Raw genomic sequence first — 56596 nt, 5'->3', positions numbered from 1 at the left:
CCCGATCCACACAAACGGGCACGATCACTGACAGTCCGGGACCGGCCGCCAGGTCTCCCGCAGGGACCGCTTAACATCACCCTTGATGAGGAGCTGTGCGCAGTCGGCGCAGGACAAAGGACACGACCCGCGGTGGACTGTTCGCACCGCGGTCCTCTGCCCTGCCCTTGCCGTCCTGCTCGCCGCCCTGGTGGTGTGCCTGGGGTACGCGGGACACAGTGGCGCCGAGGACGACGCCGCTCCCCCGACCGCCCTGTCCGCGGGCAAGACGGTGGCGGCGGGGACCCCGGCCGAGCACCCCGTCATGTCCCTCGTCCGGCAGGGCGACTGTTCCCCCGGCGATCCCTGCTGTTCCCCCGTCGCCCACGACGTACCGGTCGTACTCGGCGCGCCCACGCAGACTCCACCCCTGGTCCTGACCCGCATACCGGGCTTCCCGTGTCCGGAGCAGCACCCAGCGGTCCTCGCACAGCCCCCGCCGGCGCACAGCGCTCCCGACCTCCACGTCCTCCAGGTGCAACGGACCTGACGGTGCCCCGCCGCGCCCTGCGCTCACGTTCGCGCAGGTGCCGAGCGGTATCCGTCCATCACCCCTGCACCCACCGCCGAACGGCGGGAGAAGGACTCACTCAGTCATGAGCAAGACCAGCAAGAAGGAAGCCGCGGCTGCCCGCAAGGCCCGCGTCGAAGAGATGCGTCGCGTCGAGAGAGCGCGGGAGCGTCGTCGCCGCATCATCACCATCACGCTCAGCACGGTCATCGTCGCGGGGCTGGTCGGGTGGGGCGGGTACGCCCTCAACAGCGCCAACGAGAAGAGCGAGCAGCAGGCGGCCGAGGCGAAGAAGCCCGTACAGGGTGAGAAGACCTGGGAGGCGAAGAAGCTCACCCGGAACCACGTCCAGGGCGCCGTGAAGTACGCGATGAGCCCACCGGTCGGCGGCGACCACAGCCAGGCGTGGATGACCTGCGAGGGCACCGTCTACACCGAGGCGATACCGAACGAGAACGCCGTCCACTCCCTCGAGCACGGCGCAGTCTGGGTCACCTACAACGACGAGGCCGCCGACGCCGACATCAAGGCTCTCGGGGACAAGGTCTCCAAGACCCCGTACAGCCTGATGAGCCCGGTCACGGACCAGTCCGGGGCGATCATGCTGTCGGCCTGGGGGCGCCAGCTCACCGTGGACAAGGCATCGGATCCGCGGATCGACCAGTTCTTCACCAAGTACGTCCAGGGGCCCCAGACCCCTGAGCCGGGTGCCGCCTGCTCGGGCGGCATGATGGCGTCATGACCGGCACGCTCATGGCGGAACGAGCCACGGATCCGGGAGAGGCACCCGGCCCACGGCCCGGCCTCGCCCGCTGGCTGACCGTCGGCGCGGCGGCCCTCGTCGCCGTGGTCGTGGCCCTGTCGGTCCTGGTCGTGGTGAGCGGGGAGAACGAGCGGACGGTCGGCGTTCCGGCTGCGGACTCCGCCGATGCGGGGTTCGCTCGCGACATGGCCGTCCACCACCAGCAGGCGGTGGAGATGTCGTACATCGTCCGTGACCGTACGGCCGACGAGGACATCCGGCGTCTCGCGTACGACATCGCGCAGACTCAGGCCAACCAGCGCGGCATGATGCTCGGCTGGCTCGATCTGTGGGAGCTGCCGAAGATCTCGCCCGACGGATACATGGCGTGGATGCGCGGTGGTCACGAGAACCACGAGTCGAAGGACGGGTCTCTGATGCCGGGCATGGCCACGGCCGCGGAACTCGACCGGCTCGGTGAGCTCGAGGACGATCAGGCGGAGATCCTCTACCTGCAGCTCATGATCGACCACCACATCAGCGGCGTCGACATGGCCCGCGCCTGTGTCTCGCAGTGCGAGGTGGACACCGAGCAGAAGCTGGCGCAGAGCATGGTCGAGGGCCAGCAGTCGGAGGTGGAGTTGATGACCGCCTTGCTGAAGGAGCGCGGGGCCGCGCCCCGGAAGTGATTCCTCTCCGGTCGGGTGCCGCCCAGCGGCGGTGCCCGACCGCATGCGCGGCGACGGCTCCCGCACCGGAGTCCGGTGGACCGACGATCCGGGACGGGGACAGGGCACGCCGGGGTGAAATTTCCGTTTCGCAGCGACTGGTCGGCCGGTTTCCCCGATGATGGGGACCGCCCGGGACGACGGGTCAGGCAACGCTGGGAGCAGGCATATGACGGTGGAAGCCGGTACGCAGCAGGAGCGCGTCACGGGGAGGGTGTGGGCGGTGCGCCTGGATCCCCACGGCCGCCCCTCCGCCGGCACGGTCAGGCTCTCCTGCTCCCGCCCGGCCTGTGCCGACCAGCACTTCTCCAGCACTCCCGCAGGACGCAAGGCCGCGGTCGAACACGTCAACATGCATCTGGCCCGCATCCGGGCGGACGGCGGGCCGCGCGGCGAGGCATGGTGCGGCTGCCGCGCCGCCGACTGCGCGTGGCACACCTCCGACGTCCTCACCGGCAGGCGGGACGGGGCGCGGCCGACGGAGGGGACGGTGCGATGCGGGGGCCCGGTGGTCCTGATGGTGCACGCGAACCGTGCCGGGCGGCTGTGGCGCATCGCGGAAACGTGCGTGCGCTGCGCGGCCGCCATTCCCGACTGCCGCGTCCTGGACACCGCCCCGCCGTCCCGCCCCGTTCCGGCCCCGATCGGGGCGGGACGGGAAGCGGCGGAAAAGCCGGAGACGGGCCGGGAGCCGACGGGCGGGAATGTGGCGGCGGTGTTCTCCGACCACGCCCCCTCCCCTCTGTCCCCTGCTGTTCCTGCTCCTGCTCCTGTTTCTGCTTCTGCTTCTGCTTCTGCTTCTGCTTCTGCCGACGCTTCTTCCCCGACCGCCGGATCCGCCGTGACGCCCGGCGCCCGTACCGCCTCACCGGGGGAAGTGCCCCAGCGGGCGAAGCGGTGGGGGAAGATCGCGCAGCGGACCGTGCCGCACGACCTTCAGCCCGACGCACTGCGTGTGGAACTCATCGAGCTCGGGGATGCGTTCCGCGCCTATCAGCAGCGCGCCGAGCCCGACCTCGCCGTCCTTGCCGAACTCCACGAACGCAAGGCTCGTGCGTTCGCCCTGTGGGCCGATGTCACCGGCGACGGAACCCTGCGCCATGAGGCGCACCGGGCCCGCAAGGCGGCGCAGACCACCCTCGAGATGCACGAGAACCGGGTCGGCGGACCCATCGGCACGGCGAGCGGGAACGGCCCGGCGGTGGAACGGCTGCTGACCCGGCAACAGGCAGTGCACGCCCGTACCGTGCTGGGCTACGTCCAGGACCACGCCCCGCACCCCGAGGCCGAGGTGCACCTCGCGGTGCTCCTGCTCACCCTGCGGGCCGCGCGCGCCGGCATCGGGAACATCACCGGGCAAGACCTCACCGCCTGGTTGCAGGGCGATGCCGAGCGAGTGCTGGAACAACTGGTCGCCGCCGACTGGCTGCGCCTGCCCGGTACCGTCACCGAGGCGCTGGCCTCCCGGCCCGAGGACCCCACCGCGGTCACCGTCCCCACGCTGCTGCCCGAACAGCCCCGCCCGTTCGCCTTCGGTAAGACCACCCGCTCGAAGATCTCCGGTTGGGCCCAGAAAGCCGTGGGCGACCGGAAGATCCGCAAGAAGAAACTGGGCGCCGCCACCCGGCTCCTCGCCCTGTACAGCGCCGCTCATACCCGCCCCGACGGCCGCCTCGGGCACGCCGAGGACGGCGGACTGGCTCTGGACAAGGCCGCCGCGTTCTGCGCCCTGCGGCCCGAGGAAATCACCGGGCACGTCGAACTGCTGATCGCCGCCGACTGGCTCGCCGAAGCCGACAGCACCGGAGGAAGGCTGTGCGGACAACTCACCGAGCGGGTCCTGCCGATGGGAGGACTGCTTTGACGTGTTCCCCGCCCTGACGGGCGAGGATTCCGGCCTGGGTCGTGCGACCCTTCCGGAGGCTTCCTGTGCGGCTTCCGCGGGCCCGGGCGGAAGGGACGGCCCGCGGGGTCCGTGAGGAACAGGAAGCAGTCGGGTCCGGCTGGGGTTCCGGGCGGGGGCGCCCTGGGACAGCGGTCGGGCCTCGGCTTCGGCTTCGACTTCGACTTCGGCGAAGTCATCGATGTCGAAGCCGAGGCGCTGAAGGCTTGAGGCAGGGACGGCCCGGAGTGGCCGCCTGCTCGTGGAGAAGAACCGGGCGCCGAGCATGCCGGGCGCCGTTGCGCTCGTCACTCGGACCGCTGAGCGGAGACGCCCGGTGCGACCTGGGACATACCCTTGGCGCCCGGTTGTTCGTAGCTTGGCCGACTGCTTTCGCACACAGCGCCGTGGCATCGGGTGTACGCTACATCGATTGCTCAGGAGACCCATGCACCCCCGAATACCCTCCGTCCTTCGAAAAGCCTCGTTCCCGCCCGTCGCCCTGGCGGGCGGTGCGCTGACCGTCGGCATCGGCGGCCTGTATCTCGCCGGGCTGCTGCTCACCGGCGGTGAGATCGAGGCGGGTACGACGGTGCGCGGCCTGGACATCGGGGGCCTGACCCGTGAGGAAGCCGCCCGGAAGCTGGAGCAGCACCTGGCGGCGGCCGGCCCGCGGAAGCTGGCAGTGCAGGTCGGCGACCGCAGGAGCACGATCGATCCGCGGCAGGCGGGTCTCACCTTCGACATCCGGGAAACCCTTGACCGGGCGTCGTCCACCGGCGCCGATCCGGTCAGCGTGATCGGCGGGCTGTTCCGCTCGGGCGGTGACATCGAACCGGTCGTGCGGATCGACGAGGACAAGGCCCGTGCCACCCTCGGGAAGCTGGCGAAGACGCTCGACCAGAAGGTTCGCGACGGCGCCGTCTCCTTCGCCGACGGACGTGTCGAGCAGGTCGCCCCGCGCACCGGGTACGCGCTGGACGTGGACGCCGCGACCGGTGCCCTGCGCATCCCTTTCCTGCGCGGCGCGGCGGACTCGGTCACGGTGCTGCCCGCACACGAGACCAGGCCGAAGATCACGGCGGAAGAGGTACGACGGGCGGTGCGCGAGTTCGCGCAGCCGGCGATGTCGGCACCGGTCACGCTCACCGCGGGCGGCAAGCGGTTCACGATCACCCCGGCCGTGCTGGGCGAGTACCTGACGATGCGGCCGGACGACACCGGCAGGCTCACACCGAAGCTCGACAGCAAGGGCCTGCGCGCCGCCCCCGCGGTGGCCGGTGCTCTGAACGGCCTCCCCACCACGCCCCAGAACGCCCGGCTGGGGCTCGAGGGCGAGAAGGTCGTGGTGGCCGCAGACGCCAGACCCGGCGTGAAGGTCACCGACAAGGCCCTGAGCAAGGCCGTCCTGCCCCTGCTCACCGAGTCGGGCGCCGCCCGCACCGGTGAGGTGGCCGCACAGCTGATCCAGCCGGAGGTCACCCGCGAGAACGCGGCACGTCTGGGGCTGGCGGAGAAGATGTCCTCCTTCACCGTCGCCTTCGAGCCGGCCGCCTACCGCACGACGAACATCGGCCGGGCCGTGGAACTCATCAACGGCTCCGTCGTCATGCCGGACGAGACCTGGAGCTTCAACCGGACCGTCGGCGAGCGCACCCGGGCCAACGGGTTCGTCGACGGCATCATGATCTTCGACGACCAGTACATCAAGGCGTCCGGCGGCGGTGTCTCCGCCGTGGCCACGACCGTCTTCAACGCGATGTTCTTCGCCGGGGTCAAGCCCCTCGAGTACGGCGCCCACTCCTTCTACATCGAGCGCTACCCCGAGGGCCGTGAGGCGACGGTCGCCTGGGGCAGCCTCGACCTGAGGTTCACCAACGACTCCGGCAAGGCCGTCTACATCCAGGCCGAGTCCACAGACACCTCGGTGACCATCACCTTCCTCGGCACGAAGAAGTACGACGAGATCACGTCGGTCAAGGGGCCGCGCACCAAGGTGCAGCCGCCGGCGAAGAAGGTGAGCACCGCTGAGAAGTGCGTGCCGCAGACCCCGCTCGAGGGCTTCGACGTCACCGTGGAGCGGGTCTTCCACGACGACGGCCGGGAAGTGAAGCGGGAACCGTTCCGCACGCACTACACCCCACGTGACGAGGTCACCTGCGCAGAGATGCCGAACGAGCGCCAGCCCTGAGGACATCCCCGTCGGGGTGACAGTGACAAGCCGCCGTACCACGACCTCGGACGACAGGTCTCCCGTTCACCACGACCGTGCGGCTCGCCCGGCTCACGACCGCCGGACAGACTGCGGCGAACCCGCAGGAGGAACACCGTCGAAACCGAACGGCGGGACGGACCCCGCCCTCCCCGCCACGTCCGCTCCTCACTCCCCGTCACGGGGAACCCGGAAGGCCGGTCCGAACGCTGCTACGCGGAAGCCAGCACCTCTCCGGCCGTGACCTGGGGAGGGTTGGGGAGCAGGGACACGAGGTTGTCCCGCACGAAGTCCGCCGCCCTCGAGATCGATTCCTCGGCACCGGCCCGGTCCTGGAAGACACTGGTCGAGACCATCACTCCGTCCCCGGCATCTACCCAGTAGTAGGCCACGAAGCCGGAGACCTGGCGCATGAGCGGCACGAAGCCCTCGTTCACGAGGCGTCCCGCCTCTGCCGGATCGGTCACCCCTTCGTACCGCCGGACCGCTGCATACATCGCCAAACTCCTCGCGGGGTTCTGGGTTCGTCCTCTGCTGAGACCTCGTACCCCTGCGACAACAGCCTGGCTCATGAGGCGTCCGGCCATCACCTGAAGGGGCCCCCTCAGGTGGTCCGAACGGCGGCTTCCGGCCCGGACACACGGCCCTGCACACTGCGCTTGATCCGCTTTGACGGACATCCGAGATCAGGGGCTCCGGCCCCGGAAGGATGATGTCCGCCATGGAGAGCATGGGGAAGAAGAAGCCGCGTCCTCGCCGCTCGTTCACACCGGAGTCCAAAGCCGAGACCGTCGAGCTGTGTGCTGTCCGGCAGGCCGACCTGGTCCGGGCGAGCCTGGCGGGTGTCCCCGGCCTGCTCGACGACCTGGACAGCGACACCCGCAACGTCCTGCTGGCCTTCGCCCGCATCTGGACCACGCTCGCCACCGGCCGGATCAAGTCGAAAGACGCCGCCGCCGACTGGGCCCTCGCCCAGCTCCCGCCCGCCCCGGCTGCCGATGATTCCCCGACGCGTCGAGAAGGGCGCCTGCCGGGCTTCGACCGAGCTCAGGCGCCCTTCTGCCGCGGCTAGAAGAAGCCGAGCTTCTTCGGCGAATACGACACGAGGAGGTTCTTCGTCTGCTGGTACTGGTCCAGCATCATCTTGTGCGTCTCCCGGCCGATCCCGGACTGCTTGTAGCCGCCGAACGCCGCATGCGCGGGGTAGGCGTGATAGCAGTTCGTCCAGACACGACCCGCCTGGATGGCGCGGCCGGCGCGGTAGGCCGTGTTGACGTCGCGGGTCCACACGCCCGCGCCGAGACCGTACGACGTGTCGTTGGCGATCTTGATCGCGTCGTCGAAGTCGCCGAAAGAGGCCACCGAGACGACGGGGCCGAAGATCTCCTCCTGGAAGACACGCATCCGGTTGTCGCCCTCGAAGATGGTCGGCTGCACGTAGTAACCACCCTTCAGGTCACCGTCGTAATCGGCGCGTTCGCCGCCCGTGAGGATCTTGGCACCCTCCTGTCGGCCGATGTCGATGTAGGACAGGATCTTGGCCAGCTGCTCGCTGGACGCCTGCGCGCCGATCATCGTGTCGGTGTCGAGCGGGTGCCCGGGCCTGATCAGCTCGGTGCGGGCGACGGCCGCGGCCAGGAAGTCGGGGTAGTTGCCGCGCTGGATCAGCCCGCGGGAGGGACAGGTGCACACCTCGCCCTGGTTCAGCGCGAACATCGTGAACCCTTCGAGGGCCTTGTCGCGCAGCTCGTCGTCCTTCTCCCACACGTCGTCGAAGAAGATGTTCGGCGACTTGCCGCCCAGCTCCAGCGTGACCGGCTTCAGGTTCTCGGCCGCGTACTGCATGATCAGCCGTCCTGTGGAGGTCTCGCCGGTGAAGGCGACCTTCGCCACCCGCGGACTCGAGGCGAGCGGCTTTCCGGCTTCCGGGCCGAAGCCGTTGACGATGTTCAGCACGCCCGGCGGCAGCAGGTCGGAGACGAGGCTCAGCCAGTAGTGGATGGAGACCGGTGTCTGTTCGGCGGGCTTGAGGACGACCGCGTTGCCCGCGGCGAGGGCGGGCGCGAGCTTCCACGTCGCCATCAGGATGGGGAAGTTCCACGGGATGATCTGGGCGACGACACCCAGCGGCTCGTGGAAGTGGTACGCGACCGTGTCGTCGTCGATCTCGCTGAGCGAGCCCTCCTGGGTGCGCACGACGCCGGCGAAGTAGCGGAAGTGGTCGATGGCCAGCGGGATGTCGGCCGCCAGTGTCTCCCGTACGGGCTTGCCGTTCTCCCAGCTCTCGGCGACCGCGAGTGACTCCAGGTCGGCCTCCATGCGGTCGGCGATCTTCAGCAGGATGTCGGACCGCTCGGCCGCCGGCCTGCGCCCCCAGTCGGGCGCGGCCGCGTGGGCCGCGTCGAGTGCCGCCTCTACGTCCTCCGCCGTACCGCGCGCCACCTCGGTGAACGGCTGCCCGTTCACCGGACTCGGGTTCTCGAAGTACTGCCCCTTGACCGGAGGTACGTACTCCCCGCCGATGAAGTGGTCGTAGCGGGACTGGTAGGAGACGATCGCGCCCTCGCTTCCGGGCGCCGCGTAACGGGTCATGCGGAACTGGCCTCCTTCAGCAGGGCCGCCCGCCGTTGGGCAGCTCTGCACCGGAGCGTAAGGACGCGGACGTTGCATCCACGTTGCGGATGGGCAGCGGCGCTACCGGCCCTCGAAGCGGGCCCAGCCGTCCGGAGCCGCCAACTCCGATTCGAGTGAGGCCAGATGGGCCCGGTTCGATGCCGTCGGCCGGGCCGTGACCAGTGCCCGCCATACGTCCAGGTCCTCTTCGCCCCACGGCGCGTGGGCCCAGTCGGCCAGCAGGTCGGCGTCCGAGCGGGCGATCAGTGCCGCGCGCAGGCCGTCGGCGAGGCGGCGCCTGAGCCGTACGACCGCCGGTGCCCGGGAGGCGGGCAGCAGTGGGCCCTCGTAGGCGGCCAGGGCGGTGGTGACCGCGCCGGCCGCCAGCCGACGTTCGACGGCGGCGATGTCCGACTCCAGGGGTGCCGTGAGCCGGTAGGGGCGCGACTCGAGCAGTCCCGGGCCGAGCACCTGGCGCAGCCGGGCGAGCTCCGCGCGCAGCGTCACCGGTGTCACCGACTCGTCCTCGTACAGGGCGCACAGCAGTTCGTCGCCGGTCAGGCCGTCGGGGCGCCGGGCCAGAAGGACGAGGATCTCGCTGTGCCGGCGGCTGAGCCGGATACTGCGGCCACCTGCCGTCAGCACGGCCTGATCACGGCCCAGCGTCGCCAGTTCGGGCCCACCGCTGTCCGGGCGCCTCGGGGCGAGCAGCGCCAGCTGGGATTCCGCTGCACGTGCCACGGCCTGTACGAAGCCCAGGCTGTGCGGATGCGCGAGACCGTCCCCACCGGTGATGTCCACGGCACCGAGCAGCCGCCCCGTGTGCGGATCGTGCACGGGGGCCGCCGCGCACGTCCACGGCTGCACGCGCCGCACGAAGTGCTCGGCCGCGAACACCTGGACCGGACGGCCCACGGCGACCGCCGTGCCCGGCGCGTTCGTGCCGACCGCGCTCTCCGCCCACCGCGCGCCGGGCACGAAGTTCATCCGTCCCGCCTGTCGCAGCGTCGACGCGTGCCCCTCGACCCACAGCAGTCTGCCGTGCGCGTCGCACACCGCCAGCAGATGACGGCCGTCGGAGGCGAACGTGCCCATCAGTTCCCGGAACAGCGGCATCACATGCGCCAGCGGATGCTCGGCGCGGAAGGCCCCGAGGTCGCTGTCCGTCAGTTCGACGTCGGCGGTACCGTCCGGGTGGACTCCGGCGCGTGCCGAGCGCCGCCACGAGTCGGCGACCACGCCGCGCACCGGACGCGGTACCGTGCCGGCCTCGGTGAAGGTCTCGTGAGCCCGGTGCAGCACGCGTACGCGCTCGGCGGGGTCGGCCCCCGACTCCAGGGCTACCCAGGGATCGGTCAACACGGCCTCCCGCAGGGCGATGCGCTGGGAACATCGTCGCCCGAGGTGTGCACGGCGACAACCGTTTCGACGAGGGCGGTGACCTCCTGCTGCCGTCGGCCGGGAGGTACCCCCAGCCGCCCTGGTCGCGAAAGTTCCCGAGGATCAACGAGGTGTCGCCCCTGCTCTGCCTGCACGGGCTCTCGTCCGGCGCCTTCCCGCCCTCCCTGGAGCAGTTCCCCGGCTCGACAGTCGGCCTCTCCCCGGCCACCGTCACCCGGCTCACCACGCAGTGGCAGGCCGACCACACCGCCTTCCAGGGCATCTACAAAGCCGAGGACAAGGAACACGCCGCCAAGACCGTAAGACGTTCGCAGGGCAGTACGGTGCGAAGTCCTCCAAGACCGTCAAGAAGATCACCGACGAGGACGAACTGCTGGCGTTCCACGACTTCCCTGCCGAGCACTGGATCCATCTGATGCCTTGTCACGGGCGTTCCGGGAGAACGGTTGTTCCCCGAGGTGTTCGAGTGCCTGATCGTGACGTCTCGTGGCTGCCCGGCGGGCAACGCCCCGCTTCAGACAGTGCGCGCGGTCCTGCTGCTCGTGGTGTGGCGGTGTCGCGGGCGCCGGGTGCATGCCTTGGATCCCCCCGGCCGGCAGGCCCCTTCGCAGAGCGGCGGGATCAGGGGGCGGACTCGCCCGGGCCCGGGGTCGGTCTGTGGGCGATGGTCCGCTCGAGCCTCCGGTCGGGGACCAGCCACATCAGCGCGACGCCGGCATAGATCGCCACCGCGAGCCAGTCGTTCAGGAAGGACAGGCCGATGCCGCTCGCATACAGCAGCGGCGAGACCTTGCCCTTCAGGTCCCTACCCACAGCGGTGGCGAGCAGGGACTCTGCACCCTGGTCCCGGGTGATCGTCTTCTGCAGTGCGTAGTAGGCCAGGGCGGCGGCGAGCAGGTCGATGCCGTACGCGGCCGTGGGGACGGCGGCGAAGTGGTTCTGGCCCATCCAGGCCGTGGTGAAGGGGATCAGGGAGAGCCAGAACAACAGGTGCAGGTTCGCCCACAGGATCAGCCCGTTCACCCGATCGGTCGCCTGCAGCATGTGATGGTGGTTGTTCCAGTAGATGCCGAGGTAGACGAAGCTGAGCACGTAGGTCAGCAGCACCGGGAGCGCGTCGTGCAGGGCCGCCCAAGTGGTCCCGTGCGGGGTGGGCAACTCGAGCACCATGACCGTGATCAGGATGGCGATGACCCCATCGCTGAACGCTTCCATCCGCTCGGTCGGCATGAGCCGATGCTAATGGCGCACGACTCCAGGCCGGTCACAGCGATCGACCCTCGGGGCGTCATCATCCGGACCGCGTACGTGTCCAGGTGCCGAATATCCCGTCCGCGCCGGTCCGGCTGTGTGTCGGTACTCGTGGATCGCTCCGCCGAGGCGGTCGTGGCGGCGGATGTCGAGGCGGGTGATCCGCATGGGGTCGGTGATCGGTTCGGAGAGGGAACGCAGCGGTGCGGCGGCGTGGGGTGAGCGGTGGGCGCGGTGCTCGTTGTGGTGCCGCTCGTATGCGTGGAGGGCTCGGCGCAGGTGCCGCTCGTTCCGGAGGAGGGTGCGGTCGAGGAGTCGGGCGAGGAGTGTGTGCATCCACCGTTCCATGATCGAGTTATGCGCGGCATGCGGACGCCGGTGAGCATGGCCTCGATCCCGGCGGTGCAAAGGATCTCGTCAATGAGGGCGGGGTACTTGGCGTCCCGGTGGCGCGGGAGTGCCGGGTGGCAGGCGGCGCGCGGGGCGGCGGTGGCCGGTCAGGGCACGCCCCCGGGCATCGAGGCCGTCGCAGACGGGGGCCGGTGCCTTCTTCGCCCGCTCACACGATCACACGCGCGTGCTGCTCGCAAATGCCGTTCACCTTCCCCGGTCACCAGGTCGGTGACGACCGGCGCAGCGTACTCGGCGCCCTGCCTGGGAGTGTCGGTGGTGCTCTTTCCAGCCGGCGGTGGGAGTGGTCGCCGAGGGGGCGCCAGTCGGCGGAGCCGTGCGACTCCTCCACCCGGTACGCCCACGACCTCTCGGTGCCCATCGCACCGAGCCTGCCGCCGTGAGGAGCCTCATGCGCCGGAGATCACGCTGTATCGATGTCCGACCGGGGCCGGACCTCCACGATGAAGTCCGCCTCCTCCATGTCTCCTGCCTCGTCGTGCCAGAGGAAGACCCGCACGTGCATCGCGTGATGGAGGCCGATCCTCTCCCACTCGGTCATCAGATCGCCGAGGATGCGGCCGATGGCGTACTTGGCGCCCTCGGTCGAGTCTGGGGCGGTGATCGCGCCTTGCCACCGTTCGGGGTCACTGCCGTAGGGGCGCCAGCCCTCGGAGCCGTGCGGCTCGAACACCCGGTACACCCAGTCCGTCTTGGTGTTCATAACACCGATCCTGTCACCGGGGAGTCCCATGCGCCGCATCGGATCCACCCACGCCGAGCGGCGGAAGAGTGAGCTGTCCCGAGTTTCGTAGGGTCCGCGATCGTGTGATCAAGCGGTCTGCGGGGCTTCCTCCAGGCTCGCCCAGTACGCCTGCTCGTACTCGCCGGGTGGGATGCAGCCCGTGGCGGAGTGGAGTCGTTCACCGTCGTACCACGCGACCCACTGGAAAACGGCCCGCTCGACCTGGATGAATGAGGCCGGCGTCCTTCTTGGTCCTCTGCCGCCACAGGGCCGTCTCCAGCGCGTCCAGCGGCAGGTCGGTGCGCATGTGGACGGCGGATTGCCGGCCCACAATCCGACGCGAGTACGTATCCAGGACGAGGGCGACGCAGGCCCAGCCCCACCAGGTCTGCGAGCGCGGCCAGGACGGTCCGGGTCATGCGATCCGATCGTGTACCCACCCCGGCCGGCCGCCACGGCCGGCCCCGGTCACACCGTGCCGACCGCCGAGAACGGGGAACGCGGTCCCAGGGTTTCGAAGCGACCAGGAGGAGGACACCATGAGCCACGACGAGGGGGACGGCGGCAACAGCGCCTACGGCCGGAAGGCGTTCAAGCGGTCGAGGGCCCACTTCACGGACCGGATCACCGCGGACGGCAGGGACGGATGGCCGGTGGAGGCCGGGCGCTACCGGCTCGTCGTCAGCCGGGCCTGCCCGTGGGCGAGCCGGGCGCTGGTGTCCCGGCGGCTGCTCGGTCTGGAGGACGCGCTGTCCCTGGCCGTCGCCGACCCGGTCCAGGACGACCGCAGCTGGCGCTTCACCCTGGACCCGGGCGGCCGTGACCCGGTGCTCGGCATCCGGTATCTGAGCGAGGCGTACGACCGGCGGGAGACGGACTACCCGGGCGGAGTGAGTGTCCCCGCGATCGTGGAGGTGGCCGGGGGGAAGCTGGTCACCAACGACTACCAGCAGATCACTCTCGACTTCGCCACCGAGTGGACGGCCCTGCACCGCGCAGGCGCGCCCGACCTGTATCCCGAGAAGCGACGCGGCGAGATCGACGCGGTGATGGCGGAGGTGTTCGACGATGTGAACAACGGGGTGTACCGGGCGGGCTTCGCCACCGGGCAGCAGGAGTACGAGGTGGCGTGCGCGGGCGTGTTCCGGCGGCTGGAACTGCTGGCGCGGCGGCTGGCGGGGCAGCGGTACCTCGTCGGCGACACGATCACGGAGGCGGACATCCGGCTGTTCACCACGCTGGTGCGGTTCGATGCCGTCTATCACGGCCACTTCAAGTGCAACCGCTGGAAGCTGACGGAGAACCGGGTGCTGTGGGCGTACGCCCGCGATCTCTATCAGACGCCCGGCTTCGGCGACACCGTCGACTTCGACCACATCAAACGGCACTACTACCAGGTGCACACCGGCATCAACCCGACCGGCATCGTGCCCCTCGGCCCCGATCTGTCCGGCTGGTCGGCCCCTCATCACCGCGAGGACCTGGGCGGTCGGCCGTTCGGCGACGGGACGTCGCCGGGGCCGGCCCGCGCGGACGGGGAGACGGCCTCGCGGGGCCGCCCCTGACGCTCGGACCCGCCCAGGCACCGAACCGGTGCGCGGCGATTCGGCTGGTCCGTACCGAACCGCCGCGACCGAGCCAAGAGATCCACGTGACGAAGAAGAAGACAGCGCTTCGCCCCACCCGGCCATGGCCTCACCTGTCGGTGATCGGGGAGAGCCATGCCGTGTCCTCCGGGCCCGGCGCCTCGGGGCCCGGCCCGGGCAGCCGGCGGACCTCGCCCGTTCGCAGGGCGATCGTGGCCCGTGGCCGCATCGGTCCGTCGCCGCTGCGGGAGAGCAGGACGAGTTCCCAGACCGTCGCCGTCATCGCGTCGAGCCGGGTGGCACAGTCGGCGGTGACTCGCCGCGGGTCCCGGGTCCGGCCCAGGGACAGATGGGGGGTGAAATTCTCGGCGGGCCCACGACAGCCCGGGAACCGCTGCCGCAGTAGGCGGTGCAGGTCCGCCCACGGCGTCTCGCCTGCTGCCGCCGGGTCGAGCCACATGGTGAAGTACGCCCTGTGCCGGAAGGTACGCACCCCGTCCAGCCGGGCGGTGAAGACCGGCGTGTCGGCCGTCGCCGCGGCGAGCAGCGGGGCGGCCCGCTCGAAGTGGGACTCCGGCACGAAGCCGAAGAGCACATTGACGTGCGGCGGCCACCGGTGGATCTGCGGATCGTGGTCCCGGCGGATGTCCTGGATCGGCGGCCACAGCTCCGCGGGCGGGATCCAGGCCACCGCCGTGCGGGCCGTCGGGGGCACATCGAGGACGTCGGTGGGCTCGCTCCTGCCGGGGCTCGTGCCGAAGCTCAGGTCCGCTTGCGGGTGCCGCACCCGGCCGGCACCCGACGTGTCGATGCGGTCCACGCCCGTGGCCCGGTCCCAGACCAGCTCGCCGTCCGCCTCGATGAACACCACCCGGTGCCACGGGATGTCGCCCCCGGGCACGAAGGAGGACAGCGGGACGCGTTCGAGGCCGCCCCCGCGCCGGCGGATCCCCAGCACGAACCGGGCCGGGTCGAACCGCGGGTCCCAGCGGACCCGGTGATAGATCTCGTCGCTGGTTCGCATCGCGCCTCCTCTCCCGCCTTCACACCTTCTCTTCCTCCAGGGTGCCGCCCGTCCTGTCCTCGACGGTGGTTCCGCTCGCGCCGTCACGCATCAGGCGCGAGGTGTGACGGTGCCGACGTGTGCCGAGGCGATTCGTCTCGGCAGGATCGGCGATCGGTGTGGGCAACGGTTGCAGCGGGCGACCGTTCGCGATTCTCGGGAGAGCAATCCGACAAGAAGAGTCAGGCGAGAAACACGAACGATGCGGTGCTCACCGTTCCGCCCGCTGCCCGTGCCACGGCACCGTCACGTCGGCTGACGGTGTCGTGGCACGGCATCGCGACTCGGTACGACAAGACTGCCGAGTCCTACCGAGCAGCCGTCGCCCTCGCGTCACTGCCGATGTGGGCGTGACACCTGACGACAGTCCCGCCCGCGCGACGTCCGCTGCTCATTCCAGGATCAGTGGCTTCTGCGGGGCGAGGTGATCGGCGATCGACACCGGGAGCGCGGTGCTGAAGGTTCTTGGCGGTGTCGCTGCCCGGTTCCCAGAAGGTCTCCCCTGCCCGGAACACGCGTTCCGGCTCGCCCTCGAGCTCGAAGCGCGTCTCTCCTTCGAGAAGGTGTCCAAAGGCCGGTCCGGGGTGGCGATGGGGAGGGGTGCCGGGGTCACCGGGAGGAAACTCCACGTGAAGGGTCATGATCGCGGCGCTCTCGGGGATGTGCGGTGGCTTCGCCGTCTGGAGCACTGTGACGGCCGTTTTCCATGCAGCGGAGCGTGGCTGCCGTCCGGCGCCGCCGGACGACTCGTCGTGCGACACGGCGTCCGCTCTTCGATTTTGCGGTGATCAGAGTGGGAGCGACTCGCGCATCGCCCTGGACCGGTGCAGCAAGTCGAGTGCTGGAGGGGACCGTTCAGGAGAGCCAGTCGGTGTAGTGGGTGGGGGCGATGCGGGCGTCGTCCGAGGCCGTGAGGACGTCGCCGTGGGCGGCGGCGAACATGCCGGCACTGTCGTCGGTGACGACAGCGCGTCCGTCGCTCTTGGCGGTCAGGGTGAGTCGGCCGAGTTCGTCGAGGGGGTAGACGTCGGGGCCTGCGATGTTGAGGACGCCGTTCAGAGGGCTGCCTGCGGCGACCTCGGCGACAATGCCGGAGACGTCCGCAGCGGCGATCGGCTGGATCGGCGTGCGTGGCAGACGGACGGTGGCGCCGTCGGCGGTCATGGCCAGGGCCGCGTCCATGAACTCCATGAACTGCGTGGCACGGACGATGGAATACGGGATCGGCCCGGCCTTGAGGATGTTTTCCTGAAGCACCTTCGCCCGGTAGTAGTCCAGATCGGGCACTTGGTCCGCGCCGACGATCGAGAGGATGACGAAGTGCCCGACCCCGCCCTTCTCGCTCGCGGCAAGAAGATTGCTCATCGAAGTCTGGAAGAAGGCGAGCGAGGCGTCGTCGAAGGTCGGGGAATTCGTCAGGTTGATGACGACGTCGGCGCCCGCCACGGCCGCCTCCAGCCCCTGGCCGGTGATGATGTCCACGCCGGTGGACAGGGAGTGCGGTACGGCTTGGTGCCCGGCCGCGTTCAGGTTCTCCACGACCCGTGACCCGATCAGCCCGGTTCCGCCGATGACTGCGAACTTCATGATCCAGCCTTCCTTCGACGATATTGCCAGGAATGCGGCTTATGCGACCTTAACCCCGCTCCAGGTACACCCGAACTCGGACACTCTCGCCCCGGCGAGCACGGTCACACCGTCGCCGTCCGTCTCGCCCCCTTGGCCGATCTGCTGCGCGCCTCGTCCACCCGCCACACCGTCACCGTCGGCAAATCTTTGTGTATCAGCGGCACCCACTGGAGGACGCCCCCGCCGCGGCCCTCGAGCAGGGCGATGTCCGGTGGGCTGCCGGAACCCGTCTGGTGCCCCGGTCCTGTCCGACCGGGCCCCAGCCCGCGATGGGGTACAGGGCGGCCCGCACGGCACTGCCCCCGTCGAGAGGCCACCTCATGCCTGACCACCCCGTCCGCGTCTACCGGTGACCGACCCGGGCCCGCTGTTCGGCGCCCGCCGCGTCACCTTCCCCAACTCCGCCCCGCCGGTCCTCTCGTCCGTGTCGATGTCGGCGGCCACCTCATCCGCGTGCTGCTCACCGGCACCCCGCCGAGCCGCAGATCACCTACCTGCAGCCGAGCCCGTGGGGCGCCCGGACGGGGCGCCCCACGGGTGCCGTCACCGGATCCGGTGGACGCAGGCCTTGGCGAGCGCCACGGCCTGCGGCGAAAGCGAGAGCGGCCGCCGCGCCGGACCGGTTCTCGCCGGCCAGGTCCGCCGCCTGCACCAGGGCGAGGCCGGGTGCGACCGGCCAACCGTACGATCCGCCGGGCCGCGGACGACTCCCTGCCCGAGTGCCGGCTGCCGGCCGAGTGGCCGCCGACGCCGCCGAGCGAGCGGAGGTGAGCCGTCCTCGGTCCGGCCTCCCCCACCGGGTGATCACGGAAGCGGGCGGCCGGGACGACGGACCTCCGCACACTAGGGCAAATCGGGACACTCGAACGTACGATGGGCGGGAGCCGGCGCGGTGCCGCAAAGGTGCACCGGGCCGCCTGTCCGACCACACGGGGTGGCAGACACATGGCACAGGCCGTGGAGCCGACGCGGACCGTCATCATGACCGTGGACGACGACCCCGGGGTCTCCCGCGCCGTCGCCCGGGACCTACGACGGCACTACGGCGCCTCGTACCGGATCGTGCGCGCGGAGTCCGGCGAGTCCGCGCTGGACGCGCTGCGCGAGCTGAAACTGCGCGGCGACCTCGTCGCCGTCATCCTGGCCGACTACCGCATGCCGCGGATGAACGGTATCGAGTTCCTCGAACAGGCCCTGGACGTGTACCCGGGCGCGCGGCGGGTCCTGCTGACCGCGTACGCGGACACCAACGCGGCGATCGACGCGATCAACGTCGTCGACCTGGACCACTACCTCCTCAAGCCCTGGGACCCGCCCGAGGAGAAGCTCTATCCGGTCCTGGACGACCTGCTGCAGGCCTGGCGATGCAGTGACTACCGGCCGGTGCCCAGCACCAAGGTGGTCGGGCACCGCTGGTCGGCGCGGTCGTCCCAGGTGCGGGAGTTCCTGGCCCGCAACCAGGTGCCCTACCGCTGGTACTCCTCCGACGAGCCCGAGGGCAGGCGGCTGCTGGCCGCCGCCGGGCAGGACGGGCAGCGGCTGCCGCTGGTGGTCACCCCGGACGGCACACCCCTGCTGGAGCCGGAGGCACCGGAGCTCGCGGCCCACGTGGGGCTGGCGACGACACCGGCGGCCGACTTCTACGACCTCGTCGTGGTGGGCGGCGGCCCGGCCGGGCTCGGCGCTGCCGTGTACGGGGCCTCGGAGGGGCTGCGGACGGTGCTCGTGGAGCGCTCGGCGACCGGCGGGCAGGCCGGGCAGAGCTCCCGGATCGAGAACTACCTGGGTTTCCCGGACGGCGTCTCAGGCGCCCAGCTGACCGACCGGGCCCGCCGGCAGGCGGCGAGGTTCGGCTCCGAGATCCTCACCGCGCGCGAGGTGACGGGCCTGGAGGTGGGTGGCGCGGCCCGGACCGTACGGTTCTCGGACGGCTCGGCGGTCGCCGCACACAGCGTGATCCTGGCGACCGGGGTGTCCTACCGGCAGTTGCCCGCGGCCGGCGCACGGGACCTGACCGGCTGCGGGGTGTTCTACGGTTCGGCTCTGACCGAGGCGCCGTCCTGCCGGGGCCAGGACGTCTACGTCGTGGGCGGCGCCAACTCGGCGGGGCAGGCGGCGATGTACCTGGCACGGGGCGCCAAGTCGGTGACCCTGCTGGTGCGGGGCCCCTCCCTGTCGGCGTCGATGTCGTACTACCTGGTCCAGCAGATCGAGGAGGCCCCCAACATCTCGGTGCGCACGGGCACCGTGGTGGAGGCCGCGCACGGCTCCGGCCACCTGGAGAAGCTGACCCTGCGCGACACGGCGAGCGGGCGGAGCGAGCTGGTCGACGCCCAGTGGATGTTCGTGTTCATCGGCGCGGCCCCGCTCACCGACTGGCTGGACGGCACGGTGCTGAGGGACGGGCGCGGGTTCATCCTGGCCGGGCCCGACCTCACGCCCGACGGACGTCCGCCTCCCGGCTGGGAGCTGGACCGGCCGCCGTACCACCTGGAGACCAATGTGCCCGGCGTGTTCGTCGCGGGTGACGCGCGCGCGGAGTCCGCCAAGCGGGTCGCGTCCGCCGTAGGAGAGGGAGCCATGGCCGTGCTGCTCGTCCACCGGTATCTGGAGCAGTCATGAGCGGCCGACCGATGCCGTGCAGCCCGAAGGAGATCGGCTCGCTGTTCCTGTTCGAGAAGCTGTCGGGCGAACAGCTGGGCCGGCTGTGCCGCGAGGGGCGGACGGAGCGGTTCGACCCCGGCCCGGTCTACACCGAGGGCGAGCCGGCCGCCTGCTTCTACGTGATGCTGGAGGGCACTGTGGTGCTCTCCCGCCGGGTCGGTGGCGACGACGTGGAGGTCATCCGGTCCTCGCAGCGCGGGGTTTATTCGGGCGCCATGCAGGCGTACCTCGGGGACCGGCTGCGGCAGGTCTACAACAACTCGATGCGCGTCACGGAGCCGACGCGGTTCTTCGTGCTGCCCGCCGAGACGTTCGCGGACATCATGCGCGAGTGGTTCCCGATGGCGGTGCATCTGCTGGAGGGGCTGTTCTTCGGGTCGAAGAGCACCCAGGCGGCCGTAGGGCAGCGGGAGCGGCTGCTGGCGCTCGGGTCGTTGTCCGCCGGGCTCACCCACGAGCTCAACAACCCGGCGGCGGCGGCCGTCCGGGCCACCGCGACGCTGCGGGAGCGGGTGGCCAGGATGCGGCACAAGCTCGCCCTCATCGCCGAAAGCTCTTTCTCCAGGGACCAGTTGGCGAATCTCATCGACATCCAGCAACGTACCGCCGAGCGGGTCGCCAAGGCACCGGTGCTCACCCCGCTGGAGGCTTCCGACCGCGAGGACGCCCTCACCGACTGGCTGGAGGACCACGGCGTCGAGCAGGGCTGGCAGATCGCGCCGACCTTCGTACAGGCCGGGCTCGACGTGGACTGGCTGGAGCAGGTCGCGGCGTCCGTCGGGCAGGAGATCCTTCCGGGCGCCGTGGGCTGGCTCAACTACACGGTGGAGACCGAGCTGCTCATGGACGAGATCGCGGACTCCACCACCCGGGTCTCCCGTCTGGTGGACGCCGCCAAGCAGTACTCCCAGCTGGACCGCGCCCCCTACCAGGTCGCCGACGTGCACGAACTCCTCGACAGCACGCTGCTGATGCTGTCCGGCAAGATCGGGCCGCGGATCAGGATCGCCAAGGAGTACGACCGTACGCTGCCGCGGATCCCCGCCTACCCGGCGGAACTGAACCAGGTGTGGACCAACTTGATCGACAACGCGCTCTGCGCGATGGACGGCGCGGGCGGCGACGGCACACTGACCGTGCGCACCGCGCTCCACGACGACCGGCTTCTCGTCGAGTTCCGGGACACCGGGCCCGGCGTGCCGCCGGAGATCCGCGACCGCATCTTCGACCCGTTCTTCACCACCAAGCCGGTCGGCCGGGGCACCGGTCTGGGGCTGGACATCTCCCGGCGGATCGTCGTCAACAAGCACCACGGCAGCATCGGCGTGGAGTCGGCACCCGGCGACACCCGTTTCCGGGTACTGCTGCCCCTGGCCGCCGTCGAACCCGACGGAACGGCACTCTCCTCCGCCTCGTCCGACGGGCCGCCGCTCACGTCCGAGGACCGTACGACATCCCAGGAGCCGGCATGACCAGTGACACCGGAATCGACCCCCGCGTCCCGCCCAGCGGCACCGCCTGCGTCGAGTGCGACGCCGCGGGCGGCTGGTGGTTCCATCTGCGGCGCTGCGCGCAGTGCGGCCACATCGGCTGCTGCGACGACTCCCCCGGCAAGCACGCCACCGCCCACCACCGGGCCACCGGACACCCGGTGATCCACAGCTACGAGCCGGGCGAGGGCTGGTTCTGGAACTACGACACGAACGAGCTGTACGAGACCGGCCCCGAACTCGCGCCGCCGGTGAGCCACCCGGCGGACCAGCCGGCGCCCGGCCCGGCGGGCCGCGTCCCCGCGAACTGGGCGGACGTGCTGCGCTGAGCCGTCCCGAGCTGCCCCGCGCCTGCCGAAAAGCTCGTCCGCCCAGTTCGGGCGCCATGTCGGTACTCGTGGAGGATGCCGCCGAGTCGCTGGCGTCGTCATATGAGGTTTTCGGCAAGGGCAAGGGCCGAGTTCGGGCATCGGTACCCGGCTCGACCGCCCGCCGGGCCACCGTTCGACCCGCCCTCGACGGGTCGAACGGTGGCCGCGAGGTGTGCGGACTCCGGCTCAGCAGCCGCCGCAGTTGTAGTACGTGACGTCCCAGTGGTTGCCCTCTTCGGCGTAGATGTTGCCGGAACCGGAACGCCACTGCTGGGCGCCGTCTCCGCGTACCCCGATGTAGGCGAAGTTGTTCTTGATGTAGTTCCCGAGGCACGCGTACTTGCTGTAGTCGAGCTTGTAGCCGTTCCAGTGCGAGTACGTCCCGGAGGCGTGGCCCGTCTCGGTGCCGCCGGTGACGTTCAGCGCGCAGCCGCTGGCCCGCTTGAGGGTCTGGGCGCCCTGGGCGGTGGCGAGGTTGAGCTGTTCGAACGACGTGCAGGTCGAGACGTTGCGGTTCGAGCAGTTGCCGGAGGACGACCAGGTGATGCCCACCTCGCGGAACATCGAGGTCGCGGTGGCGTGGCTGATCTTCGTGGCGGCGGACGCCTCGCCCGCCGTGCCGATGACGGCGGCGCCGGGGGCGATGACCAGAGCGAGAGCGATCAGGACCGAGCGGATCCTCGGGAACCTCAGAGCCTTCACGGCCTTCATGTGCGGACCTTCCTGCTGGGGGCCAGGTTTCCTTGGGGGGTGGCTGTGCAGGTGGTGCACGCAGATCATGGCGGACCTCTACGCGCGTCCGCCAGAGGGCGGACGGTATCCGTCCGCAGACATGCGGGGAGACGCAGTGTCATGTCGTGTGCCGAACCGCTCGTGCTGCGGCACGAGAACGCGGTGCTGCGACGCCAAATCCATGCACCCGTGCGGTACGAACCGGCGGACCGGCCGCGGACCGCGACCCTGTCCTCGCTGCTCCCCGGCCGCCGCCGGACGCAGGCCTTCCCCCCGTCCCGCCGGGCACACTGCCGGCATGGCACCGCACGTCGGTCGCCCGTCGGTGAGACCATCCCCAGCGGCGTCACAGCCCCGGACGGCCGCTTCCGACCGCCGCCATCAAAAAGCTCGTGCCGCGCCTCGCGCAGGAGAGCAGCCGATGGGGTCATGGCCGGATCCAGGGTGAACCGGCCCGGCTCGGAGATCCGATCACCGCTTCGACGGTCCGGGAGATCCTCCAGGCCGCGGGCATCGATCCGGCCCCGCGCCGGGCCGGCCCGACCTGGCGCGGGTTCCTGTCCGTGCAGGCCACCGCCGTGATCGCCTGCGACTGCTCGAGCATCGACACCCTCGGCCTGCAACGCCTGTGCGCCCTGGTCTTCCTCGAACACGACACCCGCACGCCGCACGTCACTGATGTCACCTGCCACCGCACACCCGACAGCTGTCCGGGCCGCTCCCTGGCCATGCTCGGCCTCGGCCGGATCGATCGGTTTTCAACGGCCTTCTGGCCAACGCGCGTAGATACGCGCATCATGGCAGTGCTGTGTGCGCAACAACCTTCGAGCGATTTGTCATGAACGCGACAGTTATCAGCAGAGGGAGGCGGCACGATGGCTTGCGGATCGACCAGCTTGTGGGCCGGTGAAACGACCTGGTTCTGTTGCGGATCCTCATGGGGTCCGTGCGGCAGCGCAGGCGGCGGCGCCTGCGGCAACTGCCGGTCCAGTGCGAATCACGGCGCCTGGCCCAACGCGTCACAAGCGTGCTGGGACATCACCCGGCCCGACCTGTGCGGCGAGAACATCCCCAGACGCGGCTGCGGCTCCGTCATGAACGTCAGGCACCAGTGCTCCGGCGCCACGGTCTGCATCACGATCACCGACTGCGGACCGCGCACCAAGAGCTGGTGCGGCGAGGCCGCCTGCTGCAACGGCGCCTGCCGCACCAACCGGGTCCTGGACCTGACCCCGGCCGCCTTCTCGGCCATCGGCAGCCTCAGCTCCGGCAAGCTGCCGGTCTACATCTACGAGTGAGGAGGCGTTCAACGTGACGTACCGCCAGAACGACAACGGCGGCCTGGGCCGTCGGCGCTTCCTCACCACGGCCGCCCTCAGCGGCGCAACCATCGTCGGCGCGACCGCTCTCGGCGGAATCGACGCCGACGCGGCCTTCGCCGCCGAGCCGTCGCTCGACCCGGCGATTTCCGCATCGTCCTTCGTGGAAGGCCGGATCACCGGCATCACCGGCAGTGTGCTTCAGGTCGCGGGATCCTACGGCGACCATTCCCGGGTCCAGATGACCAACGCCACCAGCGTGTGGAAGGTCCAGCCCACCACCGCCGCCGAGATCGAGGTCGGCGACGGGCTCTACGCGCGCGGCGTCCCGATGCCGGACGGTACCGTCGCCGCCGACGCTGTGTGGGTGAACATCGTGAACATCGACACCCAGATCCGCGGCATCGCGAAGAGCCGGCTGCACCTCTCCCACGGGCAGCACGAATTCATCGGCCACGTCCTCCCGGACACGACGAATGCCTCCTACGCGGGTCGCGCGCTCACCTCGGACCTCTCCCGGCTGCGTATCGGACAGAGCGCCCAGGTGCTCGGGGCCTGGCGGCCGTCCGACGACTCCGTGGACATCGTCCGTATCTCCGTCGGGCACTGACGTCCGGATCACAGGAGGGAGAAGGGTGGGACAAAGATGTTCTCACTGACGACGAGCCTCGTGCCCCTGGTCCTTGCGGGCCTACTGGGGTGGACCGGCTCGGTCAAGCTCTTCAACCGCGACACCGTGCGCCAGGCACCCAAGACGGCACTGGCCCGCATGCTGCGCAGCAGCGAGCGGGCGGCGCTGGTGCTGCGTGCCGTCGGTGCCGGGGAACTCCTGCTCGCCACAGGACTGCTGGCCCTACCGGCGAGCCCGGTGCCGGGCACGGCCACCGCCGCCCTCGGGGCCGGATTCCTCGGTTATCTCGGTTACGGCCGGGTGCTGGCACCGGAGTCCTCTTGCGGCTGTTCGGCGAATGAGGACACCCCGATCACCTGGCGCGCGTTCGCACGCGCCGCGGTGGTGCTCGCGAGCGGCGCGACCGCGGCGGCAACGGCGAACGGCGCCTGGTGGTCCACGCTCGTCGAACAGCCCGGCGGCTCGCTCGTGTTTCTGGCCGTCGCCGTGGTCGTCCTGGTGGCACTTTCGGTCGATCCCGACCGGTGGTGGCTGCTTCCCCTGCGCCGTCTGCGGCTCCGTGTGTGGGGGCATCCGCTCTTCGGCAGCGAGCGGGGGGACCGCGTGCCGGTCGCCGCCAGCGTGGAACTGCTGGAGCACTCCCTCGCCTGGCAGACCGCCTCCCCGGTGGTCCGGTCGGGTCTGCTGGACCACTGGGAGGAAGACGGCTGGCGCATCCTCCTGTACTCGGGTGTGTACGGGACGCGGGAGAACGCACGACCGGTGTCCGTGGTCTTCGCCCTGGACGCCACCGCCAGCCGCGACACCCCCGGTGATCCCGCTGTCCGCGTCAGCTTCGTCGACGCGGACAGTGGGGAGCCGGTGGCGCAGAAGATGCTGAACGCGGTTCCTTCACGCAAGGCTCTGCCGACGATCGGCTGAACCGCTGGACCACCGGCTCCGGCTCCAGCGGTTCGCCGGACCGGCACCCTGTGGCTCACCGCCCCCTGCCCACGTCCTCGCAGGCGGCGGTGAGCCGTTCGCCGCCACGGGACCGGACCCCTCCGGCGGTGCGGCATCAGGGCGTGTGCCGCAAGCGGATCCCGAGGGTGAGACGATCTTGATTCATGGCGCGTGGAAATCTGACGGACGAGTGATGGATCGAGCTCACCGTGTTCGAGGTCGGAGCTTCAACCCCGGGTCCTGCACGCCGGGAGACGAAGCTTTCAAACGTCCGAGGCGGCGCTCCGCCCCTCCCAAGAACCCTGCGGAAGCACTTCGCGGCCCGTCCGAGCAACAGGCACCAGCCAAGGACGCGTACATGTACGACGGCCAGAAACACGAGCGAGCCGCCGGGCTGTTCGACGAGCGTGGACCACCACAACGGCCGCACCGAAGGCGTCAACACCCGCACCAAGAGGATCATGAGGCAGATACACGGACGCGCCGGCTTCGACCTCCTCCGCCACCGCATCCTCCTCCCATGGACGTTTGCGTAACATCACCACCGACTACGGGCCGGACCCGCTCGTTTGGCAGACCCGCCACCGCCCGCGTTTCGCCAACCATCGCGAGTTCGCATCCGATGCAATTGACGGCGGGTGGGACATTGAGGCAGTTGTTGGCGCTGAGAATGATCACGTGCGAGGGCTTGGCGCGGTTTTCGTTCCGAGGTTCCTCGACCGGCACGGAGAGGCATCCATGCTCCCAGGTGGTGCGCGTGTACTGGCAGCCGTCGCTCTCGCCGACGAGACTGGCGGAGAGCCGGTGTTCAGGCCCCGCGGTGTTCCACCGTGTCCTTGGCTTCGGGAATCGCGGTCCGGGCCGTGCCGGTGGTGGCGAAGCGTTGGCGGTAGGCGGTGGGGGTGATGCCGAGGTGGCGGACGAAGACGCGGCGGAGGGTCTCGTCGCTGCCGAAGCCGCTGTGCCGGGCCGCCGAGGTGACGCTGTGCCCGTCGAGGAGGAGTTGTCGGGCGCGGTCGAGACGGACCCGCTCGACCCAGCGGGCGGGGGTGGTGCCCAGTTCGGTGTGGAACAACCGGGTCAGGTGCCGGGGGCTGACGGCCGCGGCGCGGGCCATGGACGGCAGGCCGTGATCAGCGGCCGGGTCGGCCAGCACGGAATTGATCAGGGGGCGCAGGAGGTCATTGCGCGCGGGCGGAGTGGTGGCCGTGGTGAATTGTGACTGTCCGCCCGGACGCTGCAGGAAGACGACCAGTTCGCGTGCGATGCGGCGGGCCGCATCGGCTCCGTGGTCGTCCTCGACGAGGGCCAGTGTCAGGTCGATGCCCGCGCTGATACCGGCGGAGGTGATGAACCGCCCGTCCCGGACATGGATCGCATCCGGCTCGACGCGTACCCAGGGGTGACGGCGGGCGAGTGTGTCGGCATGCCGCCAGTGAGTGGTCGCCCGGCGCCCGTCGAGCAGACCGAGTTCGGCCAGGACGAAAGCGCCGGTGCACACCGAGGCGACCCGCGTTGCCCGCGCGGCCACGGTGCGGGTCGTCGCCAGCAGCTCCGCGTCCACCGGCTGCTCGGTCAGGCGGTCGCCTCCGGCCACGAGCGCCGTGTCGATCCGGCCGGCCTCGGCCGCCGTCACGGTGCCGCCCAGCGGCATCCCGGTCGAAGTCCTGACCTCTCCACCACACGCGGAAATCAGGACCAGGTCGTAGTGGTGGTCAAGCCGGCTCGCCTGGTGCAGGACCTCCGCGGGACCACTGACGTCCAGCATGGTCACACCGTCGAACACCACGAAGCCCACACGATGCGTCATGTCTGAATCTGTGGTTTCTCTGTCAGAAAGGACATGGCGCCATGGTACGTGCCCGGCGACCCTGGAAGGGAGGCCGGACCGTCGGGACAAGGGAGTGGAGAGAACATGATCGAGACGATCGCGGGCGTGCGGATCCCGGACAGCACTCTGGCGCAGGAGGCGACCGAACTGGTCCGTGAGGCAGCCTCACCACTGCTGTTCGACCACTCCCGGCGCGTGTTCCTCTGGGGAGCGCTGCGCGGGCGCGAACAAGGGCTCCGGTTCGATCCGGAGCTGCTGTACGTCGGAGCGATGTTCCACGACCTGGGGCTGACCAAGCGGTTCCGCCGCACCGACCAGCGCTTCGAGATCGACGGTGCCGACGAGGCACGGCGGTTCCTGCACTCCCACGGCGTCACCGGCGAGGAGGCCGACCGGGTCTGGACGGCGATCGCCCTGCACACCACGCCGGAGATCCCGCTGCACATGGCCCCCGAGGTCGCCCTGGTCACCCGGGGAGTGGAACTGGACGTACTGGGCATCGGCTACCACGCGGTCTCCGACGAACAGCGTGCAGCCGTGGTGGAGGCCCACCCCCGCCCGGACTTCAAGAACCACATCCTGGCCGCGTTCACCGAGGGCATCAAGGACCGCCCCGAGACGACGTTCGGCAACGTCAAGGCCGACGTGCTCGCCCACTACGTGCCCGGATTCGTCCGCGGCGACTTCGTCGAGGTCATCAAGAACTCCGCCTGGCCCGAATAGCCCCGGCCCCTCGACCGACGAGGACCGGCCAGCGCCGCAAGCGCGGCGACAGCGTCGTCGTCCAACCCGGCTTCAGCCAGTTCGCCCTCCTGTACAAACGGTTGTACGCACTTGCCTCCCGATCACGTCGAGGTCACTCATGCCTGCCCAGCAGCCGAGTTCTGCCGTTGCCAACGCGCCGCTCCTGATCCCGCCTCGCCACGACAGCGGTGAAACGACAAGCGCTCCCCGCGATGACGTATCGGCTCCAGGGGGGATCGACCCATCGGTCTGGCGTGTTGTCGGTGATCCGCTGGTCGCGGCGCCCAAGGGGGGCGTGTTGTCCGGCTCCCGGGTCGCGGTCAAGGACCTCTTCGCTGTCGCCGGCCATGCGATCGGGGCGGGAAATCCGGCATGGCTGCGCGAGGCGCCGATCGAGTCCGCCCATGCCGCGGCCGTCCAAGCCCTGCTGCAGGCAGGGGCGGACGTCACCGGTATCGCACGGACCGACGAGTTGGCCTACGGCCTGTCCGGGCTCAACACGCACTACGGGATGCCACCGAATCCCGCGGCGCCCGGGCGGGTCCCCGGAGGGTCCTCGAGCGGCTCGGCCAGCGCCGTCGCCCTGGGGCTGGCCGACATCGGTCTGGGCACTGACACGGCGGGTTCGGTGCGGGTGCCGACCTCCTACTGCGGGCTGTACAGCCTGCGGCCGTCACACGGTCTGGTCCCGCACACCGGCCAGATCGGCCTCGCACCCTCGTTCGACACCGTGAGCTGGATCACCCGAACACCGCAACTGCTCAGCCGGGTGTCCGACGTACTCCTTCCGCGGCGACCCGCTCAGCCGATCAAACGGCTGCTCCTGGCCACGGACCTGTTCGACCTGGTGGACCCGGCACTGCGTCTGCCGCTGCACGACGCAGCCCACTCGTTGGCGGACCGGCTGGCCATGCCGCTGCAGCCGAGGAGCAGTACCTGCGCCGCACATCTCGAGGAGTGGTCGGAGGCGCTGGGTGTCCTCCAGGCCGTGGAGATGTGGCAGCTGCACGGCAGCTGGCTGCAGGCGCACCGTGAGGCCGTCTCGCCTCTCGTCGCAGACGCCATCGCTGCGGGCGAGGGCATGCCGCCCGAATACCTCGCGTGGGCCCGGGACACCGTGAGCCAGGCGCGGAACGCGCTCGCCGGACTGATCCCGCCCGGGACCGCGCTCGTACAGCCGGCGGCCCCGACTGCGGCTCCCCCGCCAGGCCCGGCCGTCACCGGCATGGCACTGCGTACCGCGACCGTGCAGCTGATCTGCGCTGCAAGCGTGGCGGGCCTGCCGGTCCTGACCCTGCCCGGAGTGCAGAGCCCGGCCGGCCCCGTCGGGCTCAGTCTCGTCGCGACCGCCGGAAGCGATCGCGCCCTGACCGCCGCACTCTCCGATCACACCGCCGACTCCACGGCCCTGACACCGTCCTGATCCCCCTGCCCGCCTGCCTGCCGGACGCGTGAAGTGCTGCCCCGATGACCGCATCGGCCGGCACACCGGCGCCGAATGTGCGCGCCAGTGTCGTCCCGATCACCCTGCGCCGCTGATGCCACGTTGCACGTTTTGTCCTTCCGCAGTTCACCGGTCTCCAACGGAGGCGGTGCGGCGAGGCGTGCGTGTGGGCAGGGCCTCGAACGCACCCCGCAGGTCCGCTCCGTTCCAACCCCCTACTGGTCAGCAAACTGTCAGCATCGGCCGTCGGGGGGCAGCAGCCTGTGCCTTTTGGTTCGTCGGTTCATGGGAGGGGTTCGTTCTTCAAGAACTGTGAGCAGCCGCGGCCGCGGTGGTCGAGGCGCCCTCACCCGTACAAGATCCGATACCGGTCGTCGGCCGGAAAGCAGGTGGAGGAGTCCGGGTTCACCACCAAGGAGGCGGCCGTTGCGCGTTTGACGGAGGTCTACAACGCGAGGAAGGCCGCGCCGTACGGTCAGGCGAGGGCGCAGCGGATCGCCGGATACGGGGCGATGCGGTTCGAGGAGTACGCCGCCCGGTGGAAGACCGGCCTGCGGGACCTGGGGGCCGGCTTCGCCGGCACACCTGGACTGCCTGCTGGTCATCCACCTGCTGCCGCTACTGGGCAGCCGACGGAGAGGGACTGTCCCGTGTCCGCCCGCGGCTCAAAGGCGCCCCGGTCGAGCCCGTACCGCAGGACCGACTCCGTATCGAAGGGCGGTCCTCCGAGGAAACTGCTCGGTCCGAAGCACAGGGCAATGCTGTCGGTGCCCAGGTGCTCCAGGTCCCGGGCGCCCTCGGCTGATGACACGAAAGCGCGAGCAGGGCTGCCGACGTACTCCGTATCGGCGGGACGAGGGCGCTCGAAGCGAGCCGCGTGGGCGGAGACATCTGCCGGAGCCACTCTCCATGTCTCCGTCTCGGGCACGGGGTCGTTGTGGATGACGAGAATTCCCATCCGGGCCGCGGTGGTCATCCGGCCCTCCCTTCCCCGGATGCCGCGATGGGTTCGCCGACCGCGGACGGCTTCGGCGTTCCGGCCTGGGCCGCGGGCACGCAAAATCCCGCCCAGGACCACACGATCCCGATGAGCGCGACGGTGGCTGTCAGCAAGAACGCGGGCAGGAAGCGGTCGTCACCGGGGTCGGTGCCCAGAACGAGGACCAGGACCGCCACTCCGAATGCGCCGCCCGCATACTGGGTCGTGGTCATCAGGGCACCGGCAACGCCCTGGCTGTGGTCGTCGACGTCGCGCGTTCCGCCGACGAACATGGAGGTGTAGATCATGCCGTGGCCGATACCGCTCACGATGAGGCCGGGAAGCATGCCCACGAGATACGAGTGGTTGTGCACTGAAACGGCGAGCAGCACGAGGCCGGCCGCTCCGATGGCGAAGGCCAGCGGCAACGTGCGCTGTACGCCGAGGGAGTCGATCAGACGGCCGGCGATCATGTTGCCGAGCGTGATGCACACCGCCAGCGGCAGAAAGGCGATGCCCGCGGCCAGTGGCGCGAACCCGCGCCCTTCCTGGAGCAGGAGTGTGACCAGGTAGAACTCGGATCCCGCCACGCTCGCCATGTACAGCGCCGAGGCGCCGCAGCCGACCACGAGAGTGCGAGTACCCCGCAGCGAGGATGCGACGAGCGGCTGGGCACTGCCGCGCTCCCGGGCGACGAAGAGGGCGAGCAGGACCACGGCTGCGACGAAGCTGCCCAGCGCGATCGGATCGGTCCAGCCGACATCCGCGGCCAGGGTGAGTCCCAGCACCGAGACGAGCACGGTCGCTGTGCAGAGCACGGCGCTGAGGACGTTGAGGGGTATGGCCTTCCCCAAGTCGGTCTTGCCGGGCAGCAGCCGCGGCGCGGCCAGGGCGCACACGGCGGCGAACGGCAGGTTCACGAAGAACGTCCAGCGCCAGGACGCCGTGGTGAGCAGGCCGCCGATGACGACGCCGGCGGCGAGACCGCCGGCGCCCACCGTCCCCCAGACGGCGAGTGCGCGCGTGCGCTCGCGTCCCGGCCGGAAGGTCGTGTTCACCAGGGCCAGAATCGAGGGCTGGAGCATGGCGGCGGCCACTCCCTGTGCCCCTCGGGCGACCAGCAGCAGGGAAGCATTGCCGGCGATGCCTCCGGCCAGGGAGGCGCCGCCGAACAGCAGCAGAGCGGCGATGAACATGTTGCGTGCGCCTGTACGGTCGGCGGCCCGCCCACCGACGATGAGGAACCCGGCGAAGAAGACGGAGTAGGCGCTGAGCACCCATTGGATGGTGCTGTCGGACAGTTGGAGGTCCGAGCCCATGCTGGGCAGGGCCACGAAGATGACCGAGAAATCGAGCGCGATGAGGAACTGGGCCGCGGACAGTGTGACCAGACCTGCGACGGGGCTCCTCGGCGGCGTCATGCCGAGTGTCGTTGGTGATGCCATGACTTTCTCCAACCGTCTTGTCGTATCGCCGTATTGACGAGGCAGCGCATGGTGCAGTGCGCCCCTTTTCGACCGGTCGTGGCGGCGTCTGGTGGGCCCTGGCGATCGTGAAGTCGGCCTGGACGAGCCAGTCGACGTCACCGGCGGCGTCCGCCCGGGACCAGATCTGTTGCAGAGCCCGGTGAACACGCCGTCGAGCGCGTAACGACGGAAGCGTGTGGAGGCCGTCCGCCACGACCCGTATCGTTCAGGCGGGCCACGCCACGAGCACCGGTGCGGATCTTGCAGCCCATCAAGGTTGATGACCCGTCGGTTCTCCACGAGGCCGGCCTGTTGCGGCCCTCGGCATCCGTCCACGCCCGGCCGTGCAGGACCGTAGGAGCCGCCGGCCCCGCTCGGCATCCTCGCACGGGTGGTTACCGTAGGTGGCCCGGATGCGCCGGCGTGGCCGTACAGCGTCCCGGTGTACTGCTTCACCACCGGCAGGTCCTCGATACCCAGGTGCTCGGCCAGATGCTCGACGACCGGCCACGACACTGCCGCGAGCGGGTCATCCGGAAAGGACTCCCTCGGCGGGCCGTCGCGAAGGACCGAGGTTGAGGACTGTTGGGCTGAATACCCGTCAGTGTTCTACGCCTTGGACCTCCCGCGTCCCGGCAGCGGCCTCCTGGGTGTCCTGCGGCCTGTCGGCGAGCTTGAGCCAGACCACTCCGGCGATGATGGCGCCCAGCCACAGGGCTTGGGTCGCGTTGAGGGTCTCGTCGAAGAAGACGGGCCCCAGCAGCGCCGCACCGACTGCACCGATTCCTGCCCAGACCGCGTAGCCGATGCCGACGTCAATGGTGCGCAGTGCGGCGCTCAGCGCCCAGAGCGTCAGGAGGAAGAACACGACGGCGACCAACGACCACGACAGGCGGGTGAAGCCGCGGCTTCCACCGACGGCGAGCGCGTAGCCGACTTCGAACCCTCCGGCAAGGAGGAGCATGAGCCAGGAGTTGGCTGAGGGGCGGGCGGTGTTGGGCATGTGCGCAAGTCCTTTCGTGGAGATGAGTCAGGTGAGAGCAGAGGCCTCAGGCGGCACCACTGAGCTGGAGGCCGACGACCCCGGCGATGATGACGACGATGCCGAGTGCCTTGCGCCAGTTCAGGCGCTGGCCGAAGATCAGCGCTCCGAGAAGGGTGATGCCGATGCCGGCAACGGATGTCCAGAGGGCGTAGCCGACGCCGACGTTGAAGGTCAGCAGCGCCTTACTGAGGAAGTAGGTCGCGACGGCGCCGCTGAGCAGGGTTGCGACAGTCCACCCGCGGTTCCTGAAGCCTTCGGCCTTGCCGGCTGCGAGGGCGACGGCGATCTCGAAGATGACTGCGACAGCGAGGTGGAGCCACTGCATGGGTGGTCCTTTCGTTCGATGAAGGTCGGCGTTGCGGAGGCGGCCCGCCGTGGAGTGCGCTGTACCGCGGGAACGGTGGCGGGTACGGCGAAGCAGTAGTCCGTCAGGACACCGTCAGGCAAAGGCGGGGGCGTCCGGCTTGGGCTCAGTCGAGTCGGTTGCGCAGGTTGAGCCCTGCGAACCCGATGGTGGTGAGGGCGGGACGCGCTGCCGTCACGGCACACACCTGTATGTGGGCAGTGAGGTGGCCAAGGGGCTGCGTCTGCCTGCAGTCAATCCTCGGAGAACGGCAGCCGGGCCCGGCCCACGTTCGCGCTCCGAAGGCGGCTCGTCTATGTCACGGGCACAGATCCTCCAGTGAAGTTGCTTGTACTTGCAACTAGATGCCAATCGGCAGAAGCTTGCATGAGCATGTACTCTGCTGTCAAACAGCGACCCGGGGAGGACGCATCCATGGCAACTTCACACGCTGCGCCCCTGCGCACGTCCGACCAGGCCGTCTGGAACCGGGTCCTCATGCTGCACGCGCACGTCGAACGCGAGCTGACCCACGCGCTGCAGCGTCAGCACGGAATCGGCCTCTCGGAGTACCGCTCCCTGGAACACCTGCACCGCTCCGACGAGAGCGAGCTGCGCATGCAGGACCTGGCTGACAAGGTGGGCCTGGGGCAGTCGTCGGTGACGCGCCTGGTGGGGCGGCTGGAGACGGCCGGCTTCGCCTACAAGGACCTGTGCCCGTCGGACAAGCGCGGCGTCTACGCCGTCATCACCGACGAGGGACGGGAGCGCTATCAGGCCGCGCGCGCCACCTACACGGAGGTACTGTCGTCCACCCTCAACACTTTCACCGGCGACCCCCATCTGGGCCCCACGGTCCAGGCCCTGCGCGCAGCCCAGGGCTGACCCCGGCCGCACACGAACCGGTTCGCGCGGCGCGGCCCCCGAATCCCGGCGCGCCAGTTCACTTGCACAAACAACAAACAGCTTTTCGCGACTTGGGCGCTTGCTCAAGTAGGTGCTTGTCCAAGCATGCACCTGTCTGGATGCCTTCAGGTTCAACACCGCAAGATCCGAGCAGTCGCGCGATCGCAGCCGGTCATGAAGTTGCCGGCTGTGCGCCCAGCCGCCCTCATGGAGGTGACCGAAGGGCAGGAGGCACAGAGCCGACGGCACGTCACCCGCCCAGACCGGGGGTGTCCTACCGATCGGCGGTTATTCGGTGGATCTGCTCTCGTCACGCTCCTACAGTGACCGGACCCGACATCGTCACGAAAAGCGGATCATGCGTGTGCATTACCCCCGTACGCCTCATCTCCCGTGGTCACCGGGGGCGGCGTCGGACGACATACGAGCCGGTGATCTGTCCGGGCTGCGCGGCCGCGAGGTCGTGGTCACCGAGAAACTCGATGGGGAGAACACCACCCTCTACGCCGACGGGCTTCACGCCCGGTCGCCGGATTCTGCGCACCATCCCTCGCGGGCGTGGGTGAAGAGCCTGCAGGGACGGATCGGCTCGGAGATCCCGCATGGCTGGCGGGTCTGCGGCGAGAACCTCTTTGCGCGGCACTCGATCGCATACGGAGACCTGGAGAGTTGGTTCTACGGGTTCTCCGTCTGGGACGGCGGCAATCGCTGCCTGGACTGGGACCGGACGGTCCGGTTCCTGCGGCGGCTGGGGGTTCCGGTGCCGCAGGTGCTGTGGCGGGGTGTCTTCGACGAGCGTGCGCTGCGCGCGCTGCGGTTGGACACCGTGCGCCAGGAGGGCTACGTCGTACGCACCGTCGAGGGGTTCGGCTTGCTGGAGTTCGGGCAGCGGGTGGCCAAGTGGGTGCGCGAAAGACACGTTCAAACCGATACGCACTGGATGCACGCCGCTGTCGTGGAGAACGCTCTGGGCCCGAACGCCGCGCTGTGGGCGGTGCGTTCAGGGGCGGCCGCCGACATGCCGTCCCTGTCGGCCGCGCTGGGCGTCGCCCCGGAGGATCCGGCCGCCGCCGAGGCCGCCGTCGCCGATGTGTCCGCGAGACTGGACGTGCTGGGCCGATCCGGGGACGCACGGCTGGAGGGTGTCCTGGCCGCGATGTTCCACAGCACGCGCCGGGCGTGGCTCGGGCCCCGCCTCGCGGGGCCGCTGGGCATGCCGGGCGCCCGCCGCATCGCAGACCTGGTCGGGCTCTCCCCGAGGCTTCAGCGCCCGTACCCGGACGGCGACCGCCGGACCGGCCTGGCACGCTTCGCTCTCGCCGCCGACCTGGGGGTGCTTCACGCGGTCGCAGGGGCGGTCGCGCACACCGCCGAGGCTCGCGAGCAGGTCGAATGGTCCGCGTTGCACGCCGAGGACGCCGGGCTGCTCGGCGAATCGCCGCTGAAGCCGCTGCGGGCCGGGCTGCGGGACGCACTCGCCGACCTCGGCTCCGCTGCCGCCGACCGGTGCTGGGCACAGGCGCGGGACGCGTTCGCCAAAGGGCGGATCTCCACCGTCGACGAGGCGGTGGCGGCGAGTTGGCGGTGGCGTTCCGGGGCGTTTCCCCGGCTGGTCCATCTCGTCGGGCCCTCGGGCAGCGGGAAGAGCACCTTCGCCGGGAGTCTCCCCCGGACCGACTCGTGCATCTCCCTCGACGATCTGCGCCAGGCCCGGGGCTCCCGGGCCGACCAGCGGGCCAACGGGGAGGTCCTGCGGGAGGGACTGGGCCGGCTCGACTCGGCGCTGGCCGGCGGCGGGACCGTGGTGTGGGACGCCACGTCCCTCAACCAGCACCAACGTTCCCTGGTGCACGGGGTGGCACGGCGCCACGACGCCTTGGTCACTCACGTGGTCGCGCTGGTCGACGAGGAAGAGTTGGCACGGCGCAACAAGGAGCGTGCCCACCCGGTGCCGCCCGAGGTGCTCGCCTCGCAGCTGCACCGGTTCACCCCGCCCTACCCGGCTGAGGCCCACCGCACTTGGTACATCGGAGCGGGCGGAACCGTCGACGACACCGCGGGCACGTTGGACGGCATTGTGGACGGAGGAGAGACGTGATGCGTACGAGCGACGAGATCTATCACCGGGTTCGCTGGGACCCGCGGTTCGATCCGGCCCGGTTCGTGCTGGGGATCACCCAGCGCGGTGCCGCCCCCAAGCGAGTCCCGCTGCCCTCGTTCGTACCCGGCGGCGACATCCCTTGGCACCGGGTGCTGTTCGTCGAGGCGGACGGCGAACTGGTCTGGGACCGCACCACCGGTGTGGACCGCATCGGCACGTCGGACGCCGGCCGGGTGCGGAACCCGCGCCTGCTGCGAGCGCCCTTCTTCACAGCAGGGACGCCCTACGCATGGGAACCGGCAGAGGGATGGCGCCCCGCGGACGGCGCACCCCGGACGACCGTGCCGAGCGCGGGAAGTCTGCGCGTACTCACCTGGAACACGCTGTGGGACCGGTACGACAGCGACCGCATCGACACCACCCGGCGCCGCCCCCTGCTGCTCTCGGCCCTGGAGGACGCCGACGCGGACGTCATCGCGCTCCAGGAGGTCGAAGCCGGTCTGCTCGCCCTGTTGCTGCGGGCACCCTGGGTCCGCGCCGGTTACACCCTGGGCACCGCCCCGGGAGGGAAGGACATCGAGTACAGCGGGCTGCTGCTGCTCAGCCGGCTGCCCGTACGGGAGGCGGGGCGGCACGAACTCGGACCGCACAAGGCCGTCACCGCCATCACCGTGGAGACCGGCTCCGGTCCACTTGTGGTGGCCACGACCCATCTGAGCAGTGACCGCTCCCCCAACGGCGCGGCCCGGCGGCAGGCTGAACTGGGCCGACTCGCCGAGGGACTCGGCGGCGTGGACGGCGACCTGATCCTGGTCGGTGACTTCAACGACGGCGGCGACGAACCGGCCGCCGCGCTCGGGCTGCGGGACGCCTGGACGGAGGTGCACGGGCCCGACGACCGGACGCCCACGTTCGACCCGGGCGTCAATCCGCTGGCCGCTGTGTCCTCACTGTCCGGCCGGGCCTCCCGGCTGGACCGGATCTTCCTGCGCGCGGAACGGCTGCGGGCGACCGGGGCATTCCTGCGGGGCGACTCGCCCACGACGGAGGGGCTCTACGTCTCTGACCACTACGGCGTGGAGGCGGACCTTCAGCTGAGCGGTACGGAGCCCACGGACGTCCTCGACGCCCGGCCGACAGCCCGTACCGCGCTGGCGTGGATACCTCCTCAGGAGCTGTGGCCGATCCTCCAGGGCATCCGCCGGGAGCACGATCCGCAGTTCCACCGCTGGCCGCCGCACGTCAATCTGCTCTTCGGTTTCGTGCCGGAGTCCGACTTCGAGCAAGCCGCCCCGCTGCTGGCCGAAGCGGCGGCCGGCACGGCGGCCTTCACCACCCGGCTGGACGGGGTGCACACCTTCGGGCACCGGGACGATGCCACCGTCTGGCTCGACCCGGCGGCGGCCGGCGAAGCACCGTGGGCAGGACTGCGCCGCACTCTGGAGGAGCGCTTTCCGCGCTGCCGCGGGCGCGCCGAGGGCTTCACCCCCCACCTCACCCTGGGCCGGGCGAGGGATCCGCAGCGCCTCGCCGCCGCATGCGCCGCTCGGCTCGACGGCATGTCGGCACGGGTCGATGAGCTGGTCCTGCTCTCCCGCCGGGGCGACGAACCGATGCGTCCACGCGCCACGATCGCTCTCGGAACGGGCGACGTACGGTGGCTGCCCGAAACCCCCGAACCCGCTACCACCGAGCCGGCCGCAGAGAGCGAGGTCCAGGCCGCCCTGGCGCGCAGGACGGCGCGGCGCATCTCCGCGGCGCTGGGTGACGGAGTCGTCCACGTCGTCGGATCACGGCGCATGGGGTGCGCCCTGGCCGGAGCGGACCTGGACCTGGTCGCGGCACTGCCGGGCAGCGCCGACCCGGCCGACGTCCGGGCACGGGTGACCGCCGCGCTGCCGGAGGCCACCCGGGTGCGGCAGGTGACCGGCGCCCGGGTGCCGGGCCTGCGGCTGCGCACCGGTGATCTGGACGTCGACCTGGTCGTCGTCGCCACCGGAACGCTCGACCCCGGCGAAGCAGTGGTCCGCCGCGCCGAGTTGGGCGAGGAGGCGGCGATCGCCCTGAGTGCGGTGAGCGACGCGGACGCCGTACGGGCCGCGGTGGGCGACCACCACACCGCTTTCACCCGGCTCGCCAGGCAGGTGAAAGCGTGGGCCGGGGCGCGCGGCCTCGACTCGGCTCCCTTCGGTGGACTGCCGGGCCTGGCCTGGTCGGTGCTGGCGGCCCGTACGACATGCGAGGCCACGGACTCGGCCTCTCCGGACCTGCTCCGCCGCTTCTTCGGCACCTGGGCCGCCTGGGACTGGCGGGACCCGATCGGCCTCACATCCACCGGAACGGGACCGCACACGCCCGTGGCGCTCATGACGCCCACCGATCCCGTCCGCAACTGCACCGGACAGGTCGGCGCCTGCTTCCGGGACCTGCTGGCCGATGAGCTCTACCGTGCCTGGACCGTCCTGGAAACGGCAGCGGATGCGGGCACGGACCCCTGGCCCGAGCTGTTGTCGCCGCCCTCCCCGCACCGGCAGCACGCGGCCTGGGCGATCCTGACCGTACGCCCGGGCTCTGCCGAGGAGTTCGAGGAGACTCTGGGGCGCGTCCGGGGGCGTCTGCGAGCGCTGCTCACCGCTCTGGAGGACGTCGGAGCGAGGGATGCGTACGCCTGGCCCCGCCCGTTCGAGACCGGGCCGGCGCTCGCACGGTACGCAATCGGCCTCGGCCGCACCCCGCCCGACGCCGCCCGGCTCGCGGAGATCTCCGAGGAATGGGGCGGAGACCTGCGCGGGGTCGACGTCACGTGGGCGGAATGCGGCACCGTACCGACCCTGCGCTGACTGGAGGGGACACATCAAGGAACGTCACCCCGAGCCGGATCCCGCGAGTGCCGGCTTCGGTCGGGGCGTCGGCGATGCCGTGGAGCGCCGGTACGTCCCGACGCGGTCCCGCGGGCTTTCAGCCGGCGCTCCGACCTTCGGTTTCGACCCGCTGCCGGGCCATGGATCGGCGGCGTTCCCGCACCACCATGCCTGCCCTCAGCGGTCCCGGGAGCCCGCCGGGGCCTCCGGGACAGAGTGTCCGGCCCGTCGGCCGGGACTGCGGCCTTGTTCTCGCTCGCCGGTCGGTCAGCGCTCCAGGTCCCCACGCATCTGGACGAAGAGCCTTCCCGCATCGGCGAGCGTGCTGTCCTCGAAGAGCGCGACGGCCGCCGTACCCTCGTCGGCCCACCCGCAGATGACGTTGCCCTCCTCGCTCAACGAGGCGAGCAGGCACTCCACCGAGCCGCCGAGCGGCCCGGGCTCCACCGGCTGCGCCTCGGGCTGCCCCAGCTCCGGGTCCCACTGGATGTACTCGATCATGCCCCGGAACAGGTGCTCACGGCGCTTGCCGGTGTCCTCGGGCACGTGGTCGACGCCCTCGAACAGCACCGGCGCCCCCTGCCCGCCCGGGTCCCCGTAGTTGCCGATGACCAGCGTCATGCCCTCTCGCATCTCGCCCGGGTCGACCGGAGCGTCCGTCAGGGCCCGGTCTCCCGTCAGCTTGTCCAGGCCGCCCGCTCGGGGGGCGTCCAGCAGGGTGCGCGGACCGCTTTGCTCCGCCGAAGGCGTCGGCGACGCGGATTCGGAGACCTGCCCCCTCGGGGAGGCGTCGGGGTCGGGGAGGCCCGTGTCGTCCTCCCGGCAGCCGCTGACCGTCAGCATCGCCGACACCACCACGGCCGTCAGGCCCACTCTTGCCGCAGATGCGCGCTTCATCAAAACCCCCGTCGACTTCACTCATGGTGCCCCCCGCCGCTTTGAGGGGCGGTCGTGATCAGTGACGAGTCGGTTCGGCCGGATGGTTCCCGCCGCCGGGCACGAGGACCTGCCGCACGGTGCAACGCCTGAGGGCACTGTCACGTCGCCTGAGCGGGTGGAGTGATCTTCTGGTCCGCCGTGTGAGCGGGCGTTGACTCGGTGCGGTCTGTGGAGCGGAGTCACCGGCCTTCTCCGGCAGCAGACGGGACACCGTTGTCAGTGTCGGGGCTCATACTGGCGGATCAAGCCATGACACGCGGTCGCGCCTGTGCAGACGGTATGGGTGCGCCGGGCCGGCTCCTGCAGGTGGGGACGGAGCTCGGCGGGCGGGGACTGCGAGGCGGCCGGGAGACGAGCCGTACGGTCAGTGCGGCCCGGGCCACCGTTCGACCCGCCCTCGACGGGTCGAACGGTGGCCGCGAGGTGTGCGGACTCCGGCTCAGCAGCCGCCGCAGTTGTAGTACGTGACGTCCCAGTGGTTGCCCTCTTCGGCGTAGATGTTGCCGGAACCGGAACGCCACTGCTGGGCGCCGTCTCCGCGTACCCCGATGTAGGCGAAGTTGTTCTTGATGTAGTTCCCGAGGCACGCGTACTTGCTGTAGTCGAGCTTGTAGCCGTTCCAGTGCGAGTACGTCCCGGAGGCGTGGCCCGTCTCGGTGCCGCCGGTGACGTTCAGCGCGCAGCCGCTGGCCCGCTTGAGGGTCTGGGCGCCCTGGGCGGTGGCGAGGTTGAGCTGTTCGAACGACGTGCAGGTCGAGACGTTGCGGTTCGAGCAGTTGCCGGAGGACGACCAGGTGATGCCCACCTCGCGGAACATCGAGGTCGCGGTGGCGTGGCTGATCTTCGTGGCGGCGGACGCCTCGCCCGCCGTGCCGATGACGGCGGCGCCGGGGGCGATGACCAGAGCGAGAGCGATCAGGACCGAGCGGATCCTCGGGAACCTCAGAGCCTTCACGGCCTTCATGTGCGGACCTTCCTGCTGGGGGCCAGGTTTCCTTGGGGGGTGGCTGTGCAGGTGGTGCACGCAGATCATGGCGGACCTCTACGCGCGTCCGCCAGAGGGCGGACGGTATCCGTCCGCAGACATGCGGGGAGACGCAGTGTCATGTCGTGTGCCGAACCGCTCGTGCTGCGGCACGAGAACGCGGTGCTGCGACGCCAAATCCATGCACCCGTGCGGTACGAACCGGCGGACCGGCCGCGGACCGCGACCCTCTGCCGGGGCGCGGTCTGCGGGTACGCGGTCACCGACGCTGCCTCGTGCCCGCTCAGCCGGCGGCTGTTCCTGCCGAAGGAGTGGGCGGAGGATACCGGCCGGCAATCCCGGACCGGCGCCCCAAAGGACGTCGGGCACCGGGAGAAGCGGCGGCCGACCCTGGACGCTTGGGACGAACCGGCCGGATGACAACTGGTACCGCCGCTCGTGGTGGCCGACGCCGGCCACGGCCGGAACGCCGGTCTCCGGGACGGCCTGGCCCTGCGGGAGATCGCGTACGTGGCCGGCATCCGCGTCATGCGGCTGTCCAGCCGCATGACGCGGTCCCCGCCGCCCCGCCCCGGTCCGGCAACAACCGCAAATCCCGGCCCCGCTACCGGCAGCCGCCCCTGCCGGTGGCAAAACCGGCTGCGGCCGCCGGCCGGGAGGCCTTTCGCGAGGTGACCCGGCGAAAAGGCTCCCGCTCCCCGATGACCTCCCGCTTCCTTACGGTGCGGGCCCGGCCGTGGTGCGCTCGCGCCGACTGACTCGAGCAGCGGCCGGCCCCAAAAGCCGGCACACCGGCCTCACCCCTTACCAGATCCTCGACGCCATCCAGGACCTGCTGAACTGCCGGACCGGAATCTGTACCACCTGCCGCCGCCCGCTGCCACGCCCCGGGCAGACACCAAGCAGCAAGATCCGCAACGACCTGACGGAGTCCTACTGGAGCTGTGACCCAGAAGGTTCACCGGGGTCAGGAACTGTCGCTCTGATCATGAGCGGAGCCAGATGGCAGTAGCAGCGAGGGCGAGGAGAAGCCTTCCCCTTATTGGGTGGCCCGCGCACTGTCGTCCTGCAAGTATCTGCGGATGCTCACACTCGCCGACGATCTCGGCCACCTTTCCTACGTCGTCGTCGGCGACGGACCGCCCGTCGTACTCGTGCACGCCGGTATCGCCGACCACCGTATGTGGGACGCGATCGTGCCCGACCTGACGGAACGGCACACCGTCATTCGGTACGACTTGCGCGGCTTCGGTGAATCCGCACCGCCGACCGGCCCGTTCGGCGAGACCGACGATCTGCGCCGTCTCCTGGACCACCTGGGCCACGAACGCGTCCGGCTCGTCGGCGCGTCCTGGGGCGGCCGCGTGGCCGTGGACTTCACTCTCGCCCACCCGGGCCGGGTGCACTCCCTGGCGCTGCTCGCCCCGCCATGGCCGGGATACCACTGGTCTGCGGAAATGGTCGCGTACGACGAGGCGGAAACGGCGGCCCTGGCCTCGGGCGACTTGGACGCCGCCGTCCGTATCAACCTGGACATGTGGCTGCGCGGGTCGGCTCGAAGGTGGGAGGACGTCGCCGCTGGACTGGCCGACCAACTCCGCGGCCCGATACGAACGTCGCTGGTGAACCAAGAAATCAGGGGAAAGCGCTCCCAGGGCGTCGCAACCGGCGACATCGCCGTCATCTCCGTCCCCGCACTGGTCGGGATCGGCAAGCTCGATGTCGCCGACTTCCAGGACATCGCCCGCCGGTACGCCTCTGAGATCCCCGATGCCACCTTGGTCGAGTTCGCCACCGCCGCTCACCTCATAGCGTTGGACGCGCCCGCCGAGCTCATCTCGATACTGGGCCCGTTCCTCGACCGTTAGTGCAGGTCTATCAGGAATCAGGCTCTGCCAAGATTTTCGTAGCCGTTGCTCGACCTTGCGCTTCTGGCCCTGGCTGACGTTTCGGTGAGGCAGGCTGGTGGCGTGTGATGTCGAGCTGACGGAGCTGCTTCCCGCACTGGCCGGAGTGCTGGTCGACGGGGCGAAGGCCGGTCCGTCCCCGGTTCGGATCACGGTGCGAGCCCCCGCGGGGGTCACGGTGCCCTGCCCGGACTGCGGACAGGGATCGGAGTGGGAGCACAGCCGCTACGTGCGGCATGCCGCCGACGAGGCCATCGGGGGCAGAAGGACACCGACCGCGCGCTCCTCGCGGAACTGTCCGGCACCTGCCCCGAGCTGACCGCCCTGCCCGGGCATATCCGGACCTTCACGGGCCTCCTGAGCCCGGCCCCGGACAACGCCCGGCACATCAAGGAATGGATCACTCGTGTCCGCGCCGACGACCTGCCGCCCCTGGACTCCTTCACCCGCGGCCTGGAACGCGACCGTGACGCCGTGCTCAACGCATTCACCCCGCCGTTCCACAACGGCGGGGTGAATGCGTTGAGCACCAAGACGAAACTGATCAAGCACCAGGTGTACGGCCGGGCCGGCTTCCGCCTCCTCCGCCACCGGATCCTGCTCAACTGATCCATCCAGCTGACGATCAACGACTACGAAAATCTTGTCAGAGCCTGATTCATGACACTCCCGGTCAGTTGAGACCGAGGAGAGGGGCTGGGCCGGCAGGGTGTCTTTGTTCTGATTTGCGATGATGTGCCCTGGTGGGTATATGAAAGCGGGTGTTCGGGACGGGATGCTGCAGGGGACCCCGGCCCGATTCCAGCGGGCCGGGGTCTGTGTGCTGCGCCGGGGCGGCGGTCCGGTCAGCGTCCGCCGAATCCTTCGTTCCCGCCGTGCTTGCCGAAGTGGTGGACGACCCGGAAGCTGCCCACCACTCCGTGCTTGACGAAGACGCCGCCCCTGACGTGGCGGGGGTGCACGCCGTCGCTGGAGCTGTGCGGTCCGACGGTGGCGATGGGGGCGCCGTTGTCGCAGGTGGCCCCGCGGAAGACCTCGACGGTCCGCCAGCTGTCGTTGCGGATGTTCAGGCTGCGGGAGCCCAGACCGCTCACGACGGTGATGCAGTCGCCCGGGACGGCCGAGTAGGAACGCTCGTTGATGTGGATCCGGCCTTCGAAGCCTCTTCCTTCGTTGTCCTTGCCTTCGAAGTTGCCGCCTTCGTTGTCCTTGCCTTCGAAGCCTCTTCCTTCGTTGTCCTTGCCTTCGAAGTCGCCGCCTTCGTTGTCCTTGCCTTCGAAGTCGCCGCCTTCGTTGCCCTTGCCTTCGTTGCCCTTGCCTCCGCTGTCCTTGCCTTCGTTGCCCTTGCCTTCGTTGCCCTTGCCTCCGCTGTCCTTGCCTTCGTTGCCCTTGCCTCCGCTGTCCTTGCCTTCGTTGCCCTTGCCTTCGTTGCCCTTGCCTTCGTTGTCCTTGCCTTCGTTGTCCTTGCCGGAGTCGCCGCCCGCGGGGGCCGAGTCGGGAGCTGCTGCCTTCTGCACCGCGGGGGCGGCCTGCGCCGGCTCGTAGGCGGACGCCGAGGCGTAGGTGATACCGGTGGCGGCCAGGGCCGCGACGGCCGCAGTAGCGACGGCGGAACGGGTCTTCATCACACGTTTCTCCTGTCTCGGGAAATCGACTGGCCAGCCGACTCTTGATGAACGTACTGACCGATTCACATATCTGTCATATCGAGACGTAAGGGAAAGTAGGCAGATTGACTCCAATCGGGTTACAGGGGGGTGCCTGTGTGCCGTGTCATGGCGTGCTGACGGATAAGCAGGTGGCTTTTCCTGTAGTGGTCTTGATGCCCCGATACGCCGTCTGGGGGACTTTTCCGGCGCCTGCTCACCAGCAGCCGCAGCATGTCGTCCGTTGCCCCATCGGGTGAAACCGGTATTCCCGTTGCGCTGCCAGGTGACGGGTGGGGTACTCGGGCGGGCGGGCCGGTGACGTGCTGCCGTTTGCAGGGTGAAGCTCCTGGAGAACGTCCCGGTGAAGGTGAAGACCTGACGTTGGCCCCAGATCCTCGTCACCGGGCACCTGCGGCCGGCCGGCGAGCCCACGCGAGCGCCCTGGAGGGCGCTGCCACGTTGCGGAGCGCATGAGAGTGCCTGACGGGGTGTCGGTTGCGGTGGGGCCGGGTTCCGGCTCCGCGCTCAGGCCGCGGCGAGCAGGGCGGTGGCGCCGGTGGCCTGGTCCCGGACGGCGAAGCGGGCGGTCACCCCGGTGCGGTGTTCGGGGACGGTCATCCGGTGACAGCGGGGCCTGAAATGCGGTGAGATGCCGCTGAACGCGGCCAGGAACCACTGTGCTCCGCCGACGGAGTGAAAGCCCTTCATGGCACGTTCGCGCTGCCTCGTCGGCTGGTGGCTGCTCGCGGCCCGGTTGTTCAGGCCCTGGTGCGAGCGGTACTCGACGGAAGGCATGACCTCGCGGTGGGCCTCGCCGTAGGAGCGCAGCTGGTCGGCGACGATCACCCGCGGCACCGAGCAGGCATTCCTGAGCAGCTTGCGGAAGGACCGCCGGGCCGCGGCGGTGTCCCTTCGGCCCTGGACCAGGATGTCGAGCACGGTGCCGTCGGCGTCGAGGCCCGCCACAGGTACGTCAGCTCACCGTTGGTCCTCACGAAGCCCTCGTCCAGGTGCCATGCGTCGCCCGGCCGCACACGCCGACGGCACAGGCCGTTGGCGCAGACCTGCCCGGACTTCGCACACCAGCGCCGGACCGTCTCGTGGGAGACGAGCACGCCGCGCTCGAACATCGGCTCCCCGGCCTCACGGAAGCCGGGCGGAAAGCGGAAGCACCGCCCCACGCAGTGGGAGATCACCTCGATCGGGTACCGGTGCCCCTGGTACGACGGCGACGCGGACGACACGAGCGATCCCCCTGACCGGCACGATCAACTCCAAGATCGTCCCAGGCCGGTCAGCCAACGTGACAACGCCCAGTGATGGCTTCGGGACGCCCGACGACGATGGCTACGTGGTGGAGTGGCGGGACCATCAGGTGTCCCGCGAGCATCTGGGCTACCCGGAGACCGCTCGGCGGTTGGAGATCCGCCTGTCGCGCTGTCACCCCACGAACCGTCCGGAAATCGGTGCCGAACTGACCGCAGCGCGTGAAGAGCGCGGAACGACCGTCTTCGACTGGTTGACCGGGATTTCCGAAGAGCGCGCCTCAGGCGTCCTGCGGCTTCAGTTACAGGGGACACCCCGCACGGCCACCACCACCGGCGGCCCTACAGACCCTCCGGACACTGCGGTGACTGAAACGCGCAGGCCAGGATGCCGATCACGGCAGCGGTGGATCGGTTACTTCTCGTCGAAGACGAGGTCCTCCGGTGTGTGGGTGAGCCGTACGGTATTGCCGTTGGTGACATCGACGACGGTGTCGAATCCTGTCCACTGCCCGGTGGAGAGGATGAACAGCCTGTCCTCCCGTTGCGCCAGGTAGGCGAGGAAGCCGGCCAGCGAGGGGTCGCCGTCGTTGAGCTGAAGGTAGTCCGCCAGCCGGCGGAACAGCTTTGGCAGCAGCACCGCGGTGTCGGTCAGGGTGGACATCCCCTCCACCTTCGCCCCGCTCTGGGTCTGGTCCTTGGGCCACAGGCCCAGGTCGCTCTGCCGGGCCTGCTGGGCGGCCGCGGTCATCTCCTCGCGCAGGTCGACGAAGAGCTTGCGGTAGAAGGTGGGGTAGGCCAGACCCACGGTGAGCTGGTGATGATTGGCCGTCAGTCGCAGATGCTCCGGGGTGACGTTGATGAACGTGCCGCTGCCGCCCGGGACGTCGGCGCCGCGGCCGGCGAGGGCCACGCAGCGTCCGTGGACGTCCACGCTGCGGGTGAGGACGTAGCCGGGCTGGGGGTCGTGGGTGCTGGTGACGATGCCGTTGGCGCTGCGCTGTACGCCACTGAAGCCCAGCCAGGTGACCAGTTCGTCGGCGGCCTTGCCGGCGAACGGGGCCGGCTGATGGAGCTCGGGGCCCCGGGGCGGGCGGTAGTGGGTCTCCAGGGTGTCGATGCCGTCGAGCCGGAGCTGTGCGCCGCCGCGGCGGTTGCGCCGCACCCGCCGCCCGCGCAGCAGGTCCCACTGGTCCGGGTCGTCGGGGTAGAAGCGGATGGAGTCCCCGTCGGGACCGGCTCCGGTGATCTGGTACGTGCCCTTGATCAGCAGCATCGGCATGGCGGCTCCCCTCGTGAACGCGTGGTGCCTTCACCGTGACTCGCCTCGGATCTGCCTGCATTTGCCATGGAGCCGGGTGCGTATGAAAATCACGCAACTGGTGGACGCTAGATCCGCAGAGCAGTAAGCGTCCAGGACGGCAGCACGCTTGAGACGTGCGTACTCGAGGGCGGCTCACCTCCGCTCGCGCGGAGAGGACCTCACCCAGACGCCCGACAAGAAGCGCCGACGCGGCTCACCTTCGGGGAGCAGGTTGGTGCGCAGGCACCAGATGAGCCTGTTCGGGGACCATTCCCGCGGGCGCGGGGAGTACCAGCAGCGGCACTGTCACGTTGGCTGGCGCGTGGGATGATCTTGGGCTTGGCCGTGCCGTCCCACCCTCTGGTCGACCAGGCCCTCCGGCAAGTCGCCCACCAGGCCGTAGCCGCCCCGAAGTGACGTGCTGCCGGTTCGGTGCCGCCGGGCGCAACCGGGTCCGGGACCAGGGGGTGACGTCGTCGGTGGACGGAAGCCCGGTATGGCCCTCCACCCGAGCGGTACGGCGGGCGGACTGCCCTCAACTCCCTTATTGCCCAAGGTCCTTGACAGTTCACAGTCGGGTAGGCCAGTCCCTGGCGAGCCCGGTGTGATCACACCGATGCACTGCCGTCGGCACGGGTAAGTGACCGGCCGGTCGGGCAAGCCGCGGGGCTGCATTTCACTGCCCCTCCGCGGCCTTTCATGTCACCCGCCATGAAATGGAGTTCGTCGTGCCCCACCACGTCACCGCACTGCGCGCTGCCGCGCTCGCCACAGTCCTCGCCCTCGCCCTGATCGGCTGCAGCGGAGAAAGCAAGGAACCGGTAGCCGGCGCCCAGAGTCCCGCTGCCGCGAAGACCAGGGAGACCCCGTCCGAGGCAGCCTCCGGCGGTGAACCGGCCACCGGCGAGAGCGCCACCGCCGAGTACGAGGAAGACCCGGGCACCGTCACCTACGACATCGTCGCCGAGAAGGTCGATCTGAGCACCGAGGCCGAGGCGCAGAAGGTGGTCGCCGACCCGGAGAAGGCCGAGGGCCTGGTGCTCGCGGTCACGCACGTGAAGTTCACGCACAAGGGCGGTCCGGTGCTTACGGATTCGCCCGAGGTGGGTGACGAGACCTCGGTGTGGGCCGACGGGCAGCGCGGCGCCGTCCTCATCGGTGCCGGGGAGGACGAGGCGGGTTGCGAGGACCCCTACGCCGTGGAGAGCTGAGAGCAGGGCGAGAGCCACGTCTTCTGCGAAACCTACATGGTCCCCGCCGACACCACGTCGGTTGAAGTCCACTGGGCGGAGGCAGGCAGCGAGCCCTACGTCTGGAAGTTCCCCGCCGCCTGACCCATATGGGCGGACCAGGAAGTGTTCGCGGCAGGTGCACCCCGGCGGACCACGCTTCCCTTTCCGCCAACCCCGGTTCCCGGTGGCGCAGTTGTGTTACCCCACCGGTCCAGTATGGCGTTGGCCGTTTCCGGCCATTTGCGTGGCGCAGGACACCTGCGGGGAAGGATTACCGACGGGAAGAGCCAGGGAAGTCATAGGGCACCCCACATGATCCCCCGGAAAGGGTTCACCGTGACGCTCGCTGCGCCTTCCCCCATCCCCATACCTCGGGCAGCAGGTTCGTTTCCCCTCCTCGGCCACTCCCCCCACCTCGCCCGCGACACACTCGCCTTCCTCGCCTCGCTGCGCGACACGGGCGAGCCACTGATCGAGATCACCCTCCAGCCCGGCACCCGCACCCTCGTGGTACAGGACCCGGCCCTGATCCAGGAGATGCTCACCACACTCGGCCCCAGCCTCGACAAGGGCCGCTTCTTCGAGAAGATGGGCCACCTACTCGGCGGCGACAGCGTGGTGACGGCCGCGGGCCGCGCCCACGTCCGCAAACGCCGCCAGCTCCAGCCCGCGTTCGCGCACACCGAGATCGCCCGCTACGTCGACATCATGCGCACCACCACCGCCGGCGCGACAGCCGCGTGGCAGCCCGGCCAGGAACTGGACGTCCGCGACGCGATGGTGCAGCTGTCCCTGGACATCCTCGCCAAGACCGTCTTCGGCGGAAGCATCGAGGACACCGCCTTCCGCGAACTGCGCCGCGACCTGTCGGTGGTGATGAACGGCGTCGGGGCCCGCGTCATGCTGCCCGACTGGGCCGAGCGGCTCCCCCTGCCGGTCAACCGCCGCTTCAACCGCGCCCGGGACGCGGTGCGCGCCCGGGTCAGTGCCGCCGTCGCTGACCTCCAGGCCTCCGGCCACGACTCCGGGGACATGCTCTCCATGCTGCTGCGGGCCCGTAACGCCGACACCGGCCGGCCGCTGAGCGGACACGAGATCAGCTCGGAGATCCTCACCCTGGCCGTGGCCGGCACCGAGACCACCGCCAGCGTGCTCTCCTGGATCCTGTACGAACTCGCCCGCAACCCCGAGGTCGAGGCCCACGTGCTGGCAGAGCTCGACACCGTCCTGGCGGGACGGCCGATCGCGTTCGAGGACCTGCCCCGGCTGGAGTATCTCGACCGCGTCGTCACCGAAGCGCTGCGCCTGCACCACACCGGCTACCTCGTCACCCGCCGCACCACCACCGCCACCCGGCTCGGTCGGTGGACGATCCCCGCAGGCACCGAACTGGCCTACTGCCAACACGCCCTGCACCGGGACCCCCGGCTCCACCCCGATCCGCTCCGCTTCGACCCCGACCGCTGGCTCGACGACGCCCAGCATCCCCCGACGGGCGCCTTCCTGCCGTTCGGTGCCGGCAAGCACCAGTGCATCGGCGACCGCTACGCACGCACCGAGTTGCTCACCGCGATCGCCACGATCGTACCGACGGTACGTCTCGAACTCACCGGGGATCAGGTTGTCAAACCGGTCGCACGGGCCACCGTACGGCCCGGGACCCTGCAGATGGCGGTGCGGCGCCGAAAGGCCGCTCCTCACCGGGACACGGCTTTCCCCGGGGCATGAACGGACAGGAGGCAACGTCGCTTTCCGGCCGCAGTCGCCAAAGAGCGTGTCCGGCCTCTCCAAGCCGGACAGGACGGCCTGCCAGGTATTCGAAGACGTAGTGGACCGTCTGCTTGCTGATGTACGCGCCGCAGGCGATCTCCGCGAAGAAGTACATCCGCGGTGCCCGGCGGCGTGCGGCCCGCTCCTTGAGCCGGGTGGCACGCAGGAATCTCAGGCGGGCGACGACGCGCGCTTGGGAAGCGGCGCGGGATGTGTCGCCGTCCGGTTCGGCTCCTCCGGGCAGGGCGGCGACACGGTCGGGTTCGATGCCGGGGAACGGCTAATACTGTCCGGAGCCAGCAGTGCGTCGAAGGCCTCGCGTGCTGTCTGCGGCAACTGGTCCTCCAGTTCGCGCAGGGCGGCAAGCGCGGCGTCGAGTTCCTCCCGGGAGGTGTGTGACGGGCCGTCATCAGGTGCGACCCGGTCGCCCGTCACCGCTTCCTGCTCGTCGGCATCGTTCACCTGGGCTCCCCATGGACGAGGGGGTCGGGCTCATGGCCGAGATCGTGCGGTGCTGAACAGCATGCCACGGAGATCGTTCACATTTCTTGACCTTCATACAGCTCGGCTCCAGCCTCGACCGGGACCTGCCGGCTGTTGACCGCGGCGACGGCAGCTGCTCGTTCCCGTTCCTTGTCTCTGCTGGTCAGAGGCACCTTCTTGAGTTGATGCGCCGGAAGCGGCCGGAACGATCCGGACTTCAGGTTTGCGCGCAGGACCGTCAGGAATCCCGGAGTCGAGGCGGCGTCGGCGGCTGTCAGGCCGTCCACGCCGGCGGTCCGGGCTCTCTGGTTGCCCGAGACCCGGTCGAACGCCACGAGCAGCGTCGCCGGGTCGTGCACGAAGTTGAACAGGTCGTCGAACCGGCGGCCGGGATCGGCCACCGCCCGACGGTGAAGCTTGGTCTGCATCTCCAGTACCCGGCCCGATGGCCCCAGCGGGGCCGGTCCGGCCGGAGCACTGCCGTTCGGCGGTGCGTCTTCTGGCATTGCAGTCTCCTTCCCTTCTGGTAGCTGCTGCCGCCCTTCACCCTGTTCCAGGCTTTCCCCGGCTCCGAGTACTACGGCGGCTCCGCCCCGTTCCGGACCGATCGGCCGACGCCGGGCCCAGCCTCCGAACCGCGCTGGCCGCACGGTGCGGTGGCAGATCCGGGACGGTTCCCGTGTTCACTGCTGACCGTTTGTCGCAGTAGGCGCCCGGCTCTGCCCCTGCGGTCTCGCCGTGGTTACGCCGCAGGCATTCACCACGGCCTCCCGGTTCTGCAACTGCAAACCTGCCCGGGAGTTCCCCCACCCCTCGGGAGCGGGTTGCGCACCGCATCCGGCCCAGATCCGCCAGGTTCGAGCCGGTGACTCATTTCGGGGCGCAGACGCCGGTTCCTCTCGTGCGCCTCTGCATCTCGCTCGCCGGACCCAACCCATCTGGCAGTGCTGGGCCGTCCCGGCTTTGTCGCGGCTGCTCCCGCCCTCCCCTGCACCTCCCGGGTCCAGGCTGCCGCCAGCTACGCTCGCCCCGCTGCGACGGGGTGAGCGGTGCAGGTCTTCCACCTCCACTCGGCCGAACAGCGCTTTCCACGGCGCACGAAGATTCCAAGTCCAGTGAGACGGTCGTGACGCTATGAGGTCTGTGGTGCGGGTTCGCGGCGTTTGGCCGGGTCGTTGATCCACGCCTGCTGGGGTATCTCGGGTGGCCGGCGACTTCTTCGGCCTCGCCGGGCTGGTCCGCTGATCGACCAGCTCCTCCAGGGCCCCGGCATCCCGCGCGGCCCGCCATTCCTTGACGTGCGAGTGGTACAGGCGCTCACGGCGCAGGACCGCACCCTTCTCGTTCTTCGGCGCGGCGTCGTACTCGGCCACGATGCGCAGCTTGTACTCGGGACTGAACGTGCGGCGCTTCGGCCGGGGAGCCGGGTCGGATCCGGCGGGCTTGGTGCTGGTCATGAGGGGTGGTTCTCCTGCCGTGCCCTCTCGGGCCAACCCGACGAAGCGGGATGTCTCACCCAAGGCTGACAGAGAGGGCCTGTGGGGGCGTCCAGCTGGGGCGGATGCCCCCTCACCACAGCAGTCTGCCCCAACCTGGCGAACCGCCCAGGTCAGGACAGTAGATAGCAGTTTCTGGCCGGCCGCGGACACGGCGATGAGTTTTCCCGGCCCGGAGAGTCTCACCACTGTCGTCGACAACACAGGAGGAACAGGTGGCTCAGCTACTGAGAGTCCAGAACTTCAGCGTCTCGAGTGACGGTATCGGTGCCGGTGAGGACCAGAGTCTCGAGCGGCCGTTCGGCCACGTCGATCCCGGGAGGATGTTCGCATGGGCCGGCGCCACGGCGAGTTGGCCCGGGCGCACCGACCCCGGGGGGAGCCGGGGCCTCGACGACTACTTCACCCGGGACTTCACCCACAACATCGGCGCCGAGATCATGGGCCGCAACAAGTTCGGGCCCCAGCGCGGGCCCTGGCAGGATCACGAGTGGCAGGGCTGGTGGGGTGACGAGCCCCCGTTCCGCACTCCGGTGTTCGTCATGACCCACCACAAACGTCCGTCGTTCACGCTCTCCGACACCACGTTCCACTTCGTCGACGGCTACCCGGCCACGGTCCTCGAACAGGCGCGGGAGGCGGCGCAGGGCAAGGACGTCCGACTCGGCGGCGGGGTTACCACCATCCGGCAGTTCCTCGACGCCGACCTCGTCGACACCCTGCACGTGGCGGTCTCGCCGGTGAAGCTCGGATCCGGACTACGGCTCTGGGAGTCCCCCGAGGAGCTGCTCGACCGGTTCCATCTCGAGGTCGTGCCCAGCCCGAGCGGCGTGACGCACCACCTGTTCTGGCGAAAGTGACACGAGGGCCTGCTCGGGGATGTCAGCACGGCCGATGCGTGCGTTCCAGTAAATGATCGCGTAGTTGCGGGCGAGTTACCGATGCCGGCTGCGGTCCTCGTCCACAACTTTTGAACAGCCCTATGGGCAGCGGGCCTGCTCGGCCGCTGTGCGGTTCGAGGACAGCGCCCAGCCGAACAGGTCCGGATACGGACCGTCGCGGATCACGGTCTCCCACAGCCGCTGGAGCGGTGTGTCATCGAGCGTTCTGGCTGCCGTGTTCGGCCTCGGTGGCCTGGAAACGGTAGGAGTCGGTGCCGGTCTGGATCAGCGTGCAGCGGAAGGTGAGCCGGTCGGCGGCAGCCGCTTGGCGTGCAGGGAGAGCACCTTCGCGCCGTCATCGGCGGTGTCCTCACCACCCTTGTTGCCGTCGTCCTGGTCGAGCGGGTCGTCGGCCGGGCCGTCCTCCGACCCGGCCTCTGCGTTCTCCAGGGCCTTGCGGGCCTCGATGGCCACCAGGTCGGTGCTGACCGCGCCGACCTTCAGCACCGTGGTCGTCCCGGCGATGAGCGCCTCGGCGGGCGGAGTCCGGTGCAGCAACAACACCTCGATCAGCATCCAGGTGCCCTCGCCGTTGCCACACCTGGTCTTCGCCGCGGCTCAGAGCGCCTCGCGCGTCTTGCTGAAGACCCCTTCCGCGCGGGCCTGCGCCAGCGCGGCCGCCCTGGCGAACACACCGGGCTTGACCAGCAGGATCTTCAGGTAGTGGTCGAGGAAGCCGTGATAGGAGCAGCGGCGGGTCGGCCGCGGATGGCGGGCGACGACCTTCCTCCCGTCGAAGATCCACACCTCGTTGGCCCTCAGCTTCACCCGCACCTTGGCGCCGATGAACCGGGCGGACACCGAGTAGTAGCACTGGCGGACGGTGACCCGGCCGTTGCGGTGCACCACCGGCGTCAGGTCGATCCCGGTGTCGTACTCGTCCGCCGGCAACGGATGCAGCAGCGGCCGTTCCTGCTCGAAGTCGAAGCCGCCCGAGGTGGGGTGGCCATGGATGTGGCGGGCGTCCTCCTCTGCGTCGACCGCCGCCAGGCGCTCGTTCAGCTCCGCCAGAAACTCCACCTCCGGTGGCGGGGTGCGGATCGGCACGGGGGTCTGTTGTCGTCGGTCGGGATCCGGGATGCTCTTGTGGCATGAGTAGACCCGTGAGACGCACCATCCGTATGCGCCACTGGATCTGGCCCGTCGTCGCCGCCGTGGTCGCGGCGACGTTCAGCTGGAGCTCGCCCGCGGGGGCGGACGGTGACCGGACCGGGCTGCCGGAGGCCATCGACACGATCCTCGGCGACGCCCGCATGGACGGCGGCGCCGCGAGCGTCGTCGTCGCCGACACGAAGACCGGCGCGGTCCTTTATCAGCATCTGCCGAGCGGGCGGCTCATGCCCGCCTCCAACACCAAGTTGCTCACCTCGGCCGCGGCCATGGCGCTGCTCGGCCCCGACCACCGCTTCACCACCGACGTCCTGTCGACCGGTGCCCGGCACGGCTCCGTGCTCGACGGCGACCTGTATCTGCGCGGCACCGGCGATCCGACCCTGCTCGCCGAGGACTACGACCAGCTCGCCGCCGCGCTCGCCGACTCGGGGGTGCGGCGCGTCACCGGGCGCCTGGTCGCCGACGACACCCGCTTCGACGACCAACGGCTCGGCCGTTCCTGGGCCTCCGACGACGAATCCTCGTACTACTCGGCGCAGACCTCCGCGCTGAGCATCGCCCCCGACACCGACTACGACACCGGCACGGTCATCGTGCATGCGGCGCCGGGGGCCAAGCCCGGCGACCGGCCGCGCACCACCGTCACCCCGGCCAACCACTACGTCCACCTCGACGTGCGCGCGACCACCGTCGACCGGGGCGGCCCGAGTGACCTCACCGTCGAGCGGCAGCACGGCGCCAACACCATCACCGTCAGCGGCACCCTGCCTGTGGGCGGCGCCACCGTCAAGGAGTGGGTCAGCGTCTGGGAACCCACCGGCTACGCCGCGGACGTCTTCCGCGACGCGCTGGCCGCGCACGGCGTGCGCGTCACCGGGGCGACCCGGCTCGGCGAGGCGACTCCGAAGGGCGCGCGCAGGCTCGCCACGCACGAGTCCATGCCCCTCAAGGAACTGCTGATCCCGTTCATGAAGCTGTCCAACAACATGCACGCCGAGGCGCTGACCAAGGCGATCGGATACGAGACCTCCGGGCGCGGCACCTGGAATGCCGGCCTCGCCGGCATCAGCGGCTACCTGGAGCGCGTCGGCGTCGACCCGGGCAAGCTGCGCCAGGTCGACGGTTCCGGGCTGTCCCGGATGGACAGCGTCCCCGCGGACCAGCTCGCCAAGCTGCTCCTGTCGGTGCGCACCGAGCCCTGGTACGCCGACTGGTACCGGGCCCTCCCGGTGGCCTGTGACCCGAACCGCTTCGTCGGCGGTACGTTGCGCTCGCGTCTGTGCGGCACGCCGGCCGCGCTCAACGCGCGTGGTAAGACGGGGTCGTTGACGGGCGCGTCGGCCCTGTCGGGATACGTCACCGACGCAGGCGGACGCGAACTCGTCTACAGCGTCGTCCTCAACAACTATCTCGCCGGCTCGGTCAAGAGCATCGAGGACGCCATCGTGGTCACCCTCGCCTCGTCCGACGAGAACCGGGCGGTGACAGTGCGGCCGAAGGCCGTCCGGAGCACGGAGAGCAACGGGGATCTGGAGTGCTCGTGGCGCAAGCCGGCTCAGTGCTGAGGCACCCCTGGGCGCTCGCGCGGGCCGCCGGGCAGTCCGCGCCGAGCAGGGCCAGGGCTCAGCGCGCGCCGCGCCGGGTCGCGTAGAGCGGCAGTGCACAGGCGGCAGCGGTGACCGGGGCGAGGCACCCGGTGGCAGGGCCCGCGTGCTCCACCAGCCAGCCGCCGCCCGCCACGCCGCAGGCGATGCCCCCGAGGAGGCCGGTCACGGCGAGGGGCATGCCCCCGTTCAACCGCCCCTCGGGGGCTCGGCGCTGCACCAGCGTCACCCCGACGACGAGCGCATCCCCTGCAAAGCCCACAGAGGGGCAGCGACTTCCCGCGTCGCTGTAGCGACCCCGAGTCGGTAGCTGTTGGACATCCTTGCTGGACACCAGCGGCCGGCTCCGGCTCGGCGTGTCGATCTCAAGGCGCCACTGCCCAAGAACCGATCGGTTCTTGGGCAGTGCCAGAGCACAGCCATGGTGGGCGGGTTACGTGGTCCGCGCGCTGCCGACTGTCCCGTCTCGCGAGACCTTGCCTCCGTCTCACCTGACGGGGTCCGGTTCACACGTCAAGGACAAGGTCAGGTGAGACAGTCCAGGTCAGCGTGCCGCCGCCCGCCGATCGTCGGCGGTGGAAACGCACCTCGCCGACAACATCAAGTGAGACGACGGCTCATCGGCGTCTCACACGACTTTGTCTCTCCGCAGGTCAGGGCGGAGGACAGGCTGGTTGCGGAGGGGGGAAGGTCCCGCGGCCAACTGCGATGGTGATGGGGCGGCCCGATTCGGGCCGCCCCATCACGTTCGGCGATCGTGTCAGCGGTGCCCGTGCCCGTGCCCGTGCCCATGGCCGTGCCCGTGCCCATGGCCGTGCCCGTGCCCATGGCCGTGCCCGTGCCCATGGCCGTGCCCGTGCCCATGGCCGTGCCCGTGCCCATGGCCGTGCCCGTGCCCATGGCCGTGGCCGTGGCCATGGCCATGGCGACGGTCCCTGTCCCTCCCATGCCCGTGGTGGCGGTCCCTGTCCTTCCCGTGTCCGTGGTGGTATCGGGGCCCGTCCTCGCCCCGGTCCCCACGATGGTGGTCATTCGAGGCGTACGTACCGGTCGCCCCCGGCGCGGCGGCGCCGGCGGCGGCAGCAGCTCCAGCACCACCCAGCACCACGGCGACTGCCACGCCGAGCGCGGCAGCAAAGCGGGAAACACGCATAGCGATCTCCTGTCACAGCAGGCGCCCGGGCGCCTGGACCGATTGGACACGGCAACAGTTGCCCCAAACGGGCACCGGAAGCCGCGGGCGCGCCC

The 56596-nt window shown here is 70.0% G+C and carries 48 protein-coding genes and 4 pseudogenes; 28 read left to right on the top strand and 24 right to left on the bottom strand.

The window, feature by feature from the left end; translation table 11 throughout:
- Positions 1-85: 85 nt before the first annotated feature.
- The 6 genes from AC6F7H_RS31215 (at position 86) to AC6F7H_RS31190 (ending at position 6093) form a co-directional block, all read left to right on the top strand.
- Entirely contained in the window at positions 86-529 is a 444-nt protein-coding gene (locus AC6F7H_RS31215) for a hypothetical protein (RefSeq protein ID WP_500761042.1), read from the top strand.
- Positions 530-635: 106 nt separating this feature from the next.
- Positions 636-1292, top strand: coding sequence for a thioredoxin-like domain-containing protein (locus AC6F7H_RS31210; RefSeq protein ID WP_500761040.1), 657 nt, complete (start codon positions 636-638; stop codon positions 1290-1292).
- Positions 1289-1981, top strand: a complete 693-nt coding sequence (locus AC6F7H_RS31205; protein WP_500761038.1) for a DUF305 domain-containing protein — start codon at positions 1289-1291, stop codon at positions 1979-1981. The genes AC6F7H_RS31210 and AC6F7H_RS31205 overlap by 4 nt, the downstream gene beginning before the upstream one ends.
- A gap of 208 nt (positions 1982-2189) precedes the next feature.
- Positions 2190-3884, top strand: coding sequence for a hypothetical protein (locus AC6F7H_RS31200; protein ID WP_500761035.1), 1695 nt, complete (start codon positions 2190-2192; stop codon positions 3882-3884).
- Between the two features lie 111 nt (positions 3885-3995).
- Positions 3996-4133 (top strand): hypothetical protein, encoded by a 138-nt coding sequence (locus tag AC6F7H_RS31195; RefSeq protein WP_500761032.1) that lies wholly within the window; start codon positions 3996-3998, stop codon positions 4131-4133.
- Between the two features lie 217 nt (positions 4134-4350).
- Positions 4351-6093: a VanW family protein gene (locus tag AC6F7H_RS31190; RefSeq protein ID WP_500761028.1), complete on the top strand. Its 1743-nt coding sequence runs from the start codon at positions 4351-4353 to the stop codon at positions 6091-6093.
- A gap of 233 nt (positions 6094-6326) precedes the next feature.
- Here the strand turns inward: AC6F7H_RS31190 and AC6F7H_RS31185 are convergent, their stop codons facing one another.
- The gene (locus AC6F7H_RS31185; protein WP_500761025.1) at positions 6327-6611 is read right to left on the bottom strand and encodes a hypothetical protein; all 285 of its coding nucleotides are present in this window, start codon (positions 6609-6611) and stop codon (positions 6327-6329) included.
- A 308-nt stretch (positions 6612-6919) separates the two neighbouring features.
- On the opposite strand from AC6F7H_RS31185, the pseudogene AC6F7H_RS31180 reads away from it, so the two are divergent.
- Positions 6920-7099 (top strand): annotated as a pseudogene (locus tag AC6F7H_RS31180) (aminoglycoside adenylyltransferase domain-containing protein); the annotation flags it as partial.
- An 83-nt stretch (positions 7100-7182) separates the two neighbouring features.
- On the opposite strand, the gene exaC reads toward AC6F7H_RS31180, so the two are convergent.
- Positions 7183-8706: an acetaldehyde dehydrogenase ExaC gene (exaC, locus tag AC6F7H_RS31175; RefSeq protein WP_500761022.1), complete on the bottom strand. Its 1524-nt coding sequence runs from the start codon at positions 8704-8706 to the stop codon at positions 7183-7185.
- Positions 8707-8808: 102 nt separating this feature from the next.
- The gene (locus AC6F7H_RS31170) at positions 8809-10086 is read right to left on the bottom strand and encodes a GAF domain-containing protein (protein WP_500761020.1); all 1278 of its coding nucleotides are present in this window, start codon (positions 10084-10086) and stop codon (positions 8809-8811) included.
- Positions 10087-10202: 116 nt separating this feature from the next.
- Here AC6F7H_RS31170 and AC6F7H_RS31165 point away from each other — a divergent pair.
- Positions 10203-10385: pseudogene (locus AC6F7H_RS31165) on the top strand (IS256 family transposase); the annotation flags it as partial.
- Between the two features lie 364 nt (positions 10386-10749).
- Here AC6F7H_RS31165 and AC6F7H_RS31160 read toward each other — a convergent pair.
- The gene (locus AC6F7H_RS31160; protein ID WP_500761017.1) at positions 10750-11358 is read right to left on the bottom strand and encodes a TMEM175 family protein; all 609 of its coding nucleotides are present in this window, start codon (positions 11356-11358) and stop codon (positions 10750-10752) included.
- 835 nt (positions 11359-12193) lie between these two features.
- Complete coding sequence (locus tag AC6F7H_RS31155) at positions 12194-12493, bottom strand: hypothetical protein (RefSeq protein WP_500761014.1); 300 nt, start codon at positions 12491-12493, stop codon at positions 12194-12196.
- Positions 12494-13053: 560 nt separating this feature from the next.
- Here AC6F7H_RS31155 and AC6F7H_RS31150 point away from each other — a divergent pair.
- Positions 13054-14079: a glutathione S-transferase family protein gene (locus AC6F7H_RS31150; RefSeq protein ID WP_500761011.1), complete on the top strand. Its 1026-nt coding sequence runs from the start codon at positions 13054-13056 to the stop codon at positions 14077-14079.
- A gap of 130 nt (positions 14080-14209) precedes the next feature.
- On the opposite strand, the gene AC6F7H_RS31145 is transcribed toward AC6F7H_RS31150, so the two are convergent.
- From AC6F7H_RS31145 to AC6F7H_RS31135, 3 genes and pseudogenes are all read right to left on the bottom strand, one after another.
- Positions 14210-15124 (bottom strand): RNA repair domain-containing protein, encoded by a 915-nt coding sequence (locus AC6F7H_RS31145; RefSeq protein WP_500761008.1) that lies wholly within the window; start codon positions 15122-15124, stop codon positions 14210-14212.
- 512 nt (positions 15125-15636) lie between these two features.
- A pseudogene (locus AC6F7H_RS31140) lies at positions 15637-15852 on the bottom strand (cupin domain-containing protein); the annotation flags it as partial.
- A 166-nt stretch (positions 15853-16018) separates the two neighbouring features.
- On the bottom strand, positions 16019-16750 hold the full coding sequence (locus AC6F7H_RS31135; RefSeq protein ID WP_500761005.1) for an SDR family oxidoreductase: 732 nt from the start codon (positions 16748-16750) through the stop codon (positions 16019-16021).
- 987 nt (positions 16751-17737) lie between these two features.
- Here AC6F7H_RS31135 and AC6F7H_RS31130 point away from each other — a divergent pair.
- From AC6F7H_RS31130 to AC6F7H_RS31120, 3 genes are read left to right on the top strand one after another with little or no spacing between them, the layout of a single operon-like run.
- Positions 17738-19414, top strand: a complete 1677-nt coding sequence (locus AC6F7H_RS31130) for an NAD(P)/FAD-dependent oxidoreductase (RefSeq protein ID WP_500761002.1) — start codon at positions 17738-17740, stop codon at positions 19412-19414.
- Positions 19411-20928, top strand: coding sequence for an ATP-binding protein (locus tag AC6F7H_RS31125; protein WP_500761000.1), 1518 nt, complete (start codon positions 19411-19413; stop codon positions 20926-20928). The genes AC6F7H_RS31130 and AC6F7H_RS31125 overlap by 4 nt, the downstream gene beginning before the upstream one ends.
- Positions 20925-21275, top strand: coding sequence for a UBP-type zinc finger domain-containing protein (locus AC6F7H_RS31120; protein WP_500760997.1), 351 nt, complete (start codon positions 20925-20927; stop codon positions 21273-21275). The genes AC6F7H_RS31125 and AC6F7H_RS31120 overlap by 4 nt, the downstream gene beginning before the upstream one ends.
- A 228-nt stretch (positions 21276-21503) precedes the next feature.
- Here the strand turns inward: AC6F7H_RS31120 and AC6F7H_RS31115 are convergent, their stop codons facing one another.
- Complete coding sequence (locus tag AC6F7H_RS31115) at positions 21504-22028, bottom strand: hypothetical protein (RefSeq protein ID WP_500760959.1); 525 nt, start codon at positions 22026-22028, stop codon at positions 21504-21506.
- 413 nt (positions 22029-22441) lie between these two features.
- Between AC6F7H_RS31115 and AC6F7H_RS31110 the strand changes: the two genes are divergently transcribed.
- From AC6F7H_RS31110 to AC6F7H_RS31095, 4 genes are all read left to right on the top strand, one after another.
- Positions 22442-22891: a hypothetical protein gene (locus AC6F7H_RS31110; protein ID WP_500760995.1), complete on the top strand. Its 450-nt coding sequence runs from the start codon at positions 22442-22444 to the stop codon at positions 22889-22891.
- A 252-nt stretch (positions 22892-23143) separates the two neighbouring features.
- Positions 23144-23347: an RlpA-like double-psi beta-barrel domain-containing protein gene (locus AC6F7H_RS31105; protein WP_375231986.1), complete on the top strand. Its 204-nt coding sequence runs from the start codon at positions 23144-23146 to the stop codon at positions 23345-23347.
- Positions 23348-23360: 13 nt separating this feature from the next.
- Entirely contained in the window at positions 23361-23978 is a 618-nt protein-coding gene (locus tag AC6F7H_RS31100; RefSeq protein ID WP_500760992.1) for a cell wall protein, read from the top strand.
- A gap of 36 nt (positions 23979-24014) precedes the next feature.
- A complete protein-coding gene (locus AC6F7H_RS31095) occupies positions 24015-24920 on the top strand; it encodes a MauE/DoxX family redox-associated membrane protein (protein ID WP_500760989.1) in 906 nt (301 codons plus the stop codon).
- 829 nt (positions 24921-25749) lie between these two features.
- Here AC6F7H_RS31095 and AC6F7H_RS31090 read toward each other — a convergent pair.
- Positions 25750-26751, bottom strand: a complete 1002-nt coding sequence (locus AC6F7H_RS31090) for a GlxA family transcriptional regulator (RefSeq protein ID WP_500760986.1) — start codon at positions 26749-26751, stop codon at positions 25750-25752.
- A 105-nt stretch (positions 26752-26856) separates the two neighbouring features.
- On the opposite strand from AC6F7H_RS31090, the gene AC6F7H_RS31085 reads away from it, so the two are divergent.
- Entirely contained in the window at positions 26857-27495 is a 639-nt protein-coding gene (locus AC6F7H_RS31085) for an HD domain-containing protein (RefSeq protein WP_500760983.1), read from the top strand.
- 316 nt (positions 27496-27811) lie between these two features.
- Complete coding sequence (locus AC6F7H_RS31080; RefSeq protein ID WP_500760980.1) at positions 27812-28939, top strand: amidase family protein; 1128 nt, start codon at positions 27812-27814, stop codon at positions 28937-28939.
- A gap of 993 nt (positions 28940-29932) precedes the next feature.
- On the opposite strand, the gene AC6F7H_RS31075 is transcribed toward AC6F7H_RS31080, so the two are convergent.
- The 3 genes from AC6F7H_RS31075 to AC6F7H_RS31065 form a co-directional block, all read right to left on the bottom strand.
- Positions 29933-31384 (bottom strand): MFS transporter, encoded by a 1452-nt coding sequence (locus AC6F7H_RS31075; RefSeq protein WP_500760977.1) that lies wholly within the window; start codon positions 31382-31384, stop codon positions 29933-29935.
- Between the two features lie 622 nt (positions 31385-32006).
- Complete coding sequence (locus AC6F7H_RS31070) at positions 32007-32408, bottom strand: DMT family transporter (protein ID WP_500760974.1); 402 nt, start codon at positions 32406-32408, stop codon at positions 32007-32009.
- Between the two features lie 46 nt (positions 32409-32454).
- Complete coding sequence (locus AC6F7H_RS31065; protein WP_500760972.1) at positions 32455-32775, bottom strand: DMT family transporter; 321 nt, start codon at positions 32773-32775, stop codon at positions 32455-32457.
- A gap of 453 nt (positions 32776-33228) precedes the next feature.
- On the opposite strand from AC6F7H_RS31065, the gene AC6F7H_RS31060 reads away from it, so the two are divergent.
- From AC6F7H_RS31060 to AC6F7H_RS31050, 3 genes are all read left to right on the top strand, one after another.
- Complete coding sequence (locus AC6F7H_RS31060; RefSeq protein WP_500760970.1) at positions 33229-33678, top strand: MarR family winged helix-turn-helix transcriptional regulator; 450 nt, start codon at positions 33229-33231, stop codon at positions 33676-33678.
- Between the two features lie 379 nt (positions 33679-34057).
- Positions 34058-35797, top strand: a complete 1740-nt coding sequence (locus tag AC6F7H_RS31055) for an RNA ligase family protein (protein ID WP_500760967.1) — start codon at positions 34058-34060, stop codon at positions 35795-35797.
- A complete protein-coding gene (locus AC6F7H_RS31050) occupies positions 35797-38640 on the top strand; it encodes a poly(A) polymerase (protein ID WP_500760964.1) in 2844 nt (947 codons plus the stop codon). The genes AC6F7H_RS31055 and AC6F7H_RS31050 overlap by 1 nt, the downstream gene beginning before the upstream one ends.
- A gap of 288 nt (positions 38641-38928) precedes the next feature.
- Here AC6F7H_RS31050 and AC6F7H_RS31045 read toward each other — a convergent pair whose 3' ends face one another.
- Both AC6F7H_RS31045 and AC6F7H_RS31040 read right to left on the bottom strand, forming a co-directional pair.
- Positions 38929-39558, bottom strand: coding sequence for a hypothetical protein (locus AC6F7H_RS31045; RefSeq protein ID WP_500760961.1), 630 nt, complete (start codon positions 39556-39558; stop codon positions 38929-38931).
- 481 nt (positions 39559-40039) lie between these two features.
- Entirely contained in the window at positions 40040-40564 is a 525-nt protein-coding gene (locus AC6F7H_RS31040) for a hypothetical protein (RefSeq protein WP_500760959.1), read from the bottom strand.
- 141 nt (positions 40565-40705) lie between these two features.
- Here AC6F7H_RS31040 and AC6F7H_RS31035 point away from each other — a divergent pair, with 141 nt between their 5' ends.
- The 3 genes from AC6F7H_RS31035 to AC6F7H_RS31025 all read left to right on the top strand — a co-directional run bounded on the left by AC6F7H_RS31035 (position 40706) and on the right by AC6F7H_RS31025 (position 43101).
- On the top strand, positions 40706-41005 hold the full coding sequence (locus tag AC6F7H_RS31035; protein ID WP_500760956.1) for a transposase: 300 nt from the start codon (positions 40706-40708) through the stop codon (positions 41003-41005).
- A 626-nt stretch (positions 41006-41631) separates the two neighbouring features.
- On the top strand, positions 41632-42453 hold the full coding sequence (locus AC6F7H_RS31030) for an alpha/beta fold hydrolase (RefSeq protein WP_500760953.1): 822 nt from the start codon (positions 41632-41634) through the stop codon (positions 42451-42453).
- 249 nt (positions 42454-42702) lie between these two features.
- Positions 42703-43101 carry a transposase gene (locus AC6F7H_RS31025; RefSeq protein WP_500760950.1) on the top strand — a complete coding sequence of 133 codons (399 nt, stop codon included), beginning with the start codon at positions 42703-42705 and terminating at the stop codon, positions 43099-43101.
- Positions 43102-43337: 236 nt separating this feature from the next.
- Here AC6F7H_RS31025 and AC6F7H_RS31020 read toward each other — a convergent pair whose 3' ends face one another.
- From AC6F7H_RS31020 to AC6F7H_RS31010, 3 genes and pseudogenes are all read right to left on the bottom strand, one after another.
- Positions 43338-44117, bottom strand: a complete 780-nt coding sequence (locus AC6F7H_RS31020; protein ID WP_500760948.1) for a hypothetical protein — start codon at positions 44115-44117, stop codon at positions 43338-43340.
- A 549-nt stretch (positions 44118-44666) separates the two neighbouring features.
- Positions 44667-45385 (bottom strand): annotated as a pseudogene (locus AC6F7H_RS31015) (IS6 family transposase).
- Between the two features lie 436 nt (positions 45386-45821).
- Positions 45822-46688 carry a nuclease gene (locus AC6F7H_RS31010; protein WP_500760945.1) on the bottom strand — a complete coding sequence of 289 codons (867 nt, stop codon included), beginning with the start codon at positions 46686-46688 and terminating at the stop codon, positions 45822-45824.
- 749 nt (positions 46689-47437) lie between these two features.
- Between AC6F7H_RS31010 and AC6F7H_RS31005 the strand changes: the two genes are divergently transcribed.
- Together AC6F7H_RS31005 and AC6F7H_RS31000 are read left to right on the top strand one after the other, a co-directional pair.
- A complete protein-coding gene (locus AC6F7H_RS31005) occupies positions 47438-47920 on the top strand; it encodes a hypothetical protein (protein ID WP_500760943.1) in 483 nt (160 codons plus the stop codon).
- A gap of 357 nt (positions 47921-48277) precedes the next feature.
- On the top strand, positions 48278-49669 hold the full coding sequence (locus AC6F7H_RS31000; RefSeq protein ID WP_500760941.1) for a cytochrome P450: 1392 nt from the start codon (positions 48278-48280) through the stop codon (positions 49667-49669).
- Positions 49670-49882: 213 nt separating this feature from the next.
- Here the strand turns inward: AC6F7H_RS31000 and AC6F7H_RS30995 are convergent, their stop codons facing one another.
- Both AC6F7H_RS30995 and AC6F7H_RS30990 read right to left on the bottom strand, forming a co-directional pair.
- On the bottom strand, positions 49883-50173 hold the full coding sequence (locus AC6F7H_RS30995; protein WP_500760939.1) for a hypothetical protein: 291 nt from the start codon (positions 50171-50173) through the stop codon (positions 49883-49885).
- 77 nt (positions 50174-50250) lie between these two features.
- A complete protein-coding gene (locus AC6F7H_RS30990) occupies positions 50251-50595 on the bottom strand; it encodes a hypothetical protein (RefSeq protein WP_500760936.1) in 345 nt (114 codons plus the stop codon).
- Positions 50596-51905: 1310 nt separating this feature from the next.
- Here AC6F7H_RS30990 and AC6F7H_RS30985 point away from each other — a divergent pair.
- Positions 51906-52550: a dihydrofolate reductase family protein gene (locus tag AC6F7H_RS30985; RefSeq protein ID WP_500760934.1), complete on the top strand. Its 645-nt coding sequence runs from the start codon at positions 51906-51908 to the stop codon at positions 52548-52550.
- A gap of 306 nt (positions 52551-52856) precedes the next feature.
- On the opposite strand, the gene AC6F7H_RS30980 is transcribed toward AC6F7H_RS30985, so the two are convergent.
- Positions 52857-53147 (bottom strand): hypothetical protein, encoded by a 291-nt coding sequence (locus AC6F7H_RS30980; protein WP_500760932.1) that lies wholly within the window; start codon positions 53145-53147, stop codon positions 52857-52859.
- A gap of 42 nt (positions 53148-53189) precedes the next feature.
- Positions 53190-53678, bottom strand: coding sequence for a Mu transposase domain-containing protein (locus tag AC6F7H_RS30975; protein WP_500760930.1), 489 nt, complete (start codon positions 53676-53678; stop codon positions 53190-53192).
- Between the two features lie 44 nt (positions 53679-53722).
- On the opposite strand from AC6F7H_RS30975, the gene dacB reads away from it, so the two are divergent.
- Positions 53723-55309, top strand: coding sequence for a D-alanyl-D-alanine carboxypeptidase/D-alanyl-D-alanine endopeptidase (dacB, locus tag AC6F7H_RS30970; protein ID WP_500760928.1), 1587 nt, complete (start codon positions 53723-53725; stop codon positions 55307-55309).
- A gap of 58 nt (positions 55310-55367) precedes the next feature.
- Here the strand turns inward: dacB and AC6F7H_RS30965 are convergent, their stop codons facing one another.
- On the bottom strand, positions 55368-55568 hold the full coding sequence (locus AC6F7H_RS30965) for a hypothetical protein (protein ID WP_500760925.1): 201 nt from the start codon (positions 55566-55568) through the stop codon (positions 55368-55370).
- Between the two features lie 380 nt (positions 55569-55948).
- Positions 55949-56296, bottom strand: a complete 348-nt coding sequence (locus tag AC6F7H_RS30960; RefSeq protein ID WP_500760923.1) for a hypothetical protein — start codon at positions 56294-56296, stop codon at positions 55949-55951.
- Positions 56297-56596: the final 300 nt, after the last annotated feature.

This window comes from Streptomyces sp. MMS24-W38 (assembly GCF_059889265.1).
Note: the sequence above shows the minus strand (reverse complement) of the source record. Positions and strands in the feature narration are given on the sequence as shown.

What these genes read in the sequence shown, in the direction of transcription:
- AC6F7H_RS31190 (WP_500761028.1), top strand. Translation starts at nt 4,351, where the DNA reads ATGCACCCCCGAATACCCTCCGTCCTTCGAAAAGCCTCGTTCCCGCCC.
- AC6F7H_RS31045 (WP_500760961.1), bottom strand. Translation starts at nt 39,558, where the DNA reads ATGAAGCGCGCATCTGCGGCAAGAGTGGGCCTGACGGCCGTGGTGGTG.
- AC6F7H_RS31125 (WP_500761000.1), top strand. Translation starts at nt 19,411, where the DNA reads ATGAGCGGCCGACCGATGCCGTGCAGCCCGAAGGAGATCGGCTCGCTG.
- AC6F7H_RS31055 (WP_500760967.1), top strand. Translation starts at nt 34,058, where the DNA reads ATGCGTGTGCATTACCCCCGTACGCCTCATCTCCCGTGGTCACCGGGG.
- AC6F7H_RS31065 (WP_500760972.1), bottom strand. Translation starts at nt 32,775, where the DNA reads ATGCAGTGGCTCCACCTCGCTGTCGCAGTCATCTTCGAGATCGCCGTC.
- AC6F7H_RS30960 (WP_500760923.1), bottom strand. Translation starts at nt 56,296, where the DNA reads ATGGGAGGGACAGGGACCGTCGCCATGGCCATGGCCACGGCCACGGCC.
- AC6F7H_RS31115 (WP_500760959.1), bottom strand. Translation starts at nt 22,028, where the DNA reads ATGAAGGCCGTGAAGGCTCTGAGGTTCCCGAGGATCCGCTCGGTCCTG.
- AC6F7H_RS31185 (WP_500761025.1), bottom strand. Translation starts at nt 6,611, where the DNA reads ATGTATGCAGCGGTCCGGCGGTACGAAGGGGTGACCGATCCGGCAGAG.
- exaC (WP_500761022.1), bottom strand. Translation starts at nt 8,706, where the DNA reads ATGACCCGTTACGCGGCGCCCGGAAGCGAGGGCGCGATCGTCTCCTAC.
- AC6F7H_RS31145 (WP_500761008.1), bottom strand. Translation starts at nt 15,124, where the DNA reads ATGCGAACCAGCGACGAGATCTATCACCGGGTCCGCTGGGACCCGCGG.
- AC6F7H_RS31085 (WP_500760983.1), top strand. Translation starts at nt 26,857, where the DNA reads ATGATCGAGACGATCGCGGGCGTGCGGATCCCGGACAGCACTCTGGCG.
- dacB (WP_500760928.1), top strand. Translation starts at nt 53,723, where the DNA reads ATGAGTAGACCCGTGAGACGCACCATCCGTATGCGCCACTGGATCTGG.
- AC6F7H_RS31160 (WP_500761017.1), bottom strand. Translation starts at nt 11,358, where the DNA reads ATGCCGACCGAGCGGATGGAAGCGTTCAGCGATGGGGTCATCGCCATC.
- AC6F7H_RS31210 (WP_500761040.1), top strand. Translation starts at nt 636, where the DNA reads ATGAGCAAGACCAGCAAGAAGGAAGCCGCGGCTGCCCGCAAGGCCCGC.
- AC6F7H_RS31105 (WP_375231986.1), top strand. Translation starts at nt 23,144, where the DNA reads ATGAACGTCAGGCACCAGTGCTCCGGCGCCACGGTCTGCATCACGATC.
- AC6F7H_RS31135 (WP_500761005.1), bottom strand. Translation starts at nt 16,750, where the DNA reads ATGAAGTTCGCAGTCATCGGCGGAACCGGGCTGATCGGGTCACGGGTC.
- AC6F7H_RS31150 (WP_500761011.1), top strand. Translation starts at nt 13,054, where the DNA reads ATGAGCCACGACGAGGGGGACGGCGGCAACAGCGCCTACGGCCGGAAG.
- AC6F7H_RS31215 (WP_500761042.1), top strand. Translation starts at nt 86, where the DNA reads ATGAGGAGCTGTGCGCAGTCGGCGCAGGACAAAGGACACGACCCGCGG.
- AC6F7H_RS31010 (WP_500760945.1), bottom strand. Translation starts at nt 46,688, where the DNA reads ATGCCGATGCTGCTGATCAAGGGCACGTACCAGATCACCGGAGCCGGT.
- AC6F7H_RS31120 (WP_500760997.1), top strand. Translation starts at nt 20,925, where the DNA reads ATGACCAGTGACACCGGAATCGACCCCCGCGTCCCGCCCAGCGGCACC.
- AC6F7H_RS31095 (WP_500760989.1), top strand. Translation starts at nt 24,015, where the DNA reads ATGTTCTCACTGACGACGAGCCTCGTGCCCCTGGTCCTTGCGGGCCTA.
- AC6F7H_RS31020 (WP_500760948.1), bottom strand. Translation starts at nt 44,117, where the DNA reads ATGAAGACCCGTTCCGCCGTCGCTACTGCGGCCGTCGCGGCCCTGGCC.
- AC6F7H_RS31200 (WP_500761035.1), top strand. Translation starts at nt 2,190, where the DNA reads ATGACGGTGGAAGCCGGTACGCAGCAGGAGCGCGTCACGGGGAGGGTG.
- AC6F7H_RS31205 (WP_500761038.1), top strand. Translation starts at nt 1,289, where the DNA reads ATGACCGGCACGCTCATGGCGGAACGAGCCACGGATCCGGGAGAGGCA.
- AC6F7H_RS31075 (WP_500760977.1), bottom strand. Translation starts at nt 31,384, where the DNA reads ATGGCATCACCAACGACACTCGGCATGACGCCGCCGAGGAGCCCCGTC.
- AC6F7H_RS31035 (WP_500760956.1), top strand. Translation starts at nt 40,706, where the DNA reads ATGTCGTGTGCCGAACCGCTCGTGCTGCGGCACGAGAACGCGGTGCTG.
- AC6F7H_RS31040 (WP_500760959.1), bottom strand. Translation starts at nt 40,564, where the DNA reads ATGAAGGCCGTGAAGGCTCTGAGGTTCCCGAGGATCCGCTCGGTCCTG.
- AC6F7H_RS31070 (WP_500760974.1), bottom strand. Translation starts at nt 32,408, where the DNA reads ATGCCCAACACCGCCCGCCCCTCAGCCAACTCCTGGCTCATGCTCCTC.
- AC6F7H_RS31130 (WP_500761002.1), top strand. Translation starts at nt 17,738, where the DNA reads ATGGCACAGGCCGTGGAGCCGACGCGGACCGTCATCATGACCGTGGAC.
- AC6F7H_RS31060 (WP_500760970.1), top strand. Translation starts at nt 33,229, where the DNA reads ATGGCAACTTCACACGCTGCGCCCCTGCGCACGTCCGACCAGGCCGTC.
- AC6F7H_RS31090 (WP_500760986.1), bottom strand. Translation starts at nt 26,751, where the DNA reads ATGACGCATCGTGTGGGCTTCGTGGTGTTCGACGGTGTGACCATGCTG.
- AC6F7H_RS31155 (WP_500761014.1), bottom strand. Translation starts at nt 12,493, where the DNA reads ATGAACACCAAGACGGACTGGGTGTACCGGGTGTTCGAGCCGCACGGC.
- AC6F7H_RS30980 (WP_500760932.1), bottom strand. Translation starts at nt 53,147, where the DNA reads ATGCTGATCGAGGTGTTGTTGCTGCACCGGACTCCGCCCGCCGAGGCG.
- AC6F7H_RS31050 (WP_500760964.1), top strand. Translation starts at nt 35,797, where the DNA reads ATGCGTACGAGCGACGAGATCTATCACCGGGTTCGCTGGGACCCGCGG.